This is a genomic window from Mycobacterium zoologicum, assembly GCF_020181635.2.
GTDB lineage: Bacteria > Actinomycetota > Actinomycetes > Mycobacteriales > Mycobacteriaceae > Mycobacterium > Mycobacterium zoologicum.
Genome location: NZ_JAYJJS010000002.1, coordinates 115,344 through 173,014, shown reverse-complemented (window position 1 = coordinate 173,014; position 57,671 = coordinate 115,344). Strand labels below are relative to the sequence as shown.

49 protein-coding genes and 1 pseudogene (2 of these 50 cut by a window edge) are annotated in these 57,671 nt (G+C 69.3%); 34 read left to right on the top strand and 16 right to left on the bottom strand.

What is annotated here, in order from left to right; genetic code table 11:
- Positions 1 to 66, top strand: the 3' portion of a protein-coding gene (gene mbtN / locus K6T84_RS02330; protein WP_224865239.1) for a mycobactin biosynthesis acyl-ACP dehydrogenase MbtN. Its footprint begins 1,098 nt before the window's first position; the window shows 66 of its 1,164 coding nt (coding positions 1,099-1,164); the start codon falls outside the window, past its left edge; its stop codon occupies positions 64 to 66.
- Here the strand turns inward: mbtN and K6T84_RS02325 are convergent.
- Positions 27 to 656 (bottom strand): GNAT family N-acetyltransferase, encoded by a 630-nt coding sequence (locus K6T84_RS02325; protein ID WP_224865240.1) that lies wholly within the window; start codon positions 654 to 656, stop codon positions 27 to 29. The two genes, mbtN and K6T84_RS02325, sit on opposite strands and share 40 nt — an antisense overlap.
- Before the next feature lie 127 nt (positions 657 to 783).
- Between K6T84_RS02325 and K6T84_RS02320 the strand changes: the two genes are divergently transcribed.
- Genes K6T84_RS02320 through K6T84_RS02305 form a run of 4 tightly spaced genes read left to right on the top strand, consistent with a single transcriptional unit; the run spans position 784 to position 5,757 of the window.
- The gene (locus K6T84_RS02320; RefSeq protein ID WP_225401774.1) at positions 784 to 3,366 is read left to right on the top strand and encodes an ABC transporter ATP-binding protein/permease; all 2,583 of its coding nucleotides are present in this window, start codon (positions 784 to 786) and stop codon (positions 3,364 to 3,366) included.
- Complete coding sequence (locus K6T84_RS02315; RefSeq protein WP_224865242.1) at positions 3,363 to 5,096, top strand: ABC transporter ATP-binding protein; 1,734 nt, start codon at positions 3,363 to 3,365, stop codon at positions 5,094 to 5,096. Before K6T84_RS02320 ends, K6T84_RS02315 begins: the two co-directional genes overlap by 4 nt.
- A gap of 43 nt (positions 5,097 to 5,139) precedes the next feature.
- The gene (locus K6T84_RS02310; protein WP_224865243.1) at positions 5,140 to 5,379 is read left to right on the top strand and encodes a type II toxin-antitoxin system Phd/YefM family antitoxin; all 240 of its coding nucleotides are present in this window, start codon (positions 5,140 to 5,142) and stop codon (positions 5,377 to 5,379) included.
- Positions 5,380 to 5,385: 6 nt separating this feature from the next.
- Positions 5,386 to 5,757, top strand: a complete 372-nt coding sequence (locus tag K6T84_RS02305) for a type II toxin-antitoxin system VapC family toxin (RefSeq protein WP_225401775.1) — start codon at positions 5,386 to 5,388, stop codon at positions 5,755 to 5,757.
- Here the strand turns inward: K6T84_RS02305 and K6T84_RS02300 are convergent.
- On the bottom strand, positions 5,744 to 7,279 hold the full coding sequence (locus tag K6T84_RS02300; RefSeq protein WP_225401776.1) for a (2,3-dihydroxybenzoyl)adenylate synthase: 1,536 nt from the start codon (positions 7,277 to 7,279) through the stop codon (positions 5,744 to 5,746). The genes K6T84_RS02305 and K6T84_RS02300 overlap by 14 nt on opposite strands.
- Before the next feature lie 84 nt (positions 7,280 to 7,363).
- Here K6T84_RS02300 and K6T84_RS02295 point away from each other — a divergent pair, with 84 nt between their 5' ends.
- On the top strand, positions 7,364 to 10,798 hold the full coding sequence (locus K6T84_RS02295) for a non-ribosomal peptide synthetase (RefSeq protein ID WP_225401777.1): 3,435 nt from the start codon (positions 7,364 to 7,366) through the stop codon (positions 10,796 to 10,798).
- Positions 10,799 to 10,825: 27 nt separating this feature from the next.
- Here K6T84_RS02295 and K6T84_RS02290 read toward each other — a convergent pair whose 3' ends face one another.
- Complete coding sequence (locus K6T84_RS02290) at positions 10,826 to 11,416, bottom strand: RES domain-containing protein (RefSeq protein ID WP_225401778.1); 591 nt, start codon at positions 11,414 to 11,416, stop codon at positions 10,826 to 10,828.
- On the bottom strand, positions 11,413 to 11,952 hold the full coding sequence (locus K6T84_RS02285) for a hypothetical protein (RefSeq protein ID WP_225401779.1): 540 nt from the start codon (positions 11,950 to 11,952) through the stop codon (positions 11,413 to 11,415). Before K6T84_RS02285 ends, K6T84_RS02290 begins: the two co-directional genes overlap by 4 nt.
- Before the next feature lie 194 nt (positions 11,953 to 12,146).
- On the opposite strand from K6T84_RS02285, the gene K6T84_RS02280 reads away from it, so the two are divergent.
- A complete protein-coding gene (locus tag K6T84_RS02280) occupies positions 12,147 to 12,362 on the top strand; it encodes a hypothetical protein (RefSeq protein ID WP_225401780.1) in 216 nt (71 codons plus the stop codon).
- A 401-nt stretch (positions 12,363 to 12,763) separates the two neighbouring features.
- Here the strand turns inward: K6T84_RS02280 and K6T84_RS02275 are convergent.
- Positions 12,764 to 12,970: pseudogene (locus K6T84_RS02275) on the bottom strand (type I restriction-modification system subunit M N-terminal domain-containing protein); the annotation flags it as partial.
- Between the two features lie 151 nt (positions 12,971 to 13,121).
- On the opposite strand from K6T84_RS02275, the gene K6T84_RS02270 reads away from it, so the two are divergent.
- The 3 genes from K6T84_RS02270 (at position 13,122) to K6T84_RS02260 (ending at position 15,024) form a co-directional block, all read left to right on the top strand.
- Positions 13,122 to 14,003: a RelA/SpoT-related domain-containing protein gene (locus tag K6T84_RS02270; protein ID WP_225401781.1), complete on the top strand. Its 882-nt coding sequence runs from the start codon at positions 13,122 to 13,124 to the stop codon at positions 14,001 to 14,003.
- A gap of 16 nt (positions 14,004 to 14,019) precedes the next feature.
- Positions 14,020 to 14,247 (top strand): hypothetical protein, encoded by a 228-nt coding sequence (locus tag K6T84_RS02265; protein ID WP_225401782.1) that lies wholly within the window; start codon positions 14,020 to 14,022, stop codon positions 14,245 to 14,247.
- A 90-nt stretch (positions 14,248 to 14,337) separates the two neighbouring features.
- Positions 14,338 to 15,024 (top strand): cutinase family protein, encoded by a 687-nt coding sequence (locus K6T84_RS02260; RefSeq protein ID WP_225401783.1) that lies wholly within the window; start codon positions 14,338 to 14,340, stop codon positions 15,022 to 15,024.
- Between the two features lie 4 nt (positions 15,025 to 15,028).
- Here the strand turns inward: K6T84_RS02260 and K6T84_RS02255 are convergent, their stop codons facing one another.
- Positions 15,029 to 15,400 carry a nuclear transport factor 2 family protein gene (locus K6T84_RS02255; RefSeq protein WP_224865250.1) on the bottom strand — a complete coding sequence of 124 codons (372 nt, stop codon included), beginning with the start codon at positions 15,398 to 15,400 and terminating at the stop codon, positions 15,029 to 15,031.
- A gap of 118 nt (positions 15,401 to 15,518) precedes the next feature.
- On the opposite strand from K6T84_RS02255, the gene K6T84_RS02250 reads away from it, so the two are divergent.
- The 8 genes from K6T84_RS02250 to K6T84_RS02215 are packed head-to-tail and all read left to right on the top strand — an operon-like array spanning position 15,519 to position 33,609.
- A complete protein-coding gene (locus tag K6T84_RS02250) occupies positions 15,519 to 16,265 on the top strand; it encodes a thioesterase II family protein (protein WP_224865251.1) in 747 nt (248 codons plus the stop codon).
- Positions 16,258 to 17,580 (top strand): beta-ketoacyl [acyl carrier protein] synthase domain-containing protein, encoded by a 1,323-nt coding sequence (locus K6T84_RS02245; protein WP_225401784.1) that lies wholly within the window; start codon positions 16,258 to 16,260, stop codon positions 17,578 to 17,580. The genes K6T84_RS02250 and K6T84_RS02245 overlap by 8 nt, the downstream gene beginning before the upstream one ends.
- Positions 17,574 to 20,486 carry an SDR family NAD(P)-dependent oxidoreductase gene (locus tag K6T84_RS02240; protein WP_225401785.1) on the top strand — a complete coding sequence of 971 codons (2,913 nt, stop codon included), beginning with the start codon at positions 17,574 to 17,576 and terminating at the stop codon, positions 20,484 to 20,486. The genes K6T84_RS02245 and K6T84_RS02240 overlap by 7 nt, the downstream gene beginning before the upstream one ends.
- A complete protein-coding gene (locus K6T84_RS02235; RefSeq protein WP_225401786.1) occupies positions 20,479 to 27,087 on the top strand; it encodes a non-ribosomal peptide synthetase in 6,609 nt (2,202 codons plus the stop codon). Before K6T84_RS02240 ends, K6T84_RS02235 begins: the two co-directional genes overlap by 8 nt.
- Positions 27,084 to 31,562, top strand: a complete 4,479-nt coding sequence (locus K6T84_RS02230; protein WP_225401787.1) for a non-ribosomal peptide synthetase — start codon at positions 27,084 to 27,086, stop codon at positions 31,560 to 31,562. The genes K6T84_RS02235 and K6T84_RS02230 overlap by 4 nt, the downstream gene beginning before the upstream one ends.
- A complete protein-coding gene (gene mbtG, locus K6T84_RS02225) occupies positions 31,559 to 32,839 on the top strand; it encodes an NADPH-dependent L-lysine N(6)-monooxygenase MbtG (protein WP_224865256.1) in 1,281 nt (426 codons plus the stop codon). The genes K6T84_RS02230 and mbtG overlap by 4 nt, the downstream gene beginning before the upstream one ends.
- A complete protein-coding gene (locus K6T84_RS02220) occupies positions 32,820 to 33,050 on the top strand; it encodes an MbtH family protein (protein ID WP_224865257.1) in 231 nt (76 codons plus the stop codon). The genes mbtG and K6T84_RS02220 overlap by 20 nt, the downstream gene beginning before the upstream one ends.
- 52 nt (positions 33,051 to 33,102) lie before the next feature.
- On the top strand, positions 33,103 to 33,609 hold the full coding sequence (locus K6T84_RS02215) for an MTB12 family secreted protein (protein WP_225401788.1): 507 nt from the start codon (positions 33,103 to 33,105) through the stop codon (positions 33,607 to 33,609).
- A gap of 3 nt (positions 33,610 to 33,612) precedes the next feature.
- Here K6T84_RS02215 and K6T84_RS02210 read toward each other — a convergent pair whose 3' ends face one another.
- Entirely contained in the window at positions 33,613 to 35,142 is a 1,530-nt protein-coding gene (locus K6T84_RS02210; RefSeq protein ID WP_224865259.1) for a xylulokinase, read from the bottom strand.
- Entirely contained in the window at positions 35,139 to 36,533 is a 1,395-nt protein-coding gene (locus tag K6T84_RS02205) for a pyridoxal phosphate-dependent decarboxylase family protein (protein ID WP_224865260.1), read from the bottom strand. The genes K6T84_RS02210 and K6T84_RS02205 overlap by 4 nt, the downstream gene beginning before the upstream one ends.
- Before the next feature lie 245 nt (positions 36,534 to 36,778).
- On the opposite strand from K6T84_RS02205, the gene K6T84_RS02200 reads away from it, so the two are divergent.
- The 6 genes from K6T84_RS02200 (at position 36,779) to K6T84_RS02175 (ending at position 42,824) form a co-directional block, all read left to right on the top strand.
- Positions 36,779 to 38,191, top strand: a complete 1,413-nt coding sequence (locus K6T84_RS02200; protein ID WP_225401789.1) for an ethanolamine ammonia-lyase subunit EutB — start codon at positions 36,779 to 36,781, stop codon at positions 38,189 to 38,191.
- A gap of 5 nt (positions 38,192 to 38,196) precedes the next feature.
- Entirely contained in the window at positions 38,197 to 38,967 is a 771-nt protein-coding gene (eutC, locus tag K6T84_RS02195; protein ID WP_224865262.1) for an ethanolamine ammonia-lyase subunit EutC, read from the top strand.
- Positions 38,968 to 39,192: 225 nt separating this feature from the next.
- Positions 39,193 to 40,236, top strand: coding sequence for a heat-inducible transcriptional repressor HrcA (hrcA, locus tag K6T84_RS02190; RefSeq protein ID WP_224865263.1), 1,044 nt, complete (start codon positions 39,193 to 39,195; stop codon positions 40,234 to 40,236).
- A 46-nt stretch (positions 40,237 to 40,282) separates the two neighbouring features.
- Positions 40,283 to 41,425: a molecular chaperone DnaJ gene (gene dnaJ, locus K6T84_RS02185; RefSeq protein WP_224865264.1), complete on the top strand. Its 1,143-nt coding sequence runs from the start codon at positions 40,283 to 40,285 to the stop codon at positions 41,423 to 41,425.
- 3 nt (positions 41,426 to 41,428) lie between these two features.
- Complete coding sequence (locus K6T84_RS02180; protein ID WP_224865265.1) at positions 41,429 to 42,166, top strand: 16S rRNA (uracil(1498)-N(3))-methyltransferase; 738 nt, start codon at positions 41,429 to 41,431, stop codon at positions 42,164 to 42,166.
- A gap of 4 nt (positions 42,167 to 42,170) precedes the next feature.
- Positions 42,171 to 42,824: a helix-turn-helix domain-containing protein gene (locus K6T84_RS02175; protein ID WP_224865266.1), complete on the top strand. Its 654-nt coding sequence runs from the start codon at positions 42,171 to 42,173 to the stop codon at positions 42,822 to 42,824.
- Here K6T84_RS02175 and K6T84_RS02170 read toward each other — a convergent pair whose 3' ends face one another.
- Genes K6T84_RS02170 through K6T84_RS02160 form a run of 3 tightly spaced genes read right to left on the bottom strand, consistent with a single transcriptional unit; the run spans position 42,825 to position 44,112 of the window.
- Entirely contained in the window at positions 42,825 to 43,487 is a 663-nt protein-coding gene (locus K6T84_RS02170) for a class I SAM-dependent methyltransferase (protein WP_224865267.1), read from the bottom strand.
- A 47-nt stretch (positions 43,488 to 43,534) separates the two neighbouring features.
- The gene (locus K6T84_RS02165) at positions 43,535 to 43,918 is read right to left on the bottom strand and encodes a type II toxin-antitoxin system death-on-curing family toxin (RefSeq protein ID WP_224865268.1); all 384 of its coding nucleotides are present in this window, start codon (positions 43,916 to 43,918) and stop codon (positions 43,535 to 43,537) included.
- Positions 43,915 to 44,112, bottom strand: coding sequence for an antitoxin Phd (locus tag K6T84_RS02160; RefSeq protein WP_224865269.1), 198 nt, complete (start codon positions 44,110 to 44,112; stop codon positions 43,915 to 43,917). Before K6T84_RS02160 ends, K6T84_RS02165 begins: the two co-directional genes overlap by 4 nt.
- A 131-nt stretch (positions 44,113 to 44,243) precedes the next feature.
- Between K6T84_RS02160 and K6T84_RS02155 the strand changes: the two genes are divergently transcribed.
- The 6 genes from K6T84_RS02155 to K6T84_RS02130 all read left to right on the top strand — a co-directional run bounded on the left by K6T84_RS02155 (position 44,244) and on the right by K6T84_RS02130 (position 50,251).
- Positions 44,244 to 45,299 carry a PhoH family protein gene (locus K6T84_RS02155; protein WP_224865734.1) on the top strand — a complete coding sequence of 352 codons (1,056 nt, stop codon included), beginning with the start codon at positions 44,244 to 44,246 and terminating at the stop codon, positions 45,297 to 45,299.
- Positions 45,296 to 45,832: an rRNA maturation RNase YbeY gene (ybeY, locus tag K6T84_RS02150; RefSeq protein WP_224865270.1), complete on the top strand. Its 537-nt coding sequence runs from the start codon at positions 45,296 to 45,298 to the stop codon at positions 45,830 to 45,832. Before K6T84_RS02155 ends, ybeY begins: the two co-directional genes overlap by 4 nt.
- Positions 45,829 to 47,127, top strand: coding sequence for a hemolysin family protein (locus tag K6T84_RS02145; protein WP_224865271.1), 1,299 nt, complete (start codon positions 45,829 to 45,831; stop codon positions 47,125 to 47,127). Before ybeY ends, K6T84_RS02145 begins: the two co-directional genes overlap by 4 nt.
- Positions 47,120 to 48,025 (top strand): GTPase Era, encoded by a 906-nt coding sequence (gene era / locus K6T84_RS02140; protein WP_224865272.1) that lies wholly within the window; start codon positions 47,120 to 47,122, stop codon positions 48,023 to 48,025. Before K6T84_RS02145 ends, era begins: the two co-directional genes overlap by 8 nt.
- Before the next feature lie 78 nt (positions 48,026 to 48,103).
- Positions 48,104 to 48,778, top strand: a complete 675-nt coding sequence (locus tag K6T84_RS02135; RefSeq protein ID WP_224865273.1) for a DUF5642 family protein — start codon at positions 48,104 to 48,106, stop codon at positions 48,776 to 48,778.
- Positions 48,779 to 48,793: 15 nt separating this feature from the next.
- Positions 48,794 to 50,251, top strand: a complete 1,458-nt coding sequence (locus tag K6T84_RS02130; protein WP_225399318.1) for a flavin-containing monooxygenase — start codon at positions 48,794 to 48,796, stop codon at positions 50,249 to 50,251.
- Here K6T84_RS02130 and K6T84_RS02125 read toward each other — a convergent pair.
- The 3 genes from K6T84_RS02125 to K6T84_RS02115 form a co-directional block, all read right to left on the bottom strand.
- On the bottom strand, positions 50,248 to 51,114 hold the full coding sequence (locus K6T84_RS02125; protein WP_225399319.1) for a sulfurtransferase: 867 nt from the start codon (positions 51,112 to 51,114) through the stop codon (positions 50,248 to 50,250). The genes K6T84_RS02130 and K6T84_RS02125 overlap by 4 nt on opposite strands.
- Positions 51,115 to 51,127: 13 nt before the next feature.
- Positions 51,128 to 51,472 carry a hemophore-related protein gene (locus K6T84_RS02120; RefSeq protein ID WP_224865276.1) on the bottom strand — a complete coding sequence of 115 codons (345 nt, stop codon included), beginning with the start codon at positions 51,470 to 51,472 and terminating at the stop codon, positions 51,128 to 51,130.
- 124 nt (positions 51,473 to 51,596) lie between these two features.
- Positions 51,597 to 53,042, bottom strand: a complete 1,446-nt coding sequence (locus K6T84_RS02115) for an amidase (protein WP_224865277.1) — start codon at positions 53,040 to 53,042, stop codon at positions 51,597 to 51,599.
- 75 nt (positions 53,043 to 53,117) lie between these two features.
- Between K6T84_RS02115 and recO the strand changes: the two genes are divergently transcribed.
- Positions 53,118 to 53,903 (top strand): DNA repair protein RecO, encoded by a 786-nt coding sequence (recO, locus tag K6T84_RS02110; protein WP_224865278.1) that lies wholly within the window; start codon positions 53,118 to 53,120, stop codon positions 53,901 to 53,903.
- A 98-nt stretch (positions 53,904 to 54,001) separates the two neighbouring features.
- Here the strand turns inward: recO and K6T84_RS02105 are convergent, their stop codons facing one another.
- The gene (locus tag K6T84_RS02105; RefSeq protein WP_225401790.1) at positions 54,002 to 54,559 is read right to left on the bottom strand and encodes a hypothetical protein; all 558 of its coding nucleotides are present in this window, start codon (positions 54,557 to 54,559) and stop codon (positions 54,002 to 54,004) included.
- Between the two features lie 150 nt (positions 54,560 to 54,709).
- Here K6T84_RS02105 and K6T84_RS02100 point away from each other — a divergent pair, with 150 nt between their 5' ends.
- The 3 genes from K6T84_RS02100 to K6T84_RS02090 all read left to right on the top strand — a co-directional run bounded on the left by K6T84_RS02100 (position 54,710) and on the right by K6T84_RS02090 (position 57,296).
- Complete coding sequence (locus tag K6T84_RS02100; protein ID WP_225401791.1) at positions 54,710 to 55,939, top strand: class I SAM-dependent methyltransferase; 1,230 nt, start codon at positions 54,710 to 54,712, stop codon at positions 55,937 to 55,939.
- Between the two features lie 71 nt (positions 55,940 to 56,010).
- Positions 56,011 to 56,898: a decaprenyl diphosphate synthase gene (locus K6T84_RS02095; protein WP_225399322.1), complete on the top strand. Its 888-nt coding sequence runs from the start codon at positions 56,011 to 56,013 to the stop codon at positions 56,896 to 56,898.
- Complete coding sequence (locus K6T84_RS02090) at positions 56,898 to 57,296, top strand: hypothetical protein (RefSeq protein ID WP_225399323.1); 399 nt, start codon at positions 56,898 to 56,900, stop codon at positions 57,294 to 57,296. Before K6T84_RS02095 ends, K6T84_RS02090 begins: the two co-directional genes overlap by 1 nt.
- Before the next feature lie 5 nt (positions 57,297 to 57,301).
- Here the strand turns inward: K6T84_RS02090 and K6T84_RS02085 are convergent, their stop codons facing one another.
- A protein-coding gene (locus K6T84_RS02085; RefSeq protein ID WP_225399324.1) for a Fur family transcriptional regulator crosses the window boundary here: on the bottom strand, positions 57,302 to 57,671 show its 3' portion. It continues 23 nt past the right edge of the window; 370 of the gene's 393 nt are visible here — the last part of the coding sequence; the start codon falls outside the window, past its right edge; it ends in the stop codon at positions 57,302 to 57,304.

The following is a 57,671-nucleotide window of genomic DNA, read 5'->3' as shown; positions in this document are numbered from 1 at the left end:
GCCGGCATGCGCCCCGACTACGACGGCTACGACGAACTGTTCGACAGCGGGTCGTCGTCGGGGTAGCGCAGCACCGCATACAGCGCCATCTTGCGATACCCCATGTCGTGTTCGCCGAGGAAGGTGCCGCCGACGAATTCGGCCAGCCGGCGCATCGCCGTGTTGCGGTACTCGGGTTCGAACATCATCCGCCGGCACTGCGATTCGGCCTCGAAGACGTATTTGATGATGCGCGGCAACAGAATCGCCGCGAAGCCGCGATTGACCACCGTGGTGTCGGCGATGGCGGCGTGGATGCCCAGGTCGTAGGGGTCGGCCTCGTAGTACTTGGCGATGGAATCCTTTGCGGCCCGGTAGATCTCGATGTAGCCCCCGTCTACTCCGTTGCGGCTGACGATCAACGGCCGCGAGTAGGTGCCGGCCAGCTGGGCGCTGAGATAGGTGTGCCAGCGCTCGGGTGTCCAGGCGGATTCCCAGGTCTGGGCCAGATGCGGCCGGTTCATCCACTCCGACACCATCTCCGCATCGGCGTCCGCGTCGGCCACCCGGATCACATAGGGGTCGGCCAGAACCGGGATCGGGGGTGCCGGCACACCGCGGACCTCGTCGGAGATGTCCGTCAGCTCGCGGTGCAGGGTGAACGGGGTGTCAGTCATAACGAGCGCAGAGCCTACCTCGGGCGGCTGTCCGGCTAAGTGAGGCTAGGGTAACCTAGGTTCGGCTTGCCGGCGCGGGCGCCGGGTCCGGCCCCGCGACTGGGCAACCGTTGGCGAAAGGACCGTGATGGCGCGCGGCTTGCAGGGTGCGATTCTGCGGGGCTTCGGCGCCCGCGACCACGCCGTGACGGTGCTGGAAACCAGCTGGACCGCCCCGCACTGCATCCGGATCTGGATGCACTCACCCACGTTGTTCGCCGAGGCGACCGTCGAACCCAGCGCCTGGCTGCGGTTCTGGTTCCCCGACCCGGACGGCTCCGACACCGAATTCCAGCGGGCCTACACCATCGCCGAGGGCGACGCCGCGACCGGACGCTTCGCGGTCGACATGATGCTGCACGAGCCGGCCGGGCCGGCCACCCGGTGGGCCCGCACCGTCGAACCCGGCGCGACCATCGCGGCGATGTCGCTGATGGGCTCGTCGCGCTTCGAAGCCCCCTCCGACGTCGACGCGCAGCCCGCCGGCTACCTGCTGCTGGGGGATTCGGCATCGATCCCTGGCATCAACGGCATCATCGGCGCCGTGGGACCCGACGTGCCCATCGAGCTGTACCTCGAGCAGCACGACGACAACGACCCGCTCATCCCGATTCACGAGCATCCCCGGCTGCGGGTGCACTGGGTGCCCCGCCGCGACGCGAACTCGCTGGCCGACGCGATCGAAGTCCGGGACTGGTCGGACTGGTACGCCTGGGCCACCCCGGAGGCCGCGACGCTCAAGGCGCTGCGGGCCCGGCTGCGCGACGAGTTCGGCTTCCCCAAATCCGAGATCCACGCGCAGGCCTATTGGACGGCCGGGCGTGCCATGGGCACCGAGCGCGGACCCGAACCCGCGCCTTCATGTTTGACTCTGCCTACACCAGACAAAAGTGCGAGTGAGGCGCCTGGTGAGCGCAGAGTCGTCAAGGGGGAGTGGCGGGCCCAGGCCGCGGGCCGGCTGCTGGCCCCGCTGCGGCGGTCGCTGATCGCCTCCGGTGTCCTGCAGGCCCTGATCACGGTGGCGCAGCTGGCGCCGTTCGTCCTGCTGGTGGAGTTGGCGCGGCTGCTGCTCTCCGGCGCCGACCAGTCGCGGCTGTGGACCGTCGGCATCGCCGCGGTCACCCTGCTCGGGGTGGGCACCCTGCTGGGTGCCGGCCTGACCCTGTGGCTGCACGCGGTCGACGCCCGGTTCTCCAGCGAGCTGCGAACCCGACTCCTGACCAAGCTGTCCCGACTGCCGCTGGGCTGGTTCACCGCCCGGGGCTCCGGGTCGATCAAACAACTCGTCGCCGACGACACTCTGTCGCTGCACTACCTGGTCACCCACGCCATTCCCGACGCCGTCGCGGCGGTCATCGCACCGGTGGCGGTACTGATCTACCTGTTCGCGGTCGACTGGCGGGTGGCGCTGGTGCTGTTCGCGCCCGTGCTGGTCTACATGGTGCTGATGTCGGTGATGATGACCCAGTCCGGTCCCAAGATCAGCCAGGCGCAGCGCTGGGCGGAACGGATGAACGGCGAAGCCGGCACCTACCTGGAGGGCCAGCCGGTGATCCGGGTGTTCGGCGGCGCGGCCGCGTCGACCTTCCGCCGCCGGTTGGACTCCTACATCGATTTCCTGGTGGACTGGCAGCGCCCGTTCGTCGGCAAGAAGACGCTGATGGATCTGGTCACCCGCCCGTCGACGTTCCTATGGTTGATCATGCTGATCGGCACCCCGTTGGTCGTGTCCGGTCGGATGGACCCAGTGAACCTGTTGCCATTCCTGTTGTTGGGCACCACCTTCGGCGCTCGGCTGCTGGGCATCGGTCTGGGCGTCGGTGGCATCCGGGGCGGCATGCTGGCCGCCCGGCGACTGCAGATCGCACTGGACGAGCCGGAACTCGCGGTCGTCGACGGTGCGCGGCCGACCGACGAGCCGGGAACGGTGCGCTTCGACGCGGTCGGTTTCGAATACCGTCCCGGGGTCCCGGTGATCCGGGACGTCTCGCTGACCCTGCGGCCTGGCACGGTGACCGCGCTGGTCGGCCCGTCGGGGTCGGGCAAGTCGACGCTGGCGGCGCTGCTGGCCCGCTTCCACGACGTCGGGCAGGGCTCGATCTCGGTTGACGGACACGACATCCGCACATTGAGCGCCGATGAGCTGTACCGCCGGGTCGGATTCGTGCTGCAGGAGACCCAGTTGGTGCACGGCAGTGTGCGCGACAACATCGCGCTGGCGGTGCCGGATGCCACCGATGAGCAGGTGCAGGCCGCCGCGGAGCAGGCCCAGATCCACGACCGGATACTCCGACTGCCACAGGGCTACGACACCGTGCTCGGGGCGGCCGCGGCACTGTCCGGCGGTGAGCGGCAGCGGCTCACCATCGCCCGCGCCATCCTCGCCGACACACCGGTACTGATCCTCGACGAGGCCACCGCCTTCGCCGACCCGGAGTCGGAATACCTTGTGCAACAGGCGCTGAACCGCCTGACCCGCGATCGCACCGTGCTCGTCATCGCGCACCGGCTGCACACCGTCACCGGCGCAGACCAGATCGTGGTGCTCGACCACGGCGCCATCGTCGAACAGGGCCGCCACGACGAACTGCTCGCCGCCGGTGGCCGCTACCAACAACTGTGGGACACCGGCCGCCAGAGCGTCGCTGCCGGAGCGGAGGTGGCGCGATGATCCGCACCCTGATCCGGTTGATCCCCCGGGACCGTCGCCCCCGGATGCTCGGCTACGCCGTGCTGACATTGCTGTCGGTGGCGGTGCGGGCGGCGGGCACCGTGCTGCTGGTGCCCCTGGTGGCCGCGTTGTTCTCCGATGATCCACACCACGCCGTGGTCTGGCTGGGCTGGTTGACAGTCGCGACCGTGTCCGGCTGGCTGATCGACTTCGCCTGCGCGCGAATCGGATTCGATCTCGGCTTCGCAGTTCTCGATCACACCCAGCATGATGTGGCCGACCGGTTGCCCGGCATCCGGTTGGACTGGTTCACCCCCGACAACACCGCCACCGCGCGGCAGGCGATCGCCGCCACCGGTCCCGAACTGGTCAGCCTGATCGTCAACCTGCTGACGCCGCTGATCAGCGCGGTCCTGCTACCGCCGGCCATCGCGGTGGCGCTGCTCGGAGTGTCCTGGCAGCTCGGGCTGGCCGCCCTGGGCGGGGTACCGCTGCTGCTGGGCGCGCTGTGGGCGTCCAACCGGCTGTCCGCCCGCGCGGATGCCGCCGCGGGTGACGCCAACACCGCGCTGACCGAGCGCATCATCGAGTTCGCCCGCACCCAGCAGGCGCTGCGCGCGGCCCGGCGTGTCGAGCCCGAACGCAGCACCGTCGGTGAGGCGCTGACCGCGCAGCACGGTGCCGCAATGCGGTTGTTGCTCATGCAGATTCCCGGACAGCTGCTGTTCAGCCTGGCCAGTCAGGGCGCGCTGATCCTGCTGGCCGGCGCCACCACCGCGCTGACCGTGGCCGGAACCCTGAGCATTCCCGAGGCCATTGCGCTGATCGTGGTGATCGCCCGCTACCTCGAACCGTTCACCGTCATCAGTGAATTGGGGCCGGCCCTGGAGTCGACGCGGGCCAGTCTGGAACGGATCCGGGCGGTGCTGACCGCGCCTGGGCTGACGGTGGGAACCGGCGGGCCGCGGGACGCCGCGGCCGCGCCGCGCATCGAGTTCGACGATGTCACCTTCGGCTATGGCGGTGCCCCGGTGCTCGACGGAGTCAGTTTCACGCTGGAGCCGGGCACCACCACCGCCATCGTCGGACCGTCCGGGTCGGGCAAGAGCACCATCCTGGGTCTGATCGCCGGATTGCACGAACCCTCCGGCGGCCGGGTCCTGCTCGACGGGGTCGACGCCACCGAGCTGGACGAGGCGGCGCGGCGTGCGGCGAGCAGCGTGGTGTTCCAGCACCCCTACCTGCTGGACGGCACGATCCGCGACAACGTCATGGTCGGAGACCCCGACGCAGACCAGGACGGCTTCGTGCGGGCCACCGAACTCGCCCGGGTCGACGAGCTGACCGCCCGGTTGCCCGACGGGGTGGACTCGCGGGTCGGAGAGGCCGGCGGCGCACTGTCCGGCGGTGAGCGCCAACGGGTCAGCATCGCCCGGGCGCTGCTCAAACCGGCGCCGGTGCTGCTGGTCGACGAGGCGACCAGCGCCCTGGACACCGAGAACGAGGCCGCGGTGGTCGACGCACTCACCGCCGAGTTGCGGCCGCGCACCCGGGTGATCGTGGCGCACCGGCTGGCCAGTATCGCCCAGGCCGATCGGGTGCTGTTCGTCGACGACGGCCGGGTCGTCGAGGACGGTTCGATCGACGAATTGCGCGCCGCCGGCGGCCGTTTCGACGAGTTCTGGCGCCAGCAGCATGAGGCCGCAGGCTGGCGGATTCATACGGGGTAGTCGACAATCTGGTCAGACTTGACCAGACCAGCTATGCTGGCTTATGCACACCGAGCAGGTCAACGTCTATGACGCCAAAACTCATTTCTCTCGCTTGCTTGCGCGCGCGGAAAGCGGCGATGAAATCGTGATCAGCCGTCACGGCAGGCCGGTGGCGCGGTTGGTTCCCTATCAGCCCGAGCGCACGGTGCGCCGTCCGGGAATCTGGCGCGGGCAGGTCAGCATCGCACCGGACTTCGATGATTTCGATGCCGCTGACGAGCGTGCCTGGCACGGGGAATGACCGCCGATGCGAGGGCTTCTCGATACGCACGTCGTGCTGTGGTGGCTTGCTGACGACGACCGGCTGTCAGCCGCCCATCGGGAGTTGATCAGCGAACCCGTCAATGAGTTGTTCGTCTCCGCGGTGACGGTCGCTGAGGTCTCGATCAAGGCGTCGCTCGGCAAACTTGGGGCGCCGGCCGGTTTCAATGATGCCGTGCGTGAGTCAGGGTTTCGCGAATTGCCTTTCACCGCATCGCACGCCGAGGAGTTGCGCCACCTGCCGTGGCACCATCGCGATCCGTTCGATCGGATGCTGGTGGCGCAGGCACTGGTCGAGCGACTTGAGCTCGTGACTGCCGATGCGCGACTCGGCGCTTACTCCGTCAGGTGTGTCTGATCTGCCGCGCGATCGCCTTCTTGTCGACCTTCCCGACCGCCGTGGTGGGCAGCGCGGGCAGCGCCGCAAGCTGATCGACCCGCACATGGGTGGCCACCCCGCACTCGTCGAGATGACGGTTCAGCTCCGCCAGCGTCAGCGGCTCGTCACGGAAAATGATTGCCGCGCAAACTTTTTCGCCCAGGTACTCATCCGGTAGGCCGACGGCAGCCGCTGAGCGAATCGCCGGATGGCCCAGCAGGTGCGCCTCCAGCTCGTCGGCGGCGATGTTCTCCCCACCCCGGACGATCACGTCCTTGATCCGGCCGGTCACCTCAAGATAGCCGCCCGCCAGCCGGCGCACCCGGTCCCCGCTGCGGTAGAAGCCGTCCGGGCTGAAGGATCGCTCGTTGGCTTCCGCAGCGTTGTAGTAGCCGTTGATCGTGTACGGCCCGCGCACCAGCAGCTCGCCCTCGTCCGCCTCGGCGCCGTCCTCGTCGACCACCCGGACCTCGTCATCGACGCACAGCGGCCGGCCCTGGGTGGTGTCCAGCAGCTCGGCGGCATCGCCGGGCCGGGTGTAGCAGAGCAGGCCTTCGGCCATGCCGAACACCTGCTGCAGGCCCGGGGTCAACGCCTCCCGGACCCGGCGGGCGTCAGCCGCCGCCAGCTTCGCGCCGCCGACCTGCAGCAGCCGCAGCGTCGTCGGCTTCTGCGGCTCCCAGTCACAGGCCGCCGCCCACAGTGCCGCCAGGGCCGGCACCAGGGCGGTGACGGTCACCCGGTGCCGCGCGATGGTGGCGAACGCCGCCTCCGGGCTGGGATCGGCGGAGAACACGGTGGCCGCACCCACCGACATGGCGCCCAGTAGGCCCGGGCAGGCCAGCGGAAAGTTGTGCGCGGCCGGCAATGCCACCAGGTAGACGTCGTCGGCGGTCAGCTCGCACAGCGCCGCGCTGGCGGTGGCGTTGTAGACGTAGTCGTTGTGGGTGCGGGGGATCAGCTTGGGCAGGCCGGTGGTGCCACCGGAGACCAGCAGCACCGCCGGGGCGTTCGGATCGGGGGCGCATCGGGGTGCGGGCGGGTCTCCGGCAGCGTCGTCGATGATGAGGCGCCGCAAACCGAGCTCGTCCACCATCGCCGGATAGTCGAATCCCGCAGTCGCGTCAGGGATCACGATCCCGACGGCGTCGCTGACGGCGGCCAGATGCCCGATCTCGGCGGCCCGATGGCCGGGCAGGCACAGCACCGGGACGGCGCCGGCCCGCAGCAGCGCGAACAACGTCACCGCGAACGCGCAGCTGTTGGGCAACTGCAGCAGCACCCGATCGCCGGCGCCGACACGCAGCCCGGCCGCCGCCCGATCGACGGCTCGATCGAGCTCGGCGAATGACAGCGTCGCCGTATCGTCGATCACCGCGGGACGGTCGGGCCAACGCCGGGCGGCATCGGTGAGCAACGACTCCAGCGGGCGGTCGCGCCAGTACCCGGCTGCCCGGTAGGCGGCGGCCCGCTCGGCCGGAAACGGTACGAACCCCTGCATGTGACTCCCTGACGACGGTGCAACGTAGATAGAGTAGCTTCGACGAAATTAGGGCAGCCTTTACTAACCGGAATTGGGGGCGCGGTGGGGCCGGACGATATTCGCGCGCAGGTCGCCGAGCTGCTCGGCACCGACGCCAACGCCGTCGACCCCGCCGCCGACCTGGTCGGACAAGGCCTGGACTCGATCCGGATGATGAGCCTGGCCGGGCAGTGGCGGCGCCGGGGCCTCGATGTGGACTTCGCCGCACTGGCAGCCGAACCCACCGTCGCCGCCTGGTCAGCGCTGGTTTCCGGCGCGTCGTCGGCGCAAGCGCCCGTCGTCGCCGACCTCGCGCCCGAAGATCACACCGCGCCGTTCCCGCTGGCCCCGATGCAGCACGCCATGTGGGTCGGCCGCGACGACGACGTGGCGCTCGGCGGGGTGGCCGGGCACCTGTACGTGGAGTTCCAATCCGGGTCTGAGGGCCCCGGCATCGACCCGGACCGGCTGGCCGTCGCCGCCGACGCGCTGGCCGCCCGGCACCCGATGCTGCGGGTGCAGTTCCTGCCGGATGGCACCCAACAGATCCGGGCCGACGCCGGGCTGCCCGTCGCGGTGCAGGACCTGCGCGGGCTGGGCGCCGATGAGGCCTCGGCGCGCCTGGAATCGACCCGCGAGACGAAATCGCATCAGCAACTCGACGGCGCGGTCTTCGAGCTCACCGTCTCGCTGCTGCCCGGCGGCACGTCGAGGCTGCACGTCGACCTGGACATGCAGGCCGCCGACGCGATGAGCTACCGCACCCTGATGGCGGATCTGGCCGCCGCCTACCGCGGGGCGGCGTTGCCGGAGTTGGGCTACACCTATCGGCAATACCGGCACGCCACCGCCGATCGGACCCCCGACGAGGGCCACCGGCAGTGGTGGGCGCAGCGCATCCCCGAGTTGCCCGACCCGCCCAAGCTGCCGCAGCCCGCGGGCGCTCCGGTGGACCCGCGCCGCAGCACCCGGCGCTGGCACCGGCTGGACCCGGCCACCCGCGACGCCCTGTTCGGCCACGCCCGCAGCCACGGCGTCACCCCGGCCATGGCGCTGGCGGCGTCGTTCTCCCACGCGCTGGCCTGCTGGTCGGACGGGCCGCGTTTCCTGCTCAACGTGCCGCTGTTCGGCCGGGAACCGCTGCACGATGACGTCGAGAATCTGGTCGGCGACTTCACCTCGTCGCTGCTGCTGGACGTGGATCTGGGCTGCGCGGCCACCGGGCTACAGCGCGCTGTTGCCGTGCAGGACGCCATGCGCGCCGCCGCGGCCCACGCCGACTATCCGGGCCTGGCGGTGCTGCGCGATCTGAGCCGCCACCGCGGCACCCAGGTGCTGGCGCCGGTGGTGTTCACCAGTGCCCTCGGGCTGGGGGAGTTGTTCTCTGACGCGGTGACCGAGACGTTCGGCAGGCCGGTGTGGATCATCTCCCAGGGCCCGCAGGTGCTGCTGGACGCCCAGGTCACCGAGTTCGACGGCGGCGTACTGGTGAATTGGGATGTGCGCGAAGAGATGTTCGCCCCCGGGGTGATCGACGCCATGTTCGCCCACCACATCGCCGACCTGACCCGGCTGGCCCGCGGGCAGGGATGGGATTCGCCGGCGCCGGCCGCATTGCCCGCCGAGCAGGCTCGGGTGCGTGCGGCGGTGAACTTCGGCATTGCCGAACTCAGCGGGGAAGCCTTGCAGGACGGGTTCTTTCGGCGTGCCGCCGCGTCGCCCGATGCTGCAGCAGTGCTGCACGCCGGCGGGGTGATGAGCTATGGGGAGCTGCGCGATCAGGCGCTGGCCGTGGCCGGTGCGCTGACCGAGCATGGTGTGCGGCCCGGTGACACCGTGGCGCTGCTGGGCCCCAAGGGCGCCGAACAGATTCCGGCGCTGCTGGGCATCCTGGCCGCCGGCGCGGTGTACCTGCCGATCGCCGCCGATCAGCCCGGTGAGCGAGTGGCGCGCATCCTGGCGCTGGGCGGGGCATCAGTGGCGTTGGTGACCGGGGACGCGGTGCCGCAGTTGCCGATTCGGTGCCTGGGTGTGGCCGATGCCGTCGCCGCCGGCCGCGCTGCCGGACCGCTTGAGGTGGACCCCTCCGCACTGGCCTACGTGGTGTTCACCTCCGGGTCCACCGGTGAACCCAAGGGTGTCGAACTCACCCACGATGCGGCGATGAACACCGTCGAAACCCTCAGCGCCCGTTTCGGATTCGGGCCTGGTGATCGCAGTCTGGCGCTGCTCACCCTGGACGCCGACATGTCGGTGCTCGACGTGTTCGCCATGCTGCGAGCCGGCGGGGCGATCGTGATGGTCGACGAAGCCGACCGCCGCAGCCCCGAGGTGTGGGCCGATCTGATCCAGCGGCACCGGGTCAGCGTGCTCAACCTGATGCCGGGTGCGCTGGAGATGCTGGCCTCCGTCGGCGCTGAACTGCCCTCGGTGAAGGCAGTGTTGACCGGCGGCGACTGGGTGCGCCCCGAGTTGGCCCGCCGTCTTGCCGCGCTGGCGCCCGGGGTGCGCTTCGCCGGACTGGGCGGGGCCACCGAAACCGCCATCCACGCCACCATCTGCGAGGTCGACAGTGACGTGCCGCCCGAGTGGGCGTCGGTGCCCTACGGCACCCCGCTGCCCAACATCGGCTGCCGAGTGGTCGGCTCCGACGGGGCGGACCGCCCGGACTGGGTGGCCGGTGAACTGTGGGTCGGTGGGCGCGGCATCGCCTCGGGCTATCGCGGCCGGCCCGACCTGACCGCCGATCGGTTCGTGGAACACGAGGGCAAAACCTGGTATCGCACCGGCGATCTGGCGCGCTACTGGCCGGACGGCACCCTGGAGTTCGTCGGCCGCGCCGACCACCGCGTGAAGGTCAGCGGGTATCGCATCGAACTGGGCGAGGTCGAGGCAGCGCTGCGCCGGTTGCCGGGAGTGGCCGAGGCGGTGGTGGTGGCACTGCCGGATTCCGGGCGGGAGGTGCTGGCCGCCGCGGTCCGGGCCAGCGATTCTTCGGTGAGTGTCGAGGGCCTGCGCGACGGATTGTCCGAGGTGGTGCCCGAGCACATGATCCCGCGGCAGCTGCGGGTGGTTTCGGCGATTCCCTACACGGTCTCCGGCAAGATCGACCGCCGGGCGGTGACCGCGGAGGTGGCCGCGGCATTCGCCGCCGGGGACGGTTATCGCGAGCCGGTCACCCCGCTGCAGCGCGCGCTGGCCGCGATCATCGCCGAGGTACTGAGGGCAGACCGGGTGGGTCTCGACGACGACTTCTTCGCCCTCGGTGGCGACTCGGTGCTGGCCACCGCTGCGATCTCACGCATCCGTACCTGGCTGGACGTGCCCGGCGCGGTGGTGGCCGACATCTTCGCCACCCGCACCGTGGCGGGGCTGGCCGCCAGGCTCACCGCCGCCGAAGCCGATCCGGGCCGGCTGGACGCCGTCGCCGAGGTGTATCTGGAAGTTGCGCAGCTGAATTCGGCCGAGGTCGCAGCGGCGCTGGCCGGCGTCGACTGACTGTCGCGGCCCGCGTCGAAGGGCTGATCACGGCACGACGGTGAGCACCGTCGAATGCGGCGGCGGCAGGACAGAAACACCGGCCGCCTCGATGTCGGCGGGGGTCAGGGGTGTTCGGGTGCCGTCGTCGCGATCGGCGGGGCCGGCGGGTCCGAATAGCGCGATTCCGGAAGGGCGGGCCCGCTGGTCGTGGCGGAGCTGATGGCGAATGCCGTCGAACCGCGCCGCCCGAAACGCGGCAGCCCACCGGCGGGACAGATCGTAGGGGATCACCGTCGCCAGTTCCGTCGTCACCCCGTAGCGACCCGCGGCCTGGCGAGTTGTTGCCGCCAACCGTGCGTTGCGATCCGGTGGGGACACTCGGCGCAGTTCCCGGTCGGCTGCCCAGGCCGTCGAGACGGGTCCAAGCCGGGTGGCCTCTCGGATGGCTGCGAACGCGTCGGTGGCGAGGTAGCAGGTTCCTTCGGGCGGGCTCAGATCGAACCGCCCGGATCCATCGGCGGAGAAACACCACGTTGCCCGCCCGGTTCGGCACACCCGCACGAGCTGCTTCGGTGGAGCGACGGTGGGGAAACCGGTCAGATCGCCCGGCTCGCCCAGCGTGCGTGCCGGGGTCACGCGGCCAGGGTCCGTGCCGCAGCGCGGGCCACCACTGCGACTTTCTCGCGTTCGCCACGGGCCAGGGCGTCCAGGGGTGGCTCGTCGAGGTCGGGGTCGGGGGTACGCAGCCAGGCTGCCAGCGTCCATCCGTCCACCGCCGATTCGGGAAACAGCGAGAACACCTCGACCAGCCCGTCGACGAGCCGGTCCCCGTCGAACTGCCACAGCGGGTAGAGGTGCTCGCCGTCGGCGGTGATGGTCCGCAACAGGCGCCGGCGTGCCGCCTTGGCGGCGACGGCCTGCCGGCTGATCCCGAGCCGGGCCTGGACCCCGTCGCTGCGGAGGAACGGTCCGACTAGCTCGTCCCACGGTGACGCCTCGGGCGCGGTAGCCTGCACGGCGCGCTCGGCGAAGGATCGGGGGTCGCCCAGCGCCACGGTGGCGCTGCGCCCAACGCGCTCGTGGGACTGAACAACGCGGGTCAGCGCTCGCTGGAATTCCCGGGTTGCCTGCGACACGAACTTGCGGTCATCTCCCTTCAGTGGGGCGCTCACCGTCGGACCCCTTTCGTCAATACCGTCAATAGTAGATAGTTGTGTCAATACCGTCAACAATATGACGTGCGCGCGGTTCAAGCCCTGCCGCACGCACAACTCACTCCGTCGCTTGCGTCCGCCGGTAGATGATAGGCGTCAGCGTGCCCATCGGCTTCTGGCCGGGATTTGGCGCTGGCCACCGCCGCGGTGTCATGCATCCGCACCTGGCTGGATACGCCAACTGCGGTGATCCTCCCGCCCGTATCGTCGTCAGACTGGCCGATCGGCTGGTGACCGCCGAAGTCGATGCGGGCCGGTTGGACGCGGCCCTGGAGGTGTATCAGGAAGTGGCGCAGCTAGATTCGGCGGTGACTCTGGCGGCGATGGCCGAATCATCGGTCATTCGTAGAGTGCCGACCACTTGGTGATTGTCGTTGCTAGATAGTCTGGATAGCGCTGCTGCCGACCGGTTGGCGCATCGCGTCGCTGTGCCTGTGCCTCGTAAAGCGCCACGGCGCATTCGGCCATTCCAACTGCCGCGCCCAACCCGTCTGCAACCATGCGAAACGTCTCTAGCTCGCCAGTCTGGACATAGTCCATCGCCTACTTGTACCCGTGGACAAAGCCTGAGCCGAGTGCGTAGAAACGTTCCACGCCAGTTTGAAAAGAGTTGGCGAATAGGCCGCTTCGGTCGTGCGCCGGAGGGTGGTCGTCGATCCACTTGCCAGCTTTGACTACGAACCCCGATGAGTTGGGCGACCTGTCACGCCGCATGCCGTTCATCAAGGCTATCCGCCCGTCAAGGTGCGCATCAAACGCGGGACGGTTCAGGGTCGACCTTGGTCTTGGCGAGTTTTTTGTACTGGGCGAGCACCCGGTCCTTGGTGGGCTCCAGGATGCAGTCCAGCCGGCGCAGGATGGTGAACGGCAAGATCACGTCGCCGTACTGGTTGGGCTGATACGGCCCCCGCATCAGGTCGGCGATCTTCCAGATCAAATTGGCGTGGTTCTTGGCCGACTCGTTGGTCTGCGTCATGGGTTCGGTCTGCTCCTAGCGTTCGATCCGATACAGGGGAAGGTACCGCGAGCTATCGACTGGCGGTGCGGGTCTGGGCATCGAAGTCGGAGCAGGCCGCGTTCGTCTCGGTTAGACCGTGCAACCCGCACTGGCGCCTAATATTGGGTCGGTGGACATCGACCAGAGGGCGCCCTGGTCCGGCCGCAAGCTCGCTCAACTCGGCCAGTCGTTGGTCGACGATGTGGATCCGCCGGCGGATTGCCCCTCCTACGAGCATGTTGCGGACTGGCACTCAGATCTATGCTCCGAAGTCGCCACAACGATCAGCAGTCGGGAGTGGACGAGCTATCTCGGTGAGTTCGATGTCAGCTCCCGCGCCAAGACCATCGACACCCTGCGGGACAAGCTCAGACGCCAACCGCACCTTCACCTCAACCAGGTGCAGGATTTAGCGGGTGTCCGAGTGGACCTCGACTGCGACCTCGATCAGCAGACCGCCTTCGCCGAGGAGATCGCACAGTTCTTCGGTGCCGAACGGGCGGAGATCAAGGACATCCGACTGGCTCCGCACAGCGGCTATCGTGCGGTCCACGTCTGGCTGCGGCTGCCGGCGGGACGGGTGGAGATACAGATTCGGACCCGAGGCCAGAGCGCCTGGGCGAACGCCTATGAACAGCTCGGCGACTTCGCGGGTCGCCACATCAGATACGGCGAACCGCACGAGGAACCCGTCATTCAGCAGTTGGTGGAGAGCCTTCACGAAGTCTCAGAAGGGCTTGCAGGTCTGGAGGAACACATCGTGCAGTTGACTCGCACTGACGCGCGGCTACGTGAGAACGTGCGCGTGATGGCGATGCTTCGCCAGCAACCGGAGTTCGATGCCGGCGACGTCACTGTCGAAGAACGCGGCACAGCCATTCACGCCGTCGAAGACGAGCCCCGCAGACGCGCCGAGTACGACAAGGTGATTAGTGAGCTGCGCTCCCAGGCCGACGGCGTCGTAGACGGTCTGAAGTCGATACGACGTATGCTCGAAGAAATCAGCGAGTGACGAAAGGGGTGACGGGATGCAGTCGTTCGTGATCGAGTTCAATCGACGGACGCGTGACCGCCGCGTTCACCAGTTCGCCTCTCCGCGCGAAGCGATGGCATATCGGCTGAAGTTGGAACGTGAGCGTCAGGACACCACCGATGTGGAGATCGCGGCATTGACCAGCGGTTCGCTCGAGAGCCTGCAGCGCACACATTCGCGGTACTTCACCGGGGCGGATATCAGCGCCTCCGTCTCCGCGTAACTCCTATCCACGCCGGCACGCGTTCGGTGATAACTGAACGTCGCGATCAGGACTGGTGGATTGCGGTAGCTGTGTGCCAGCATCGATGACATGAACGTGCGCCGAAGGCGCAAATCGCTCGGTGTTCCGGTGGTGGCCACCTTGGCGGCGCTGCCCGGTGCCACGCTCGTCCCCGCCGCCTCCGCTGCCGACTGTCCGGACGTCGAGGTGACCTTCGCCCGCGGCACCGGCGAGCCGCCCGGCGTCGGCGGAGTCGGAGGGAAGTTCGTCGACGCACTGCGCTCTCAGGTCGGCGGGCGCTCCGTCGGCGTCTATGCGGTCGCCTACCCGGCAGGCGACGATTGGCCGCCGTCGGCATCGGCCGGCGCCGGCGACGCCAACGCGCACGTCCAAGCCATGGTCGCGAACTGCCCCGGCACCAAACTGGTGCTCGGCGGATACTCCCAGGGCGCGATGGTCATCGACCTGATCACCATCGCACGAGCATCGGTGGCGGGCTTCAACGCCGCCACCTTGTCGGCGGAGGAGGCCGAACACGTGGCCGCCGTCGCCGTGTTCGGGAACCCGACCGACAGGTACCTGGGTGGACCGATCAGCGAGATCAGCCCGTGGTACGGAGCCAAGGCCATCGATCTGTGCGCGGACGGTGATCCGATCTGTACTCCGGGCGCCCTGGCGCTGCCCTCGCCGCAGGAGACTGCCTCCGCGCCGCACCTGTCCTACGCGCAATCGCCGATGCCCGGTCAGGCCGCGGCATTCGTGGCGACCCATCTCTGACCCTCTACGGGACCACCTCAGAAGCCCAGTACTCCCGCAGGCTGGCGATCTTTTCCCCGGCGAATTCCAGGATCGCGACCTCGCGCATCCGCTTGCGCCGGCCCTGCACGACGTCGTCGAAGGTGGCCTCCCACTCGGCGATCACCGTCGTGCCGTCGGTGGCGGTATAGAGGTTGAGCAGCCGGGCGTCGATGTCGGCCTGCCCGCCGACCACCTTGGCCTGCCAGTAGTCGTAGATCCCGGCCCGGGTGCGGATCGGTTCGCCCAGCACCCGCTCGTGGTAGGTCGCGTCGTCGGTGAAGATCGTGACGATCAGGTCCGGGTCCTGGGTCATCCAGGCGCGTAAGTAGGTGTCGATGGTTGCTGGAACGTCCATCACAGCAGTGTGGCTCAGGCGCGGCACCGCAGCCGCCCGGATTTCCGGCCCGCGTCCGATGGGGGTAATCTGACCCGAGAAAATTAGGGCAGCCTTTACTAATACATGGGGGGACCGGATGGGCGGCGACGACACCTCGGCCGTCGCGCAGTTTCCGTCCTGGATCGGTCGCTTTCCCGGCCCCGGCCCGGCCACCCTGGTCTTCCCGCACGCCGGCGGCGCCGCGGTCAACTACCGCCCCCTGGCGCTGGCCCTTTCCGCCGGCGTCGACACCTACGTCATGCAGTACCCGCAGCGCGCCGACCGGTTTCGTGAACCGGCCGCCGAAACCCTGCCTGACCTGGCTCGCAGCCTGTTCGAGGCCGCGCCGTGGCACCACCTGGGTCCGTTGCGGTTGTTCGGGCACAGCATGGGCTCGCTGGTGGCTTTCGAGTTCGCCCGGCTCGCCGAAGAACGCGGCATCGCAATCCAGCGGCTGTGGGCCTCGGCCGGGCCGGCCCCGGGCGTGGTGGCCGGGCTGCGCAAGCTGCCCACCGGAGATGCGGACCTGCGCGCGGAGTTGGAGGAGCTCGGCGGCACCGACCCCCGCATCCTCGCCGACCAGGAGTTCCTCACGCTGCTGCTGACCCCGGTGCGTTCGGACTACCTGGCGTTCAACCGCTACAGCTGCGCTCCCGGGGTGAGCATCCGCGCCGACATCAACGTGCTCGGCGGTCGCTCCGACGACCGCGTGCGCCCCGACATGCTGGCGCGCTGGGCGGATCACACCACCGGCACCTCCACGGTCTCGCTGTACGACGGCGGGCACTTCTACCACTACGAGCACATCGAAACCCTGAGCAGACGGATCATCGCCGATGCCTGACCGGGTCGAGGATCCGGTCGTCATCACCGGGCTCGGTGTCGAGGCGCCCGGCGGAATCGACACCGCCGAGCAGTACTGGTCGTTGCTCGCCGACGGACGCGAGGCGCTGAGCGCCATCCCCGAGGACCGCGACTGGGCGGTGCGCGACCTGATCGACGGCTCACACCGCGACGGATTCAAACCCATCTACAACATCGGCGGATTCCTCTCCGGCGCAGCGGAATTCGACCCCGGATTCTTCGGGATCGCCCCGCGTGAAGCCATCGCCATGGACCCGCAACAACGAGTCGCACTGCGGGTGGCCTGGCGCGCGCTGGAAGACGCCGGCATCAACCCCGATGAACTGACCGGCCACGATGTGGGCGTCTACCTCGGCGCCTCGGTCACCGGCTATGGCCCCGACATGGCGCAGTTCTCCACCCACAGCGGTCACCTGCTGCCCGGCACCGCGCTGTCGGTGATCTCCGGCCGGATCGCCTACACCCTCGGGCTGGCCGGCCCCGCCCTCACCGTTGACACCTCCTGTTCGTCGGCGCTCTCGGCGCTGCACCTGGCCGTGCAGGCGATCCGCACCGGGGACGCCGACATGGCACTGGCCGGCGGGGTCTGCGTGATGGGCTCACCCGGCTTCTTCATCGAGTTCTCCAAGCAGCACGCGCTGTCCGACGACGGACACTGCCGGCCCTATAGCGCCGCCGCTACCGGAACGGTGTGGGCCGAAGGCGCCGGAATCTTTGTGCTGCAACGCAAATCGGATGCACTGCGCGACCGACGGCACATCTACGGCGAAGTGCTGGCCAGTCGGCTCAATCAGGACGGCCACACCGCCGGCCTGCTTACCCCCAGTGAGTCCGCCCAGCAGCGACTGTTCCGGCATACCCTGGCCGACGCCGACGTGAAGCCCGCGCAGGTCGGGATGATCGAGGGCCACGGCACCGGCACCCGTGTCGGCGACCCGGTCGAACTGCGGTCGCTGGTCGACGTCTACGGCACCGACACCGAGCCGGGCGCCGGCCCGCGGCTGGGCTCGGTCAAGTCCAACATCGGGCACACCCAGGCCGCGGCCGGGGCGCTGGGCCTGGCCAAGGTGCTGCTGGCCGCCGAACACCAGCAGATCCCGCCCACCCTGCACGTGCGCGACGGCTGGCACGCCGACATCGACCGGGACGGTCAGGGCATCGGTCTGGCCGAGACCCTCACCGCCTGGCCTGCCGGTGACGGCCGTCGAATCGGTGCGGTCTCGGCGTTCGGTATGAGCGGCACCAACGCGCACATGATCGTCGCGGTGCAGGACGCGCAGGCGGTCCCGTGCTGAGTGCCCACCCGAGTACCCTGCCCGACGGCCGCATTCCGGTCGTCATCTCCGCGCACGCCCGCGATCTGGTGCAGGCCGAGGCCGCCGCACTGATCCGCTACCTGCAGCAGCACCCGGCCGGAGTCGAAGCCGTCGCCCAGACGATGCGGGCCACCCGATCGATCCGGCGGTATCGCGCCGTCATCCGCGCCCGCGACACGGCCGAACTCGTCTGCGGCCTGGAGGCGATCTACCGCGACGCCGATCACCCGTTGGTGGCCCGATCGGGGCATCAGGAACCCGCCCGCACCGCCTTCGTGTTCCCCGGCCAGGGCAACCAGTGGCCCGGCATGGGCGCCGACCTGCTCGGCATCGCCGCCTACCGGACCGAGGCGGACCGCTGCGACGCCGCGTTCCGCCGGGCCGGTCACGCCTCACCGGTGGCCTACCTGCGCGGCACCGACGACCCGGACCCGGTGGTGGTGCAGGCCGCCCAGTTCACCCACGCCGCGGCGTTGGCCGCCACCTGGCGCCACTTCGGTGTGCCGCCCGACCTCACCGTCGGCCACAGCCTGGGTGAATTCGCCGCCGGCTACACCGCCGGAGTGGTGGACCTGGACTCCGCGGCGGCGGCGGTGATCGCCCGGGCGGAGTTGACCGATGATGCTCCGGGCCGGTACGGCATGGCGATGATCGCGCTGGGCGCCGAGCAGGCCGCCGAGTTCATCGCAGGTGTCCCGGGCTGGCTGGAGCTGTCGGTGGTCAACGGCCCCGAGTCGGTGGTGGTGTCCGGCGAATGGTCTGCGGTGCAACAGGTTCTGCAGCGCGCCGACCGGCGTGCGCTGTTCGCCCGGGAATTGGCGGTGCGCTACCCGGCGCACACCAGCATCCTGGATGCGCTGCGTGAACGCATGCTGAGCCGGCTTCCCGACGCCCAATTCCACAACGCCCCGGTGGAATTCATCGCCTCGGCCTATGGCGGGCCGATCCCGGCCGGAAAGACGTTCCGGCAGTACTGCTTCGACAATCTGCGTCAGCAGGTGCGGTTCGACCTGGCCACCGCCGCCGCGGTCGAACGCGGCGTGACCACCTTCGTCGAGATGTCGGCGCACCCCACACTGCTCGTCCCGCTGGCCGACACCGCCGCCGCAGCGCAGGTGCTGGGCAGCACCGACCGCGACCACCCGGCGGCCGAGGCGCTGGCCGCCAATATCGCCGCCGCGGCGATCGCCGACCCCGGCTACCGCTGGCGGGATTTCGCCGCACCGGAATCCGTTCCGGCACTGCGGCACTTCCCGCACGCGCCGATGCACGCCACCCGGCTGTGGGCCGGCGCCGAATCCAGCGCGCAATCGCCGGTGGTCATGGCCGAACGGTGGATGGCGGCCGGGGACCCGGGGCAGCGCCCCACCGGGGTGGCCGTCGTCGACTACAGCGGCCAGTCTCCGGAGCTGGCCGCGCAGCTGTCCGCGGCCTTGGATGCCGGCCACGAACGGGACGCCGAATTGCTGGTACTGGTCGCGCCGCCGGCCGCCGCCGGTGACGTCGCGACGGCAGCGGCGGAGTTCACCGCACACGCGGCCGCCCAGACCGCGAGGACGCCGGGCACCCGGTGCCGGCGGGTGTGTCTGGTGACCCGCGGCGCCGAACAACTCGATACCGACCCGCCACCGCAGCCCGGGGCTGCCGCGCTGGCCGCGCTGCACCGCAGCACCGGATTCGGCTACCCCGACCAGACTTTCGCCCACCTGGACCTGCCGGTAGACCCGACCCCCGCCGACCTGTCGGCTGCGGTCACCGCCCTGGCACTGACCGACACCGAGGTGGCGGTCCGGGCCGGGCGGCCGGCGGTGCGCCGGCTGTGTGCGGCCCCGGCCACCGCTGGGGCCCCGGCCATCCCGGAAACCGTCGTGATCACCGGCGGCACCGGCGCCATCGGCATGGCGTACGCCACGTACTGCGCCGAACACGGGGCCCGGGACATCACCCTGCTCAGTCGCAGTGGCTCAGGCGAGACCACTGCGGCACTGCTTGACATGCTTCGGTCGAGCACCGGGACACGCATCACGGTGATCCGTTGCGATGTCACCGACGCCGCATCGCTCGCGGCGGCTATCACCGAGCACCACCCGGCTCCGGCCGGGCTACTGGTGCACACCGCCTCGGCGGAGGCGGTCGCCACCGACCGGATCACGCCGGACGCGGTTCGTGATGCCTTCGGCGCCAAAGTGATCGGGCTGGACAACCTGGTGCGGGACTGGCCGCGACACCCCGATGCGGATGTGCTGGTCTGCTCGTCGGTGCTGGCGCTGTGGGGTGGCTCGGGGCACGGCCTGTACGCGGCGGCCAACCGGATGGCTGATGCCCTGGTGGGGCGGCTGCGAGCGAATGGACTGCGCGCCAACTCGATTCGCTGGGGCCTGTGGCGAAGCGTGGCCGTGGTCAATAGCCAGGAGAAGGACCGGATCGCGCGGACCGGACTGACCCCGATGCCGCCCGAGGCCGCGATCACCGCGGGGCTGACGGCGCAGGCCGACGACCCGGTGATACTGGCCGCCGACTTCGACCGGCTGGCGGTGTTCTTCGACAGCCAAGGCGTGCCCTGGCCGTTCGACCAGTCACCGGGGGCAGCACCCACCGACGGCGGCCCTGACCGCCCGGTTGGCGAGGTGGTGGCCGCCGAGCTCGCTGCGGTGCTGGGCCTGGAGCACCCCGACGACGTCGACGAGCACCGGGCGCTGGTCGACCTGGGCCTGGATTCGCTTCTCGCCCTGGACCTACGCAAACGACTCGGCCGGGCCACCGGCAGGCGAGTGGCCCTAGGACCGCTGCTCGCCGGAATCACCGCGGCTCAACTGACGGCTGTGCTCTCTGATGAGACCGCGCCGGCAGCGGGGGCGGAAAGGACTGTCTTCACCCATGACTGACACCGGCGGTTTAGCGAGGCTCGACGAAGGAGAGGCGAAGCTGGAATCGCCGTATGACACCGTCGAGCAGGCCGGCGATCAGCGGCTGGAACTGCTGCGCCGCCGGCTGGCCGAGCGCGGACTGGCCGCCACGCCCACCGGGCAGGCCACCGAGCCTGCCGCTGCCACCATGAACGACGGGCAGCGCCGGATGTGGTTCGTCCAAGCCCTCGACCCCGACGGCACCGTCGCCAACATCTCGGTGTCCTACCGGCTGACCGGCACGCTGGACTCCGACCGGCTGCGCACCGCCCTGGCCGCGGTGGCGGACCGGCACCCGTTGCTGCGCACCACCTACGTCGTCGACGAGACGGGCGAACCCCAGCCCAGGATCGCCGAGGTCACACCGGGCTTCGCCTACCATGACCTCTCCGAGCTGGCCGGCCAGGCCCGCACGCTGCGGCTGGAGGTGCTGGCCCAGCGCGAGTTCGCCACCCCGTTCCGGCTGGACGCCGACGCCCCGTTGCGGCTCAGCCTGATTCGGGTCACCTCCGACGAACACGTGCTGCTGTTGGTGGCCCACCACATCGCCTGGGACGACGCCTCCTGGGCGGTCTTCTTCGCCGACCTCACGCAGGCCTACACGGCCCCGGAGGCCTTCGCCGCGCGCCCGGTCGCCCACGTGCTCAACGCACCGGTGCACACCGATCACGCTGCGGACCTGGACTATTGGCGCACCCTGCTCGCCGATCCGCCCGACCCCCTGGAACTGCCCGGCCCACGGGGCTCGGCGGTGCCGCACACGCTGCGGGCCGGGTTGTGCACCAAGACGCTGCCCGCCGAGCTGATGGACGGCATCACCGAGCTGGCACGCAGCAACGGCGCCACCCCCTACATGGTGGTCGCCGCGGCGCTGTCGGCCTTGATCCAGCGCTACACCGGCACCGACGACTTCCTGATCGCCTCACCGGTGCTCAACCGCGCCGCGGGCACCGAGGGCACCATCGGCTACTTCGGCAACACCGTGGTGCTGCGCGCGAAAGTCGACATCGCCGCTTCGTTCAACGACCTGCTGGCCCGAACCCGCGACAGCGCACTGGGGGCCTTCGCGCACCAGGGCATCAACCTGGACCGGGTGGTCCGCGAACTCAATCCCGACCGCCGGAACGGGGGAGCGGAGCGACTCACCCGGCTCAGCTTCGGCTTCCGCGCCGGCGGCGGCGAAGGCTTCGCTCCGGACGGGATCACCTGCGCCCGAGCCGAATACCGCGGAAAGATCGCCCAGCTGCCGCTGGGGATCATGGTGGAGGCCGGCGCGGCCGGTGCGCTGATCGAAGCCGAGTACCTGCTAGACGTACTAGACGAGGCATTGGTGGACCAGCTGCTGCGGCACCTGGTGCAACTGTTGGGCGCGGTGGTGGCCCAGCCGGCGGCGACCGTCGGGGAACTCGACATGCTCGGCGACGCTGACCGGGCCTGGCTGGACACCGTCTCGCGCGGACCGGATTTCACCGCCACTCCGACCACGCTGGGTTCGCTGGTGGCCGACCGGGCGGCACTCACCCCGGCGGCCATCGCCGTCGTCGACGACCACGGCCGCTACAGCTACGCCGAGATCAACGCCCGCGCCAACCGGATCGCCCACCACCTGATCGCCTCCGGGATCGGCACCGAGGACAAGGTCGCGGTGCTGATGGGCCGCTCGCTGGATCTGGTGGTCACCGCACTGGGCATCGCCAAGGCCGGCGCCGCATACGTGCCCGTCGACCCCGAATACCCGCCGGACCGCATCGAGTTCATCCTCGGCGACGCGCGGGCCGCCCTGGTGCTGCGCGAGCCGCTGGACCCCGCGGTGCTCGCCGAACAGCCCGACACCGACCCGACCGACGCCGACCGGGTGCGCCCGCTGCGGCCGGAGAGCCTGGCGTATCTGATCTACACGTCGGGCTCGACCGGGCTGCCCAAGGGTGTCGAGGTCGCCCACGCGCCGATCGCGGAGTACTTGGCCTGGTTCGGTGGCGAGTACGGCATCGACGAGACCGACGTGCTGCTGCAGGTCGCCTCGCCGAGCTTCGACGTGTCGGTGGGAGAGTTGTTCGGCACCCTGGCCAACGGTGCCCGCCTGGTCATTCCACGCCCGGACGGGCTGCGCGACATCGGGTATCTGACCGACCTGCTGCAGCGCGAAGGCGTGACGGCCATGCACTTCGTGCCGTCGCTGCTGGGCCTGTTCCTGTCACTGCCGGGGGTCAACCAGTGGCGCACCCTGCGGCGCATCCCGATCGGCGGCGAACCGCTGCCCGGTGAGCTCGCGGACAAGTTCCACGCCACCTTCGACGCCCTGCTGCACAACTTCTACGGGCCCACCGAGACCGTGGTCAACTCCACCCGCTTCAAAGTCGAAGGCACCCAGGGCAATCGGATCGTCCCGATCGGCAGCCCCAATATCAACACCACCGTCCGGCTGCTCGACGGCACCCTGCAGCCGGTCCCGGTCGGCGTGATCGGCGAGATCTACATCGGTGGAACACACATCGCACGAGGCTATTTCGACCGGCCCGGACTGACCGCGGAGCGCTTCGTCGCCGACCCGTGGGCCGCCGGGCAGCGGCTGTACCGCACCGGCGACCTGGCGCGCCGCAACGCCGCCGGAGACCTGGAGTTCATCGGCCGCGCCGACGACCAGGTCAAGGTGCGCGGGTTCCGGATCGAACTCGGCGAGGTGGCCGCGGCCATCTCGGTGGACCCGAGCGTCGGGCAGTGCGTGGTGGTGGTCTCTGATCTGCCCGCGCTGGGACGCAGCCTGGTGGCCTATGTGACGCCGGCCGGGGACTCGCAGGACACCGTCGACATCCCGCGGATCCGGGCCCGGGTGGCCGCCGCGCTGCCGGAATACATGGCCCCGGCGGCCTACGTGGTGGTCGACGACATCCCGATCACCGCGCACGGCAAGATCGACCGCGCCGCACTGCCTGACCCGCAGCCGCCGGAGACCGCGCCCTACCGCGAGCCGGCAACCGACACCGAACGCACGGTGGCGGAACTGTTCTCGCAATTACTCGGCCGGGACCGGGTCGGCGCCGACGACTCCTTCTTCGACCTCGGCGGGCACTCCCTGCTGGCCACCAAACTGGTGGCGGCGATCCGAGCCCGGTGCGGCGTGGAGATCGGCATCCGGGACATCTTCGAGTCCAGCACGGTCGCTCGACTGGCCACCGCCATCGATCTGGCAGAAGCCACACCGCGGCGCCCGCCGCTGGTCGCGGTGCCGCGAACCGGGCCGTTGCCGGTGTCTGCGTCGCAGCTGCGGACCTGGTTCGCCTACCGGCTCGACCCCGATGCGACCGGCGACAACATTCCGTTGTCGGCCCGGCTCACCGGCCCCTGTGACACCGCGGCCCTGATCGCCGCCCTCGGCGACGTGATCGCCCGCCACGACAGCCTGCGCACCACCTTCGCCGAGATCGACGGACTGCCCCATCAGGTCATCAACCCGGTCGCACCGATCCAGGTGACCGAATCGCACTGCCCGGCAACCGATGCGCAGGCGGTGGCGGACTGGACCCGCGACCGGCTCGACGAACAACGTGGCCTCGGGTTCGACCTCGAGCAGGACTGGCCGATCCGCGCCGCGCTGCTGCACCTACCCGACGACGAACGGGTGCTGTCATTGGTGGTGCACCACATCGCCGCCGACCACTGGTCGGTCGAGGTGCTCTTCACCGACCTGCTGATCGCCTACCGGGCCAGGACCTCCGGTGCCGAACCATCCTGGGCGACACCGGAACTGCAATATGCCGACTTCGCGCATTGGCAGGGCGAGTTGCTGCGCGACGAATCCGGACTGATCGATGCGCAGCGCCGCTACTGGATCGAGCAACTGGCCGGACTGGCCGACGACACCGGCCCGCGGCCCGACTTCCCCCGCCCGGCCACCGCGAACGGCTCCGGCGCCTCTGTGGCGTTCACCGTCACACCGGCGGTGCGGGCCGGGCTGGCCGCACTGGCCCGGGATACCGGCGCCACCGAGTTCATGGTGGTGCAGGCCGCGGTAGCGGTGCTGATGCACCTGGCCGGCAGCGGCGACGACATCCCACTCGGGGTGCCGATCGCCGGTCGGACCGACAACGCCCTGGACAACCTGGTCGGGTTCTTCGTCAACATCGTGGTGCTGCGAAACCGACTGTCGGGCAACCCGACTCTGCGCGACGTGGTGCTGCGGGCGCGGGAGGCCGCATTGGGTGCCTACGCGCACGCCGACCTGCCGTTCGACCGTCTGGTCGAAGCCGTCAACCCGGTGCGGACGCTGTCGCGCAACCCGCTGTTCCAGGTGGTGGTGCACGTGCGCGACGCCGCCGACGTCACGCACGTCGTCGGCAGCGGCGAGGGCGGCGATCTGGTGTTCCGCACCGTGATGCCCACCTTCGACATCGCACACGCCGACCTGTCGGTGAACCTGTTCGCCACCGCGGGCAACGAGGACGGCGCCGGCGGTCCCGGCTATGACGGCCACCTGATCTATCGCACCGACTTGTACCAACGCGAGACGGTGCAGCGGCTGGCCGACTGGTTGGGCCGGGTGCTGGAGGCGATGGCGAGCTCGCCGGGGCGCAACCTGCGTGACATCAGCCTGGTCGACGATGATCAGCGCCGGCTGATCCTCGACGAATGGAGCCGCGGCGCACAGGCTCCCGACACCGATCCGCGCACCATCGCCGAAGTCCTTGCCCCCAGCCGGGAGTTCACCGGCGTCGCGGTGCGCTGCGCCGGGGAGCAGCTGAGCTACCCGCAACTGCACAGTCGTTCCGACCGGCTGGCCGAACTGCTGATCGAAAACGGCGTGCGGCCCGGCACGTTGGTGGGCCTGTCGGTGCGCCGCGACCTGGACCTGGCGGTGGCGCTGGTCGGCATCATGAAGGCCGGTGCCGGCTACTTCCCGCTGGACCCGAGCTATCCGCGGCAGCGCCTGGAGTTCATGGTCGACGACATCAAGCCGCGGGTGATCGTCGTCAGCTCCGGCACCCGTGAGCTGATGCCGGCCCCCGACGGGGTGACGCTGCTCTGCCTCGACGACGCCGCCGTGCAGACCGAACTGGCGAAAGAGGCTGCGGGTACCGGGCTTCCGGTCCCGCACCCCGACCATCCGATGTTCCTGGTGTTCACCTCCGGATCCACCGGAACGCCCAAGGGCGTACTGGGAACCCATCGTTCGATGAGCGCTCGGCTGAACTGGCAGCTGGCCCACTATCCGGTGGCCGGTGATGACATCCGGCTGGCGCAGTCCTCGATGACGTTCCTGGAGGGCGGCATGGAGATGCTGGCCGGGCTGGCCGCCGGGGCGACCATGATCCTGGCCGACGACACCACGTTCCGCGACCCCGAGGCGCTGGCCCGGCTGATCGCCGACGAACGGGTGGCCCAAGTGACCGCCGTCGCCAGCCTGATCTCGGTACTGGTCGACGCTGAAACCGACCGAGGCCGTGAAGGCCTCAGGGGTCTGCAGCGCCTGGTGTGCAGTGGTGAACCGGTGTCGGCGGATCTGCTGGCCCGGCTGGATGCGGTGCTCGGCCCGGACACCCAGCTGCTCAACAACTTCGGAGCCACCGAGACCTCCGGCGCGGTGGTGCGCGGCGCATTGGCCGCGCCCACACCGAAACTCGGCCGTCCCACGCCAGGCGCGCAGGCCTACCTGCTCGACGACGCGCTGCAGCCGGTGCCGCCGGGTGTGGTCGGTGAGGTCTACTACGCGGGCCCGCAGATCGTGCAGGGCTACTGGCGCCGGCCCGAACTCACCGCGACCCGGTTCGTGGCGAATCCGTACTCGGCCGATCCAGGCGACCGGCTCTACCGCAGCGGTGACCGGGCACGGTGGAGCACCGACGGGGTGCTGGAGTTTGTCGGCCGCACCGACCATCAGGTCAAGGTGCGTGGCTTCCGGGTCGAGCTGGCCGAGGTGGAGGCCGCGCTGCGGGCCGCCCCCGGCGTGGCCATGGCCGCCGCCCGCACCTGGGAGCTGCGGGGTGTCACCACGCTGGCCGGCTATCTCGTCCCGGCCGAACCGGTGGACGACGTTGTACGCGGCGGTTCCAACTTCGCCTCTCCTTCGTCGAGCCTCGCTGAACCGCCGGCGGAATTCATCGCCGCCGTGCGGTCTTCGGTGGCCGCGACGCTGCCCGGCTACATGGTGCCGGCTTCGCTGACGGTGCTGGAGGCGTTGCCGCTCACCGATTCCGGGAAGCTGAACCGGCCCGCGTTGCCGCTGCCGGCGGTGGCCACCCGCGGCGAGGCCGACCCGCCGGTCACCGCCACGGAGAAGACCCTGGCCGGGATCTGCGCCGAACTGCTGGGCGTCGACGCGGTCGGGCGCAGCGACGGGTTCTTCGAACTCGGCGGCGACAGCATCCTGTCGGTGCAGCTGTCCGCCCGAGCCCGGGCCGCCGGCCTGCAGGTCGACCCGCGGATGATCTTCGAGCACCCGACCTTCGCCGAGCTGGCCGCCGCGGTCGACGCCGCCGAGAATGCTCCCGAGGTGGCAGACTCCGCGTTCGCCCCGATGAGCGTCTCGGGACTCAGCGGAGAAGCATTGGCCGATCTCACTGCGGCATGGGGCGATTCACCATGACCGAGACGACAACTCAACGCGCGACCCCGCATCTCGAGGACGTGCTGGCGCTGTCCCCGCTGCAGCAGGGGCTGTTCTCGCTGGCCAAGCTCGTCGCCGACGATGTGGACGCCGGGGCGGACGGCGTCGATGTCTATACCGTGCAGTTCGTCATCGACATCGTCGGAGCCGTCGATGCCGGACTGTTGCGGCGCAGCGCCGAGACCATGCTGGCGCGGCACGCGAACCTGCGGGCATCGTTCTGGGACGTGGACCTGCCGCACCCGGTGCAGATCGTGCCGGCGCAGGCCCGGTTGCCGTGGCGCGAAATCGATGCGATGCCGGACGAATTCGATGAGATCGCGCATTCCGAACGCACCACCAACTTCGATCTGGCCCGCGGGCCGCTGCTGCGCTTCGTGCTGGCCCGCTGCACGCCCGAACAGCACCGGCTGATCATCACGGTGCACCACCTGCTGCTCGACGGCTGGTCGATGGCGGTGTTCTTCGACGAGATGGTGGCGATCTACCGCGCCGGTGGTGTCGACCCGCTGCCCGCACCGCGGCCCTACCGCGACTACATCGGCTGGCTGGCAAACCAGAACACCGAGGAAGCCGTCGCGGCCTGGCGCGACTACCTGGCCCCGCTGGGCACCCCGGCGATCCTGGCCGACGGCGGGAAGGTCGAACTCGGCGGCAGCACGGCGCGCACGCACGAGGTGGCCCTGGACCGCAGTGACACCGACCGGCTCACCGAGTGGGCCCGCCGAAACGGCTTGACGCTCAACACCGTCCTGCAGTTCGCCTGGGCGGTGCTGCTCAGCCGGCTGACCGACCGGACCGAGGTGGCGTTCGGCACGGTGGTCTCCGGACGGCCCCAGCAGCTCACCGGCGTCGAGACCATGGTCGGGCTGTTCATCAATACCGTTCCGGTGCTCGCATCGACTTCCCCCGGAGCCGAAGTCGTCGCGACCTGCCAAGCCTTGCAACGCGATACGGCCACCATGCGCGACCTGGGCTACGTGAGCCTGGCGACCGTGCAGCGCGCCGCCGGCAACACGCTGTTTGACACCCTGCTGGTGTTCGAGAACGCCCCGCTAGGCTCGGCGACCGCCGGGGTCACCACGCCCGACGGGGTGCGGTTCGTCCCCGTCACCGTGGAGAGCCTCACCCACTACCCGCTCACCGTGGTCAGTTCCCCGCCCCGCGACGGCCGGCTCACCGTGCTGCTCGAGGCGATACCGGGGGCGCTGGGGGAGCTGTCGATCCCCGATCTGGGGCAACGGCTGCTGCAGGTGCTGCGCCAACTGGTCGAACCGGCGCGTCGCCGCATCACCGACCTGGATGTGCTGCTGCCCGCCGAGCGGGCCCGCCACGCCGAACAGCCGGCGGCACCGGCGATGTCGGTGCCCGCATTGTTCGCCGCCGCCGTCGCGGCTCACCGCGACGCCCCGGCGCTCACCGGCGAGGACCGCTCGCTGACCTATGCCGAGCTGGCCGCCGAGGTGGACCGGCTGGCCCGGGCTCTGGCCGGGCGCGGCGTGGGCCCCGAGGACCGGGTCGCGATCGCGCTGCCGCGCTCACCGGATTCGGTGATCGCGATCCTCGCGGTGCTGGCGGCCGGGGCGGCATACGTCCCGATCGACATCAGCCTGCCGACCGCGCGCATCGAGTCCATTCTGCGCCAGTCCGATCCGATACTGACCCTCACGGCCGAACTGCTCGCCGAGCTTCGGTCGGACACCGCCGAACTGCGTCCCACGCCGACGGTCATCCACCCCGACTCCGCGGCCTACGTCATCTTCACCTCCGGCTCCACCGGGGAGCCCAAGGGCGTGGTCGGCACCCACCGTGCGCTGGCGTCGTACTTCGCCGACCACGAGCGGCGCATGTACGCTCCCGCGGTGGCGGGGCTGGGCCGGAAACTGCGTGTGGCGCATGCCTGGTCGCTGAGCTTCGACGCGAGCTGGCAGCCGCTGGTCGGTTTGCTCGGCGGCCAGACCGTTCACCTGTTCTCCGCCGAGGAGATGCGCGACGCCGAGGCGATCATCGACGGTATCCGCCGGCACCGCCTGGACATGATCGACACGTCGCCGTCGATGTTCACCCAACTGTTCGACGCGGGCCTGCTGGACGCCGAATCCGACCACCGGCTCACGGTGCTGGCGCTCGGCGGGGAGGCGATCACGCCGCACACCTGGGCGCGGCTGCGTGCGGCGCCGGCGACCGCGGTCCACAACTGTTACGGGCCGACCGAAACCACCGTGGAAGCCGTCGTCGCCGCCGTCGCCGACACCGATGTGCCGGTGATCGGGGAAGCGGTGCGAGGTATGACGGCCTACGTGCTGGATTCGGGGCTGCGGGAAGTGCCCGACGGGGTGGCAGGCGAGCTGTACCTGTCCGGTGCGCAGGTCACCCGCGGTTACCAGGGCCGGGCCGGTGCGACCGCAGCCCGCTATGTCGCCGATCCGTTTCGCGCCGGTGCCCGGATGTATCGCACCGGCGATCTGGTGCGGCGACGCGTCGACGGCCGGCTGGTCTATCTGGGTCGCGCCGACGACCAGGTCAAGGTGCGTGGCTACCGGGTCGAGATCGCCGAAGTGGAAGCCGCACTGTCAGCCAGTCCCGGTGTGGCGGCTGCAGCGGTGCTGCCGCTGGGTAGCGGCACCGGCACCCGGCTGATCGGTTTCGTCACGGGCCCGGCCGGTGCGGACCTGCCGCAGCTGCGGGCCCACGTCGGAACCCGGCTGCCGGTCTACATGATGCCGGCGCGTCTTGTCGCGGTGGACGCAATGCCGTTGACCGTCAACGGAAAACTGGACACCGAAGCGCTACTCACCCAGGCCGGCAATGTGGCCGGTCACGACGCCGGCCGTGCACCCGAGACCGACACCGAGCGGGTGCTGGCGGCCGCGCTGGCCGAGCTGTTCGACGGCGTCGCACCCGGCGTCAGCCACGACCTGTTCGAACTGGGTTTGGACAGCATCGTGGCGATCTCCCTGGTGAACAAGCTGCGTGGGCTGGCGGTGACACCGCGGCTGGTGCTCAACAATCCGACCATCGAGCTGCTGGCTGCCGCAATCGATCTCGCGGAGGCGACACCCGGGTTGCCCGCGGTCGCAGGCGCGGACCGGTTCGGCGAGGTGGTGCCGGCGCCGATCGTGTCGTGGCTTTACGAATACGGGGGCTTCCGCCGCCTGGCGCAGAACATGCTGATCACGTTGCCGCTGGGAATCGATGCGGCGCAACTGGAGACGGCGTTGCAGGCGGTGCTGGACCGCCACGACATGTTGCGTGCCCGCCTCGATGCCGTCGACGGTGACTACCGGCTCGTCACGAGGCCGCCCGGTGTGGTGGCCGCGGCCGACATCCTGACCCGGGTGAGCGGGCCGGTGTCCGATTCATTGGCCCGCCACGCCCGCGAGGTGGTGGACGGTATCGATCCCTTCGCCGGAGCGATGGTGCGGGCGCTGTGGTGTGACGACGCGCCGCAGAGCCAACTGCTGCTGGTGGTGCACCATCTGGCTACCGACGTGGTGTCCTGGTATGTGTTGCTGGCCGGGCTCGCCGCGGCCTGGGAACAGCCCGGTGACTCCGAAACACCCTGTCTTCCAAGCGAGTACACCACATATCGGCAGTGGACACACGCACTGCACGAGCACGCCCGGACTGCGGAGGTGGCCGGGCAGCGCGACTACTGGCTGGCACAGTTGGGCGGGGCAGACCCGGCACTGGGTGCCCGGTTGGCCGATCCGGACCGCGACACCTGGGACTCACTTCGGACTACCGATGCGCTGAGCGAGGTGCACGACACGGCGGTGATGCTGGACAAGGTGTCCGCAGCGGGCGTCGGGGTGCGCGAATTCCTGTTGACCGCACTGACGATGACGCTGACGGCTTGGCGGGCCAGGCGTGGCCAACCCACCGATGACGGCGTGCTGGTGGCACTGGAGGGCCACGGCCGCGAAGACGACCAGCTGCCCGGGCTGGACTCGTCGGCCACGGTGGGCTGGTTCACCAACGTGTTCCCGGTCCGCCTCGGCGGTGCGGCACCGGTGGACATCGAATCGGCAGGCCGCGACCCGGCGGCGGCGCGTGCCCTGCTGCGCGCGGTGTGCGACCACGTCGGGGCGGTGCCCGGTAACGGGTTGGGCTACGGCTTGCTGCGCTACGTCTGCCGGGACCCCGAACTCGCCGCCGCGCGGCAACCCCAAGTGGAGTTCAACTACGTCGGCCGGCTCGACCTGACCCCGCAGGCGGCGCCCTGGACACTGTGCGCCGATCCGGGGTTGAACGCGTTGCTGCCGCTGGTGTCCGAGCCCGATCTGCCGCTGCGCTACACCTTCGATGTGATTGCGGCTGTGCAGGTCGGGGCGGCCGGCCCGCAGCTGCGGACGACCTGGTGCTGGAGCGAGGAACTGACCACCGAGGCGGAGGCCGCCGACCTGGCAACGCTGTGGTGCGACGCGGTGAGGATGCTGGGGGAGGCGCTGTGAGCACGCTGGCGGTGGTGGGTGCGGGCGCCAAGGCGGTCGCGGTGGCGGCCAAGGCCGCGGTGCTGCGGGAGATGGGCGTCGAGGCACCCGATGTCGTCGCCGTCGAACGCACCGAGGTGGCCGCCAACTGGCGGGCGGCCGGCGGCTGGACCGACGGCGCGCACCGGCTGGGCACCAGCCCGGAGAAGGATGTCGGCTTCCCGTACCGATCGACGCTGGTGGCCGGCCGCAACGCCGAGATCGACGAGCGGATGACCCGCTACAGCTGGCAGTCCTACCTGATCGCCACCGGCCAGTTCGCCGAATGGGTGGACCGGGGCCGGCCGGCGCCGACCCACCTGCGATGGAGTCAATACCTGCGCTGGGTCGCCGACGCGGTCCGGCTCACGGTGATCCCCGGCGAGGTGGACCGATTGGCGGTCGACGGCCAGGGCTGGTCGCTGACCACCCGGGAGACACGGGTGGCTGCCGACGCGGTGATGATCACCGGCCCGGGACAGGCCGAGAAGTCGATCCTGCCGGGTAACCCGCTGGTGCTGTCCATCGCCCAGTTCTGGCACCGGGCGGCCGCCGACCGGATCAGCGCCGAGCGTGTCGCGGTGATCGGCGGCGGAGAGACCGCCGCGTCGATGCTCAACGAACTGTTCCGGCATCGGGTTTCGACGATCACGGTGATCTCGCCGCAGGTGACACTGTTCACCCGGGGCGAGGGCTTCTTCGAGAACACCCTGTTCTCCGACCCGACCGACTGGACGGCGCTGACGCTGGCCGAGCGACGTGATGCGCTGGCCCGCACCGACCGCGGGGTGTTCTCCGCGCGGGTCCAGGACGCACTGCTGGCCGATGACCGGATCCGGCACCTGCGGGGCAGGGTTGCCCACGCGGTGGCCCGTGACGGTCGAATCCGGTTGACGCTGAGCACTAATCGCGGTGGTGAGAACTTCGAGACCGTGCACGGCTTCGATCTCGTCATCGATGGCTCCGGAGCGGACCCGCTGTGGTTCGTCTCGCTGTTCGGCCAGGACACCCTGGATCTACTCGAACTGGGCCTGGGTGGGCCGCTGTCGGGTGACCGGCTGGCCGAGGCCATCGGTCACGACCTGGCCGTCGCGGGTGTGGCCCCGAAACTGTTCCTGCCCAACCTGGCCGGACTCACCCAGGGACCCGGCTTTCCCAACCTGAGCTGCCTGGGGCTGTTGTCCGACCGGGTCCTGGGCACCCACCTTTACGCTGCGCCACCGATACCGAGGAGAACCGATGAGCACCAATCCCTTTGACGACGAGAACGGCAGCTTCTTCGTTCTGGTCAACGACGAGGAGCAGTACAGTCTGTGGCCGACCTTCGCCGATATTCCAGCAGGATGGCGAGTGGTCTACGGAGGTGAACAGGGTGCCGCGCGAACGGCCTGTTTGGAGTATGTCGAGCAGCACTGGAACGACCTGCGGCCCAAGAGTCTTCGTGATGCCATGGCGGCTGATCGCGGGTAGTCTCGGCTGATTCACAGGGGATTCGATGGTAGCTGTACTAGGTTCGGCGAGCATGAATCTGAAACTGATCACTGCCGGGATGGCGGTCGCAGCCGGTATCGGCGCCGCTGTCGGGGGAACGTTGGTGGTTGCGGCGCCGGCTTTCGCCACGCCGGGCGTGCCCGCTCCGCTGGATCCGGCCCCGCCGGCACAGCCGGTGCCCTCCGGCGCTGCCCTGCCCACCACCGGTGAGGTGGCCGGCATGCTCACCAGGCTCAGCGATGCCGGGATCGGCTACAAGGAGAAGGGTGACCTGGTCGAGAACGGCATCACCCAGGAAGAGGGCCACGGCCTCGACCATGAGCTGCGCAAGGCCTACCGCGACGGCGAGCTGCCCTATGACTTCAATGTGCTCAACGTCGTGTCGACCGGCGATGGCCAGGCACTGGCTAACGTGACGATTGCCGGCCCCAAGATGCCGGCGCCGCAGACCGTCCCGCTCAAGCTGGTCGACCAGGGCAGCTGGGTGCTGTCGCACGACTCGGCAACGCAGCTGATGCAGGTGCTTTCCCAGGGCTGACGTCTACCGGCTCAGCCGGGCGAACATGGGCTTCTGCGCTTTGTAGAGCCTGGGGAATTCGGCGAACAACCGGTCGTAGACGGCGCGGTTGGCGGCGTCGGGCTCGAAGACGCCGTCGAGCGGGATCAGCTCCCGCAACGAGGCACGGTCCAACTCGCCCATGCCGATGCCGGCGAACAGTGCCGCCCCGCGCAACTGTGCGTTGAGCGGGTCGGCGACTCGTTCGCAGGTACGGCCGGTCACGTCGGCGATGATCTGGCACCACAGATCCGAGCGTGCTCCGCCGCCGACGATCCGGATCGGTCCGGCGTTGTCGCAGAACCGGTTCACGCAGTCGAGCAGCCAGCGGCTGTTGTAGGCCACCCCCTCAAGCACTGCGCGCACCAGATCGGCGCGGGTGGTGTCCAGCGACAGGTTGTGGAATCCGCCGCGTGCGTTGCGGTCGTCGATGGGGGAGTGTTCGCCCTTGAGCCAGGGGGTGAAGATCACCCCGTTGGAACCGGCCGGAGCACCGGCGGCCAGGGCGGTCAGGGCGTCATAGTCGAGATCGTCGAAGATGTTGTCGCGCAACCACTGCAATGCGCGGCCCGCGGTGTCCTGATTGTTGACCAGCAGGTAGGTCGACGGGTCGAGGCCGGGCACCGTGGCCAGTTGGTGGAACACATCGGTCTTCTTGGCCCGCGCCACACAGCCGATCCATGACGTCGTACTGATGGTCAGGTGCAGCTCGCCCGGCCGGACCGCGCCCGACCCCACCGCTGCGCTGTGCAGGTCCGGGGTGCCGGTAACCACCTGCGCCGCAGGCGAAATGCCCAGCTCGGCGGCGACCTGCCGCGTCACCGTCGCGATGATCGAACCGGTCGGAACCAGCGGCGGCAGCTTCGACCGGTCGACACCGGACTGGCGTACCAGCACGTCGTCGTAGTCGAGCGCACCCGGGTTACGGTTGTCGGTCAGCCAGGCGCCCATCATCGACGCGCCTGAGGCGGCAGCCCGTCCGGTGAAGCGCATGCTCAGGTAGTCGACCGGCTCCATGAGCCAGTCGGCGGCGTCGAACACCGCCCGATCACCGTGCCGCAGGTGCAGCATGTGCCCGACCGGGTCGTCGCCGCTGGCACTGGGGATTCCCCCGTTTCGGCGGATCCAGCTCAGCAGTGCCCGCAGCCGATAGCCCTGCAATCGGCCGCCGAATGCCTTGCGGCTGTAGGGCGCTCCGCGGGTGTCCATCCACATCACACACGGGCCGACCGGGCGGCCGTCGGCGCCGACGGGAACCGTGCTGGCCCACTGTCCGGTGATCGACACCCCGGCGACTTGATCGCCCTGCACGCCGCTTTCGACGAGCCCGCGCCGGGTGGTGTCGCGGATGATCTCCCACCACAGTCCGGCATCCTGCGTCGCCGACCCGCCCGGACCGTACTGCGTGGGCACGTCCACGAGATCCGACCACAGCACCGTGCCGTCCAGCGCGACGAATCCGACCTTCGGACCGCCGGTGCCGAGGTCGACGGCCAGAACGACACGATCGGTCATACCGGCGGCAACGACTGCTGGGTGTCGAGCATCCGCTCCATGAACAGTTCGATGAACTGTGCTGCCTCGTCGGTCATTCCGCCCGGGATGCCCCCGTAGATCGCGGCGCTGATCGGCGCCTCGCCGGCCGCAGTCTTCTTCCTGGCGTACTCGACCGCGTCGTCGAGGTCGGCGGCGAACGCCTCCGCCACGCCGGGCTGGGTCTGCGGCCGGGTGACCGCCATGTGGATGGCGTTGGGGTATTGCTGGCCGTTGAAGCGCCAGCCCTTGGGCTTCATCGCGTCGGCGACGTGATAGATGTCGAACTCGTCGGAGCGGAAGCTGAAGCAGAACGTCGGTGAGCCCAGGATCTTCAGCTCGGGGTGGCTGCGCACGGCGTCCTGCATGGTGAACGCGGTCTCCAGGATGGCCTGGGCGTAGCCGCGGTAGCCCTCACGTCCCAGCTGCACCATCGACGCCCACGCGGCGGCGATCAGACCACCCGATCGGGAACCCTCGATACCCGGCGAATGATATTTGCCCCCAGACCATTCCGGCAGATAGAAGTACTGCGCGTTGCGATAGGCCTTGTCGCGGAACAGCAGTGTGGAGGCGCCCTTCAACGCGTAGCCGTACTTGTGGTTGTCCGCGGAGATGCTGGTGACGCCGGGCACCCGGAAGTCGAAGAGCGGAACGTCATAACCCAGCTCCTGGGCGAACGGCAGCACGAAACCGCCCAAACAGCCGTCGACGTGCAAGCCCACCCCGCGTTGCAACGCGAGCTCACCCAGCTCGGGAATCGGGTCGACCGTGCCGTAGCCGTAGTTGCAGGCCGAGCCCATGATCGCAATGGTGTTCTCGTCGATGTTGTTCGCCACCCAGTCGACGTCGACCTGAGTCGTCACCGGATCGATGGGCGCACGGCGCAATTCGATGCCGAACAGGTGACAACCCTTGTCGAATGCCGGGTGGCCGGTCTCGGGCTTGATGAAGTTGGGCCGGGTGATGCCCCGGTGCGCCGCGGCGTGGTCGCGGTAGGCCAGCAGCGCGTGGATGATGCTGCCCGTTCCCCCGGTGGTGACCATGCCGACCGGCTCGGTGTCGGTGACCGCGTCGGCGTGCATCAGATCCAGGGCCATCGCGATCACCTCACCCTCGAATTTCGTTGCGGACGGGCAGATGTCGCGTTGCAGTACATTCACGTGAGCGAACAGCCCGAACGCCTCGTCGAGGAAGCGGTAGTGCTCGTGGTCACCGCAGTACATGGTTCCCGACACCTTGCCGGTCTCCCAGGTGGGATCTTCGGCGGCGGCCATCTGACGCAGTTCGGCCAATACCTCGTCGCGCGGTCGGCCCTTCTCGGGCAGTACCCGGTTGACGGTGAATCGATCCGTGTAGGGGAAATCGGACATGGCGTCGGCGCAACCTCCATCTCAGGTGACTCCCCACGGTGGGGGCTGTCGCGGTGCAGTTCATGGTTCCCGACTGCAAACCCAGGCTCACAAACGGCACCGGAGAACTCCAACACCAATTCAACCCGGTATTGACTCGAAAAAGGTGTAAACGCAGGTAGACGCCTAGAATACGACGATATCGGTACGGCGGCGGTATGTGACACTGGCACCGGCGGCATTCCGGCGGCTCTGGGAGGGGTGACGTGACCACCTACACGCAGACCCTGGCCGGTACCTCCTACCAGTTCGACGGGCTGATCGACCTGCTGGCCAAGGCCACCCCGCAGCGCTCCGGTGACGAGCTGGCCGGTTGCGCCGCCGTCGGAGACGCCGAACGCGCGGCGGCGCAGTGGGCGCTCGCCGACGTGCCGCTGGACACCTTCCTCAATGACCTTGTGGTGCCGTACGAAACCGACGAGGTGACCCGGCTGATCATCGATCGCCACGACCGCGAGAGCTACCGGGCGGTGTCGCACCTGACCGTCGGCGGGTTGCGGGACTGGTTGCTGGAGGTGGTGGCCACCCCCGCGGCGGCGGACACGCTGCGGCGCCTGGCCCCGGGACTGACACCCGAGATGGTCGCTGCCGTCAGCAAGCTCATGCGCAATCAGGACCTCATTGCGGTGGCTCGCGCCGTCCCGGTGACCAGCGCGTTCCGCACCACCCTGGGCCTACCGGGTCGGCTGGCCACCCGACTGCAGCCCAACCACCCCACCGACGATCCCAAAGGCGTAGCCGCGGCGACACTCGACGGGCTGCTGCACGGCTGCGGTGACGCGGTGATCGGCATCAACCCCGCCACCGACTCGCCAAGTGCCACAGCCGATCTGCTGCATCTGCTCGATGACATCCGGTTGCGCTATGAGATCCCGACCCAATCCTGCGTGCTCGCCCACGTCACCACCACCATCGACCTGATCGGCCGGGGTGCGCCGGTCGATCTGGTGTTTCAGTCGATCGCCGGCACCGAAGGCGCCAACCGTGGCTTCGGGGTGAACCTCGACCTACTGCGCACCGCACACGACGCCGGGCGCTCGCTGCGGCGCGGCACGGTCGGCGACGACGTGATGTATTTCGAGACCGGCCAGGGCTCGGCGCTGAGCGCGCACGCCCACCTGGGCACCGGCGGCCGGCCGGTGGACCAGCAGACCCTGGAGGCCCGGGCGTACGCGGTGGCAAGGGAATTCGCGCCGCTGCTGGTCAACACCGTCGTCGGGTTCATCGGACCGGAATACCTCTACGACGGCAAGCAGATCATCCGGGCCGGGCTCGAAGATCACTTCTGCGGCAAGCTGCTCGGCCTGCCGATGGGTGTCGACGTCTGCTACACCAACCACGCCGAGGCCGACCAGGACGACGTGGACACCCTGCTCACGCTGCTCGGGGTGGCCGGCTGCAACTTCGTGATCACCGTGCCCGGCGCCGATGATGTGATGCTGGGCTACCAGAGCATGTCCTTCCACGACGCGCTGTACGCGCGGGCGGTGCTGGGACTGCGTCCGGCGCCGGAATTCGAGGACTGGCTGCAGGGCATCGGTATCGCCGACGAATCCGGGCGGGTGCTGCCGACCGCGGTGGAGGGCTCCCCGCTGCGATCCCTGGCGGCCCCGCCGTGAGCGACATGGCTCCCAGACCCGTTGAGCCCGAAGATATCTGGCAGGAGCTGCGCCGTCATACCCAGGCGCGGATCGGGCTGGGCCGGGCCGGTGATGCGCAACCGACCCGCAGCGTGCTGGAATTCCGGGCGGCGCACGCCCTGGCCCGCGACGCGGTGCGCCGGCCGTTGGATGTCGACCACCTGGTGCGCGGCGTCGCCGGCCTGGGACTCGGTGAACCCGTCGTGGTGACCGGCCGGGCCACCGGCCGCCAGGAATACCTGCGCCGGCCCGATCTGGGCCGTCAACCCGCCGATCTCAGCCAAATACCGTGCAGCCGAGCAGAAGTGGGCATCGTGTTGTGCGACGGGCTCTCGTCGGCGGCACTGGCCGAGCACGGGGTGCCGCTGCTGCGAGCGCTGGCCGATGTCATCGGCGAACACCGCTCGATCGCGGCGCCGGTGATCGCCACCCGGGCCCGGGTGGCCCTCGGCGACCACATCGGTGCGGCGATGGGTGTCCAGACCGTGGTCGTGGTGATCGGTGAGCGGCCGGGGCTGTCGGTGGCGGCCAGCCTCGGGGTGTACCTGACGCACCTGCCGCGGCCCGGACGCACCGACGCAGAACGCAACTGCGTGTCCAACGTGCACCCCCCGGAAGGCCTCGGCTACATCGAAGCGGCCCGGGTCGTCGATGCCCTGATCGACGGCGCCCATCGGCTGGGCCGCTCGGGCGTCGAACTCAAGGCCGGACCGGGACCGGACCGGCCGGTGATCGAAGGCCACGTGGCGCCCTGAGTCATAGCTACGATTCCTGCTCATCGACATCAACACGCGCAAGCTCCGACACTTCGTGCTGGTCGCCGAGGAGCTGCACTTCAGCCGGCCGCAACACCCGCAATGTCGCGCTGACCCCGGCCGGTGAGGTCTTCTTAGCAGGAGACCGTGCGGCGTATCGAGACTCGGCGGATCGCAACACCGTAAAATCGGGGTCTCCGGTCCGGACAATGAGGCGGGTAGCAGATGAGCGTGGCGGACGATCGTCGCTTCGAGGTGCTGCGGGCCATCGTCGCCGACTTCGTGGCCACCAAGGAGCCGATCGGCTCCAAGGCGCTGGTCGAGCGGCACAACCTCGGGGTTTCATCGGCCACTGTCCGCAATGACATGGCGGTGCTGGAAGCCGAGGGCTACATCGCCCAGCCCCACACCAGTTCCGGGCGGGTACCCACCGAGAAGGGCTACCGCGAGTTCGTCGACCGCATCGACGAGGTCAAGCCGCTGTCGAGCGCGGAGCGCCGGGCGATCCTGTCCTTCCTGGACTCCGGTGTCGACCTCGACGACGTACTGCGGCGTGCGGTGCGCACCCTGGCCCAGCTGACCCGGCAGGTGGCCGTCGTGCAGTACCCGACCCTGTCGGTGTCCACGGTGCGCCATCTCGAGGTGATCGCGCTGACCCCGGCGCGGTTGCTGCTGGTGGTGATCACCGACTCCGGACGAGTCGACCAGCGCATCGTCGAACTGGGGGACTCCATCGACGACGTCCAGCTCAGCCAGCTGCGGGAGCTGCTGGGCGCCGCGCTGGAGGGCAAACGGATCTCGGCGGCGTCCACCGCTGTCGCCGAACTCGCCGGGCACCTCGACGGGCGCAGCGGGCTTTCCCCCGGGCTGGCCAACGCTGTCGGACGGTCGGCGACGGTGCTGCTGGAATCGCTGGTAGAGCACCGCGAGGAACGTCTGCTGCTGGGCGGCACCGCCAACCTGACCCGCAACGCCGCCGACTTCGGCAGCTCGCTGCGTTCGGTGCTGGAGGTGCTCGAAGAGCAGGTCGTGGTGCTGCGGCTGCTCGCCGTGCAGCAGGAGGCCGGTAAAGTCACGGTGCGCATCGGTCACGAGACCGAGGCGCAGGAGATGGCCGGCGCCTCGATGGTGTCCACCGCCTACGGGTCGCAGGGCACCGTGTACGGGGGCATGGGGGTGCTGGGTCCCACCCGGATGGACTATCCGGGAACTATCGCCAGCGTCGCAGCAGTTGCGATGTATATCGGTGAAGTGCTCGGGGCCCGCTGACCTGCGGCCACCAGAGTTTTCAGACCAGAAGTGGGGAAGGTCAGGCGTGGCACGCGACTATTACGGGCTGCTGGGCGTCGATAAGGGCGTCGGCGACGCCGAACTCAAACGCGCTTACCGCAAGCTGGCGCGCAAATACCACCCCGACGTCAACCCCGACGAGGCCGCGCAGGCGAAGTTCAAGGAGATCAGCGCCGCCTATGAAGTGCTCTCCGACCCGGAGAAGCGCCGCATCGTCGACCTCGGCGGTGACCCGCTGGAGAGCGGCGGCATGGGAGCCGGGAACGGATTCGGCGGATTTGGGGGTCTCGGGGACGTCTTCGAGGCGTTCTTCGGCGGCGGCGCGACCTCCCGCGGCCCGATCGGCCGGGTCCGGCCGGGTTCGGACTCGCTGCTGCGGATGCGCCTGGACCTCACCGAGTGCGCCACCGGTGTCACCAAGCACGTCACCGTCGACACCGCGGTGCTCTGTGATCGCTGCCAGGGACGCGGCACCAACGGCGACTCCCGGCCCGCCGCCTGCGACACGTGCCACGGCCGCGGCGAGGTACAGAGCGTGCAACGCTCGCTGCTCGGCCAGGTGATGACGTCACGTCCCTGCCCGACCTGCCGCGGCGTCGGCGAGGTCATCCCGGATCCGTGCCACCAGTGCGCGGGCGACGGCCGGGTACGGGCGCGCCGCGAGATCGCGGTGAAGATCCCCGCCGGCGTCGGCGACGGGATGCGGGTCCGACTCTCCGCCCAGGGTGAGGTGGGCCCCGGCGGCGGGCCGGCCGGTGATCTCTACGTCGAGGTGCACGAGCAGACCCACGAGCTCTTTGCCCGCGACGGCGACGACCTGCACTGCCATGTCTCGGTGCCTATGGTCGACGCCGCCCTGGGCACCACGGTGTCCGTGGAGGCGATCCTGGACGGCGCCACCGACATCACCGTGCCCGCCGGCACTCAGCCGGGCGCGGTCATCGTGCTGCGCGGCCACGGAATGCCGGCGTTGCGGTCCGGGGCGCGTGGCGACCTGCACGCCCACATCGAGGTCGTGGTGCCCGATCGTCTCGACCACCACGACACCGAGCTGCTGCGCAAGTTCAAGGAGCACCGCGATCGTGAGGTCGCGCAGGTCCGCTCCGCTCACGCCCCGCACGGCGGCGGGCTGTTCAGCCGACTGCGCGAGACCTTCACCGGCCGCTGAGCCTTGGCCGGCCTGTTCTACGTCGGGGCACTGCCCGAAGTGGGTGGGGTGGCCGTCGTCGAGGGTGATGCCGGATTCCACGCCGCCACGGTGCGCCGGATCCGGCCCGGTGAGCATCTGACATTGGGGGATGGTGCCGGGGTGTTGGCTGACTGCCAGGTTGAGGAGGCCGGCCGCGACGGGCTGCGCGCCCGGGTCGTGGAACGCCGCGAGGTCGCCCCGCCCGCCCCGCCGGTCACGGTGGTGCAGGCCCTGCCCAAATCCGAACGCTCCGAGCTGGCGATCGAGCTGGCCACCGAGGCCGGCGCCGATGCCTTTATCGCCTGGCAGGCAGAGCGGTGTGTGGCCCGCTGGGACGGCCCGCGGGCCGACAAGGGACTGCGCCGGTGGGCCGCGGTGGCCCGGGCGGCCGCCGGGCAGTCCCGCCGGGCCTGGGTGCCGCCGGTGGACGGCGTGCTGGGCACCCCCGAGCTGGTGGCGTGGGTTCGCTCGCAGGTTTCCGCGGGCGCGACGGTGCTGGTGCTGCACGACGCGGCCGGCGCCGGGCTGCCCGACATGTCCGCCGCCCGGGCGGTGGCCCTGGTGGTGGGCCCGGAGGGTGGCATCACGCAGGCGGAGTTGACGGCGCTCACCGATGCCGGCGCCGTCGCCGCCCGGCTGGGCCCGACCGTGCTGCGTACCTCGACGGCGGCGGCGGTCGCGCTGGGGGCACTCGGGGTGCTGACGCCGCGCTGGGGCTGAGGCGGTGGAGCTGACCATCAGCGACGGCTACGCGGTCTACCGCGGGCCGGTGGGCGGCGGACCGATCCACCGCCACGGTGCCTACCAGATTGTGGTCGCCGGGCGCGGCGAGGTCACCATGGTCGACCGGCCCGGAATCAGTTATCGCGGTGCCGCGCTGGTGATCTCGCCGATGACGGCCCATCGCATCCAGGCCGCAGCCGATCTGATCACCTACTACATCGAGCCGCACTGCCGGTTCGCCGACGGATTACGGGAGCGGTACGCCCCCGGGATAGCGCTCGCCCCCGAACTGGTCGGACTGCGCCGGGACGACGTCGCAACAGCATGCCGGGGAACGTCACAAGAGCTTGATCCTCGCCTGGTGACGGCACTGGCCATGCTGGCCGGCCGCGATGTCGCCATATCGGATCTTGCTGCCACACTGGGTATTTCGCCACAGCGCCTGCGGGCGCTGGCGCGCCGGGAATTGGGTATGCCGCTGACCCGGTGGCGGATCTGGGCGCGGCTGCGCCGGGCCGTCGAGGCGTTGCAGTCCGGTGTGCCGATGGCCGAGGCCGCGGTGACGGCCGGGTTCTCCGATCAGGCTCACTTCACCCGGCAGATGCGCGAGATGATGGGCCTGACCCCGGCGGTAGTGCGCCACACCCTCGGGTGATCACCGTTTTCGGGCGGTATAGATCGAGATGGTTCCGTTGACGGTGGCGATCACTTCGGCCTCGCGAACATCGACGAAGCCGGCAGCCGAAATCAGTTCCGGGAGCACACCGTCGGCGTTGGGTTGGGTATCGGTCTTGCCGTCGGCGAACTGGACGAACCGAAACGCCAAGCGCATCAACGGCGTCCGCTGCAACCCGAAATCGGCGATCACCAGCCGGCCTCCCGGGCGCAGCACCGCGAACATCGATGCCAGGATGGCGCGTTTGACGCCCATCGGGCACTGATGCAGCACCAGGCTCGATGTCACGGCGTCCATCGACTCCGCGCCCACCGAATCCACCAGCGCATCGCCCATCCCGGTCAGCCAGCGGACTCGGGCGTCGGCATCTTTGCCGCGTGCCACCGCCAGGATCTTCGGATCGGGGTCCAGGCCGGTAACCGTGGCCTGCGGCTCGACACGCGCAACCAGCAGCGCCAAAGATCCGGTGCCGCAACCCACGTCGAGGATCGCATCGCCGGGGCGCGGAGCCAGGTGCATGACGGTCAGTCCCCGCCACAACCGCTCGCGCGTCATCGCCACGACGGTGTCGAAGAAGCCGGCGCCGAGCAGGCGGGTCGGCGCCAGCCGGCCCAGGGCGGGGGTGAAGGTCTCATCGCTCATACCGCCAGTCTCGCCCGGGCGGCACCGTGCCGTCTTGAACAAACCGCTCACCCGGTCGCGAACGACGCCAGCATGGCGGCGATGTCCTCGACCGAGAGCTCGCCGTGTTGGGCGACATCGTTTATGAACACCTCGGCCGCATCGACGTCGAATTCAGGCGAGAGCTCAACGCCGTTGATGTGCAGGAAGGTCCACGCCGACGCCCATGCGGTGCGCTTGTTCCCGTCCACCATGGCATGGTTGCGGGCCAGTGACTGCAACAATCCCGCCGCCTTCGTGTACAGGTCGGGGTAGGCGTCCACGCCGAATACCGTCGCCCGGGGCCTCGCGACGGCGGAATCCAGCAGACCGTAGTCACCGACTTCACACGGCTGACCCACGGCGAACGCGCCGGCGGTGAGTACGTCGTCGCGGTCCAGGAACTCGGTCAAGCCAGGCGACGATTCAATTCGGCGGAGCGTTGTGCCACCAGTGCAGCCGCCTCGGTGACTCGACGGCGATGTTCGCTGGCTGCGGTGACAACCGCGCGATGGGCAAACGCGCGCAGCGAGACGTTCTCGTCGCCTGCGGCGGCGCGGACCGCGGCCAGCTCGTCCTCGGTGAAGGTGATGTTCAGAGACGGCACTCGACCATGGTACCGCTCCTGGCACTGAATTTGGTACCGATTGGTCCGGGGCGAACCGCTGGGAGCTGACGGAGGCCGACGGTAGACTGAGGCGTCCGTCTTATTGCTGTACAGGCCCCCAGGAAGCAGGCATCGGAAGCCACGTGACGTCCCGCGATACCAGCGCCGCCTCCCAGGTTCGCAGCAGCATCGATGTTCCGCCCGACCTCGTCATGGGTCTGCTGGGTTCCGCCGACGAGAACCTGCGCGCGCTTGAGCGCCTCCTGACCGCCGACCTGCACGTACGCGGCAATGCGATCACCTTCTCCGGGGAACCGGCCGATGTGGCGCTGGCCGAGCGGGTGATCTCCGAGTTGGTGGCGATCGTTGCCGGTGGTCAGTCCCTGACGCCTGAGACCGTGCGGCACAGCGTCGGCATGCTGGTGGGAACCGGCAACGAGTCGCCGGCCGAAGTACTCAGCCTCGACATCCTGTCCCGGCGCGGCAAGACGATCCGGCCCAAGACGCTCAACCAGAAGCGCTATGTGGATGCGATCGACGCCAACACCATCGTGTTCGGCATCGGTCCGGCCGGCACGGGCAAGACCTACCTGGCCATGGCCAAGGCGGTCAGCGCGCTGCAGTCCAAACAGGTGACCCGCATCATCCTGACCCGGCCGGCGGTGGAAGCCGGTGAGAGCCTTGGCTTTCTGCCCGGCACGCTGAGCGAGAAGATCGACCCGTATCTGCGTCCGCTCTACGACGCACTGCACGACATGATGGACGCCGAGCTGATTCCCAAGCTGATGAGCTCCGGGGTGATCGAGGTGGCGCCGCTGGCGTACATGCGCGGCCGCTCCCTCAACAGCGCGTTCATCATTCTCGACGAGGCGCAGAACACCACCGCCGAGCAGATGAAGATGTTCCTGACCCGGCTGGGGTTCGGCTCCAAGATGGTCGTCACCGGCGACGTCACCCAGATCGACCTGCCGGGCGGGGCGAAGTCGGGCCTGCGGGCCGCGGTGGACATCCTCGACGAGATAGACGACATCTGCGTCGCGGAGCTGACCAGCGTGGACGTGGTCCGACACCGGCTGGTCTCCGACATCGTCGACGCCTATTCCCGCCACGAGGCGCAGCGCACCGGGCCCGGGCTGGAGATGAACCGGGCGTCGCGGCGCGCATCACAAGGCAGGTCGCGCCGATGAGCATCGAGGTCTCCAACGAGTCCGGCCTGGACGTCTCCGAGGTCGAGCTGGTCAGCGTCGCCAAGTTCGTGCTGGCGAAGATGGACGTCAATCCGGGTGCGGAGCTGTCGATGGTGTTGCTGGACACCGCCGCGATGGCCGACCTGCACATGCGCTGGATGGACCTGCCCGGGCCCACCGACGTGATGAGCTTCCCGATGGACGAGCTGGAGCCCGGCGGCCGCCCGGACGCCCCCGAGCCCGGCCCGTCGATGCTCGGCGACATCGCGCTGTGCCCGGAGTTCGCCGCCGAGCAGGCTGCCGCGTCCGGGCATTCGCTCGGCCAGGAGCTGGCACTGCTCACCGTCCACGGCGTCCTGCACCTGCTGGGCTACGACCACGCCGAGCCGGACGAGGAAAAAGAGATGTTCGCGCTGCAGCGCCGGCTGCTGGAGGAGTGGGTGGCCGACCAGGTGGAGACCTACCGGGTGCAGACCCAGAGCGAGAAGGACCGCCGGTTGCTGGACAAGTCCAGGTACTTCGACGAACTGTGAGCAGCACACCGCTGTTACTCGGCGTGATCGCGCTGATCGGCCTGGGCGGGCTGTTCGCGGCGATCGATGCGGCGGTCACCACCGTCTCGCCGGCGCGGGTCGAGGAGTTGGTGCGGGCCAAACGTCCCGGCGCGGTGTGGCTGAACAAACTGCTGACCGAGCGACCGCAATACATCAACCTGGTGGTGCTGCTGCGCATCACCTGCGAGATCACCGCCACCGCACTGCTGGTGTTCCTCCTGCACGCGGTGCTCGGCCTCGACTGGGGGCTGTTCGGTGCCGCCGCGGTCATGGTGGTGGTGAGCTTCGTGGTGATCGGCGTGGGCCCACGAACCCTGGGCCGCCAGAACGCCTACTCGATCGCCTTGGCGACAGCGCTTCCGCTGCAAGTCATTTCGGTGCTGCTCACACCGATCAGCCGGGTGCTGGTGGTGCTGGGCAACGCGCTGACCCCGGGGCGCGGCTTCCGCAACGGGCCGTTCGCCTCCGAAATCGAGTTACGTGAGGTCGTCGACCTGGCACAGCAGCGCGGGGTGGTGGCCGCCGATGAGCGCCGGATGATCCAGTCGGTGTTCGAGCTGGCCGACACCCCCGCCCGCGAGGTGATGGTGCCGCGCACCGAGATGGTCTGGATCGAGCACGACAAGTCCGCCGGCCAGGCCACCTCGTTGGCGGTGCGCAGCGGCCACTCCCGCATCCCGGTGGTCGGCGAGAACGTCGATGACATTCTCGGCGTGGTTTATCTCAAAGACCTTGTCCAGCAGACCTATTACTCGACGAACGGCGGACGCGACACCACCGTGGCGCAGGTGATGCGACCGGCGGTGTTCATGCCGGACTCCAAGGCGCTCGACGCCCTGCTGCACGACATGCAGCGCAGCCGCTACCACATGGCCCTGCTGGTCGACGAGTACGGCGCGATAGCCGGCCTGGTGACCATCGAGGATGTGTTGGAGGAGATCGTCGGGGAGATCGCCGACGAGTACGACCAGGGTGAAGTCGCCCCGGTGCAGGATTTGGGCGACAACAGGTTTCGGGTTTCCGCGCGGCTGCCCATCGAGGACGTCGGTGAGTTGTGCGGCGTGGAGTTCGACCCGGATCTGGACGTCGAGACCGTGGGCGGTCTGCTGGCGCTGGAGCTCGGCCGGGTTGCGCTGCCCGGCTCCGAGGTAACCTCACACGGGCTGCGGCTGCAGGCCGAAGGCAACCGTGACGGCCGGGGGCGGGTGCGGATCGCCACCGTACTGATCACTCCGGCCGCGGAGCCCGACGGCGAGGAGGCAGCAGATGACTGAATTCCATTCCGGCTTCGTGTGTTTCGTCGGACGCCCCAACACCGGCAAGTCCACATTGACCAACGCGCTGGTGGGGCAGAAGGTGGCGATCACCTCCAACCGGCCGCAGACCACCCGGCACACCATCCGCGGCATCGTGCACCGTGATGACTTCCAGATCATCCTGGTCGACACTCCCGGGCTGCACCGTCCGCGCACCCTGCTGGGCAAGCGGCTCAACGACCTGGTCCGCGACACCTACTCCCAGGTCGACGTCATCGGGCTGTGTATCCCGGCTGATGAGGCGATCGGCCCGGGGGACCGCTGGATCATCGAACAGATCCGGGAGGTCGCCCCCAAGACCACGCTGGTGGTCGTCGTCACCAAGATCGACAAGACCTCGCGCGATCGGGTCGCCGCGCAGCTGGTGGCCGTCGGGGAGCTGGCACCGGAGGCCGAGATCGTGCCGGTGTCGGCCGTCAGCGGTGAACAGGTCGATGTGCTGATCGGCGTGCTGGCCGCGGCGCTGCCGGTGGGGCCGGCCTTCTACCCCGACGGCGAGCTGACCGACGAGCCGGAAGAGACATTGATGGCCGAGTTCATCCGGGAGGCCGCGCTGGAAGGGGTGCGAGACGAACTGCCGCACTCGCTGGCGGTGGTGATCGACGACATCGAAAGGCGTGAGGGCCAGGACGGCAAGGACGACCTGATCAAGGTGTACGCGCTGCTCTACGTCGAACGCGACAGTCAGAAGGGGATCGTGATCGGCCGGGGCGGCGCCAGGCTGCGCGAGGTGGGCACCGCCGCGCGCACCCAGATCGAGAAGCTTCTGGGCACCAAAGTCTTTCTCGACCTGCGGGTCAAGGTCGCCAAGAATTGGCAGCGTGACCCGAAACAGCTCGGTCGCCTCGGCTTCTGAGCACTCCCGACGGACACGCCGACCACCCACCTGGGACGTGCGCCCGCTCCGCAGCGCGGCATTGGGTACATTCCTTGGGTGCCGGTACGCAAGTCGTTGCTCGTCTCCTCTGTTGGCCTGGTCCTGTGTGCGCAAGCACTGACGGGTTGCGGAGGGAGCCATAAGCCCTTCGACACCACCAAGCTGTTCAACGTCGAGTCGACGTTCGGTTCGGACTTCAAGACCCAGCACCAAGGTCCCAAGGACATCGACCCCAAGATCCTCGGGCCGCAGAAGATGCCGCCCGGCGTGACCTTCGAGCCGTCGGACTGCGCCGACTACGCGTCCAGCAGCGGCCGGCCACCCAAGGGCATCCGGGGCAAGATGTCGATGCTGTCGGTCAACGGCGCCGGTAACCAGCTCGTCGCGATCGCCATGCAGGCCGACTCGGACATTCCCTACGACTCCGCGCTCGCCGAGAAGTGCAAGCACGTGTCGTTCGAGGCCGGCAAGCTCACCGGCTACCTCGACGCGGTCGACGCCCCTGCCATCGACAAGGCGCAGACATCGGGTTCGCACTCGGAGATCGAGATCACCGACAAGGAAGGGCAGCAGCAGTCCCGCGAGTCCTACACCTTCACCGCCTACCTCGGCGACGCGATGGTGCAGGTCACCGCGACGCCTGCGCCGGTGCGCGGTCAGCCGCCGGCGATGGTCGACGCCGACCGGGCCCGCCAGCTGCTTGTCGATGCGGTCGCAGCGCTGCGCAGCTGACGCTGACCCCCAGGCATGAGCGGACGTGAGCCCCGCGTCATCGTGATCGGCGCCGGCGTCGCCGGCATCACCACCGCCTACGTCCTGCGGGAGCGGGGATTCACCGACGTCACCGTCCTGGAGAAGGGCTCCGACGTCGGCGGCGTCTGGTACTGGAACCACTACCCGGGGCTGCGCTGCGACGTGCCGTCGCAGATCTACCAGTTCGGTTTTGCCCCCAAGCCCGACTGGCAGCACACCTGGGCCACCGGAACCACCATTGCGCGCTACCACCGCGACGTCGTCGACCAGCTCGGTCTGGCACCGCTGATCCGGCTCGACACCGAGGTCACCGACCTGGTGTGGGACGAGACCGGGCACTGGAGCCTGACCACGGCCGCCGGAGAGACGCTGATCGCCGACTTCGTGATCTGCGCGACCGGCGTGCTGCATCACCCGTTCACCCCCGACATCCCGGGTCTGGCCGATTTCGCCGGGCCGGTGGTGCACACCGCTCGCTGGGACGATGACCTCGACACCACCGGAAAACGTATCGCGGTGATCGGCACCGGTTCGACCGGAGTGCAGGTGGTTTCGGCGCTGCAGCCCGACGCCTCCTCGATCGACCACTACGTCCGTTCGGCGCAGTGGATCTTGTGGGCGCCGATGTCGATCCGGCAGCTTCCCGGCATCGCGGCGGTCCTGGCACGGTTCCCGGCGCTGCATCGTGCGCTGTACCGGATGATGGCATTCGGTGGCTCGGCGCTGCTCACCGACGTCACCACCCGGCCGTCCTGGCGGCGCCGGGCGGTGCAGGAATACGCGCGGTTGTGTCTGCGAATTCAGGTGCGCGACAAAGAATTACGGGCCAAACTCGAACCTGATTACCAGCCGCTGTGCAAGCGTCAGGTGGTCTCGGGAAGCTACTACCGGGCGATCGGCTCCGGCAACGCCGAGCTGGTGACCGCTCGCATCGCCGAAGTCACCGCTGGCGGGATCCGCACCGCCGACGGCACCCACCGGGACGCCGACATCATCGTGCTGGCGACCGGGTTTGCGGCGCACAACTACATGCGGCCCATGCGGCTGATCGGTCGCGACCGCATCGACATCGACGACGCCTGGGCCAAGGGGCCGCGCGCCTACCGGATGACCGCGATCCCGGGGTTCCCGAACCTGTTCACCGTGCTCGGGCCGAACTCACCCACCGGATCGATCTCGCTGCAGTACACCTCGGAGCTGACCGCCGGTTACATCGCGCAGTGGCTGGAGAAGTTCCGGGCGGGGGAGTTGACCACCGTGGAGGTCACCGAGCAGGCCACCACCCGCTTCAATGACGACGTCGCCACCGCGATGGGCCCGACGGTGTGGAACACCGGCTGCAATTCCTGGTATCTGACCGAGGACGGGAACATCGATCTGTGGCCGTTCGACCGCACCACCATGAACCAGATGCTGAGCAGCCCGGATCCGGCGGACTTCCACCTGACTTAGTGGTCGCCCCTGGCCACCGGCCGGGACGGGTCCGAACTCCACTGCGACCAGGAGCCCGGGAACAGCGCGGCATCACGGCCGGTCGCAGCAAGTGCCGCTACCAGCACTGTCGCGCTGACCCCCGAGCCGCAGTAGGCCCCGACGCTGTCGCCGGAGCCGATGCCGCGTTCGGCGAGAAGTCGCGCGATGGCGTCGTCGGGCAGGAATGTGCCGTCGTCGGCCAGCACCGCGGTGAACGGCAGATTGACGGCGCCCGGGATGTGCCCGGCGACTTTGTCGAGGGGTTCTTCTTCGCCGCGGAACCGCGCGGGTGCGCGGGCGTCCAGCAGCGCCCAGGTGCCGGCCTCGGCGCCGTCGCCGGCCTCGTCGGCGGTCAGGGTCGACCGCACACCGTCGGAGAAGTCTTCGGGCAGCACGGTGAAGGTGCCGGGTTGCGGGGTGCGCTCGCGGGGCTCCAACTCGCCACCGGCGGATATCCAGGCCTGAAGGCCCCCGTCGAGAATCCGGACGTCGGTCAGACCCGAGGCGGTCAGAAGCCACCACAACCGTCCGGAGCCCGCCCGGTTCCAGTCGTCGTAGACAACCACCGGCCGGTTGCGCCGCACACCCCAGCGGCGGGCGGCGGCTTCGAAATTGCGGCCGGTCGGCAGCGGATGCCGACCACGCCCGGTGACCGAATGATCGGACAGCTCGTCCTCAAGCGAGACGTAGACCGCCCCCGGGATGTGGCCGCGCAGATAGGCCGGATGCCCGTCGGGCACCTCCAGGCTCCAACGGATATCCAAGATGCTGACCGGATCACCGGCTCGCAACAGCTCAGTGAGCTCCCCAGCAGAGATCAGAACCTTGCTGCGGGGGCCCACCGGGCGGTTCAGTTCAGTAGTTGTTGCAGGAACCGGCGACCGAGGTGATCGTGCCGATGTACTGCTGCGCCTCGGGCATGCCCGAGATCATGGTCGCCAGCTGCTGCCGCTTGGCGGGGGGCGCGTTCAGGAACATCTGCAGCATGCCCTGCACGTTCGGCGCGGCGTCGAACTCACCGGCCGCGGCCGGGTTCTCGGCGTGCAGTGCCCGGTTGACCTGTCCGTAGTTGCACGTGGTGTTGACGAACGGCGTGAGGTCGGGGCTAGCGGACGCCAATCCGGCTCCCATGGACAGCGGCAGCGACAGCGCCAGACTGCCAGCCGCGACAGCAAGCTTGGTCAACGACAGAGTGGCCATTTTCGAAAACGCCTTTCGCATGGTGAACGCTACGCGGATTACGCAGTCCGGTACGACCGTGTCAGCTTAGCGGACAGTCGCAGACCGCGCAGAAGGCCAAGTCGCAGGGGGTTTTCCGCCGACTCTACGGGCGCCGGTCGGGCTGGGTGCGCCACCACGGCGTGGGTTGCTTGGCGGCCCAGCCGCTGATGCCCTCCAGTTCGGCGGCCAGCGAAACCAGCCGGCCGTCGCTGTGTGCGGGCCCCATCAGCTGCACCCCGATCGGCAGCCCGTCGGCGGTGAATCCGGCCGGCACGTTGACCGACGGCCAGCCCAGCAGGTTCCACGGCCAGGTCACCGGGCAGGCGGCGATCATGGCCCGATCGGTTTCGGTGGTGCTCAGATCGTCGAACTTGTTCACCAGCGGTGGGGGCTGGGCGGTGGTGGGCGCCAGAACCACGTCGACGATCCGGAAGATGGAGCCCACCCGGCGCCTGTCTTTGATCTCGTGGGCGCGGGCCTGGCGCAGGATCGCCTGGGACAGCAGCCGGCCGGTACGCATGTTCGACAGCGTCCGAGGGTCCAGGTCGGCCGGGTCGTAACGCCCGCCGGCGTTGAACACCCCGGCGGTCGAGCGGGCGAGAAAGTTCCAGGACAGCCGTAGGCCGTAGTCCGGATTTCCAGGCACCACGCTGTGCCCGAGCAGGCGCAGCTGGGCGGCGACATGTTCCAGCGCGGCCCTGATCTCCGGATGCAGGCGCGCCGGGAACCCCGTGAAGGGGAACCGGGTGGAGATCGCGATCCGCAGCGGCCCGGGGGCGGTGCGCACGTAGTCGGAGACGGTCACCGGCGGTGGCTGGTGGCGATCGCCCTCGACGTTGCCCGACGCCGCATCCAGCACCAGCGCGGCGTCCTCGACGGTACGGGCCAGTACGCCGTTGACCGTGATCCCGTTGAACGCCTCCGGCAGCGGCCAGGTGGAGATCCGGCCCCGCTGCGGTTTGATGCCGACCAGGTGGGTCCATGCGGCGGGGATGCGCACGCTGCCGGCGCCGTCCGAGCCGATCGCCGCGGCGACCAGGCCCGCCGCAACGGCCGCGGCGCTGCCGCCCGAGGACCCGCCCGGGGTGTGCCGGCGCGACCAGGGATTGCGGGTATGGCCGAAGCCCGGACCGCTGGTGAACGGCCATTGACCCAGCTCGCAGGTGTTGGTCTTGCCGACGATCACCGCGCCGGCGGCTCGCAGGCGCCGGACCATCTCGGCGTCGTCGCCGGCCGGCTCGACGTAGCCGGAGGTGCCGAACGAGGTGGGGACACCCGCGATGTCGGTGTCGTCCTTGACCGCGATCGGGATGCCCAACAGCGGCGCCCGCCCGCCGGCCGCCCGGCGCCGGTCGGCTTCGGTAGCTTGGGCCAGCGCGGACTCGGTGAACACCACCCGGAAGGCGTTGAGTGTGGACTGGCTGGCGTCGATGGCGTGCAACGAACGGCGGACCAGCTCGACCGAGGTCACCGCGCCGCTGGCCAGTTGGTAGAGCTGCTCGGTGACGGTGGGGAAACGGGCGCCGGACGGCGCGGGCGGATAGGTCATCGGTGATGAGACTATCGGCGTGCCACGCCGGTCGCCGTCCTCGCAACGCGTCCGGTGCAGTGCGAAACTGGTGCGATGCGGCTGTACCGGGACCGGGCGGTGGTGCTGCGCCAGCACAAGCTCGGCGAGGCCGACCGGATCGTCACTTTGCTCACCCGCGACCACGGGCTGGTTCGCGCGGTGGCCAAGGGCGTGCGTCGTACCCGCAGTAAGTTCGGCGCCCGACTGGAACCGTTCGCGCACATCGACGTGCAGCTGCATCCGGGGCGCAACCTCGACATCGTCACCCAGGTGGTGTCGGTGGACTCGTTCGCCGGTGACATCGTCAGCGACTACGGCCGCTACACCTGCGCCTGCGTGATGCTGGAGACCGCCGAGCGCCTGGCCGGTGCCGAGCGCGCCCCGGCGACGGCGCTGCACCGGCTCACCGTCGGTGCACTGCGGGCGGTAGCCGACGGCAGCCGCCCGCGTGAGCTGGTGTTGGACGCCTATCTTCTGCGCGCCATGTCGGTGGCGGGCTGGGCGCCGGCGTTGACCGAGTGCGCCCGCTGTGCCACCCCCGGCCCGCACCGGGCGTTTCATGTCGCCGCCGGCGGCAGCGTCTGCGCGCATTGCCGCCCGGCCGGGGCGACCACCCCGCCGGTGGGTGTGCTGGAGCTGATGTCGGCGCTGCATGACGGGGACTGGGAGGGTGCGGAGATCGCCACGGCGGCGCACCGCAGCCACGCCAGCGGACTGGTGGCCGCGCATCTGCAGTGGCATCTGGAGCGGCGGCTGCGGACGTTGCCGCTGGTGGAACGGGTCCAGCGGGCGAGCCAGAACATCGACGCCGGGGCGGACCCAGAAGCGGACGCGGTCTGAGGGTGCCGGCCGCGAGTGCCGAGCCGGGCGATTGGGCCGGTTTCGGCGGACTGGTCCGGGCTCGGCGGTAGGCTGGTGCGACTTCACGATCCGAGGGCTCAATCCGGAAGGCAGGCCGAATGATTCATGACACCGGGTGGGGGCGCAGGGCGTATGACGCTGCGCCGCGCTACGTGAACGGTTTCGGTGCGGCGGCGGGTGCGCTGCTGGTCGCGGGAATGATTCCGGCGGTGCTGCCGCCGGCTCAGGCGCGCGCCGAAGCCGGCCCTGGATTCGGGATCACCGTCCCCCTGCAGGTTCACGCCCCCGGTGCTGATGGTGCTGATGGTGCCGACGGTGCTGATGGTGCCGACGGCGCCCCGGGTGCCGCCGGTGAGGGCGGCCTCGGCGGTCAGGGCGGCAAGGGTGGCAAGGGTGGCAAGGGTGGTCAAGGCGGCCACGGTGGTCAAGGCGGCAAGGGTGGCCAGGGCGGTGCCGGCGGCAGGGGCGGCGAAGGCGGTCAAGGCGGCCACGGTGGCGCCGGCGGTGCGGGCGGCGCAGGTGGTGCCGGCGGTCAGCCCGGTATGGGTGGTGCCGGCGGCGCCGGCGGCGCGGCCGGGCCCGGCGGAACACCGGGGCAGCCCGGGAAACCCGGCGAGCCCGGGAAACCCGGACACCCCGGTCAGCCCAGCTGAGACGGCCCACGGAGGCGTTTCACACACCCGTCGCGGCGCTCGGAGTGTGAGCCGCGCCGCATCGGCCGAATACTCCCCACTAAAGTCTGACCCGATCACTCGGGGGCAATGTAATAAAGGAGCCACAAAGAAGTGACTGATAACCCACGCGCTGACGTTGTTTCGCGGCAGTACGAGCGGTGGACCTACCCGCCGCCCATCCACGACCTGCAGGCGTGGTCGGCCGGGAACTGGGAATGGTTCGACCCGAGCCACGCGCACAAGGTGCTGTGGCCGGACAAGCCGTACCGGGCGGAACTGGACATCCTCATCGCGGGCTGCGGCACCAACCAGGCTGCCGTCTTCGCCTACAACAACCCCCAGTCCAAGGTGGTGGCCGTCGACATCAGCCAGGCGTCCCTGGGCCATCAGCAGTACCTCAAGGACAAGCACGGTCTGTGGAACCTCGAGCTGCACCAGCTGCCGATCGAGGAGTTGTCCACCCTGGGCCTCGACTTCGACCTGGTGGTCTCGACCGGTGTGCTGCACCACATGGCCGACCCGAAGGTGGGCATGAAGGCGGTAGCCGACCAGCTGCGGCCCGACGGCGTCGCCGCGATCATGCTGTACGCCCGCTACGGGCGGCTCGGGATCGAGATCCTCGAGGGGGTCTTCCAGGAGCTGGGTCTCGAGCAGAGCGACGAGTCGATCCACGTGGTGCGCGATGCCATCCGGATGCTCTCCCCGGAGCACCCCGTGCGGCCGTACCTGAAGATCGCCGGCGACCTGGCTTCGGATTCGGGCCTGGTGGACACGTTCCTGCACGGTCGCGCGAAGAGCTACGACGTCGATGGCTGTATCGACCTCGCCGACTCCGCCGGGCTGGACTTCCAGGGCTGGCTGCTCAAGGCGCCGTACTACGCCCACGATGTGTCCGGGCCGTCCGGCAGCTTCTACGAGGCGATCAACAAGCTGCCCGAGGCCAAGATCTGGTCGGTGATGGAGCGCATTCACACCCTCAACGCGCGGCACTTCTTCATGGCGACCCGCCGCGACCGGCCCAAGAGCAGCTACCAGATCGACTTCTCCACGCCGGAAAGCCTCGACTACGTGCCGATGTTCCGCTTCAAGTGCGGGCTCAACGGCAACGAGATCATCCGGCCGGGCTGGCGGATGCCGCTCAACCCGGCGCAGCTGCCGTTCGTTCAGAGCATCGACGGACGCCGCAGTATCCGCGACATCGCCGCGGGTCTGTCGCAGGCCGGCGGTCCGAACCGGGCCAGTGCGTCCGATCTGGAGAAGTTCGGGCGCCGGTTCTTCCAGGGTCTGTGGCGACTGGACTTCGTCGCGATGGACCTGGCCCCGGGTTGGTCAACGGCGTAAACAGGCGGGCCGCCACGGCGGATGCACGGTAGCTGCGGGCGGCGCCAAGCCGTTCGGGCAGGATGGAACTCATGGTGTTGAACCGGGCCGGGCGCAAGCCTGCCTTCCCGCAGTTGCCGGCGGCGCCCGACGACTATCCGATGTTCCCGGACAAGTCCACCTGGCCGGTGGTCTTTCCGCAGCTGCCGTCTCCGCCGGGCGGGGGGCCGTGCCGTCCGCCGCAACACACCTCGAAGGCCGTCGCTCCGCAGATCCCTGCCGACGCGCTGCCCAATCACGTCGCGGTGGTGATGGACGGCAACGGTCGCTGGGCCACTCAGCGCGGCCTCGGCCGTACCGAGGGGCACAAGATGGGCGAGGCGGTGCTGATCGACATCACCTGCGGCGCCATCGAACTCGGCATCAAATGGTTGACGGTGTATGCGTTCTCCACCGAGAACTGGAAGCGCTCCGCCGAGGAAGTCCGGTTCCTGATGGGGTTCAACCGGGAGGTGGTGCGCCGCCGCCGGGAGAACCTCAACGCGATGGGTGTGCGGATGCGCTGGGTGGGCTCGCGGCCGAAGATGTGGCGCAGCGTCATCAAGGAATTCGAGATCGCCGAGGACATGACCGTCGGCAACGACGTCATCACCATCAACTACTGCGTCAACTACGGGGGGCGCACCGAGATCGCCGAAGCCGCACAGGCTATCGCCGCCGAAGCCGTCGCGGGCAGGCTCAACCCGAATCGGATCAGTGAGGCCACCATCGCGCGGCATCTGCACCGGCCCGACATGCCCGACGTCGACCTGCTGATCCGCACCTCCGGCGAACAGCGTTCGTCGAACTTCATGTTGTGGCAGGCCGCCTACGCCGAGTTCATCTTCCAGGAGAAGCTGTGGCCGGACTACGACCGCCGCGACCTGTGGGAGGCCTGCGAGCAGTACGCCTCGCGGCAGCGCCGGTTCGGGACGGCGTAGTGGCCGGGCCGACCGGGTTGGAAGATCGCCTCGCGACGGTGCTCGCCGAGGTGCTGTCGACCGACGCCGAGGAAGACGGCGCCCTGACCGTTCGCTATGAGGGCACGCTGGCGTCGATACGGGTTGTGGCGGTCGCCGAGGATCTGGAGCTGGTGTCGTTCACCCAGGTCCTGGCCTGGGACCTGCCGCTGGACGAGGGGCTGCGGGAGCGGGCCGTCGAGCAGGGGAGGCTGAGTCAGCTCGGGACGGTGACCCTGGTCGAAAAGGATGCCCAGTCTGCAGATGCGTTGCTGCGCTACAACTTTCCCGGCTCGGGGTTGTCCGACGATGCGTTGCGCACGTTCGTCCTGCTGGTGCTGGCCAAGGGTGCCGACATTCGCGACGCGCTGATCGGCTGACCGGGCTATTTCCGGCAGTCCGCGCAGGTGCCGAAGATCTCGATGGTGTGGCTGACGTCGGCGAAGTCGTGTTCGGCGGCGATCCGCGCGGCCCAGTCCTCGACCTCCCGGTCGCCAACCTCGACCGTGGCGCCGCAGTCGCGACACACCAGGTGGTGGTGATGATGCTCCGAGCAGCGCCGGTACACCGATTCGCCGGTGTCGGCGCGCAGCGTGTCGACCTGGCCGGCGGTGGCCATCGCCTGCAGCGTGCGGTAGACCGTGGTCAGCCCGATGTTCTCGCCGCGCTCACGCAGGACGTCGTGGAGCTCCTGAGCGGATCGGAAGTCGTCGATCGTCTCCAACAGCGCCGAAATCGCCGCACGCTGACGGGTG

Coding starts and splice junctions, on each gene's coding strand:
- K6T84_RS02325 (WP_224865240.1), bottom strand. CDS start 656: ATGACTGACACCCCGTTCACCCTGCACCGCGAGCTGACGGACATCTCC.
- K6T84_RS02320 (WP_225401774.1), top strand. CDS start 784: ATGGCGCGCGGCTTGCAGGGTGCGATTCTGCGGGGCTTCGGCGCCCGC.
- K6T84_RS02315 (WP_224865242.1), top strand. CDS start 3,363: ATGATCCGCACCCTGATCCGGTTGATCCCCCGGGACCGTCGCCCCCGG.
- K6T84_RS02310 (WP_224865243.1), top strand. CDS start 5,140: ATGCACACCGAGCAGGTCAACGTCTATGACGCCAAAACTCATTTCTCT.
- K6T84_RS02305 (WP_225401775.1), top strand. CDS start 5,386: ATGCGAGGGCTTCTCGATACGCACGTCGTGCTGTGGTGGCTTGCTGAC.
- K6T84_RS02300 (WP_225401776.1), bottom strand. CDS start 7,279: ATGCAGGGGTTCGTACCGTTTCCGGCCGAGCGGGCCGCCGCCTACCGG.
- K6T84_RS02280 (WP_225401780.1), top strand. CDS start 12,147: ATGCATCCGCACCTGGCTGGATACGCCAACTGCGGTGATCCTCCCGCC.
- K6T84_RS02265 (WP_225401782.1), top strand. CDS start 14,020: ATGCAGTCGTTCGTGATCGAGTTCAATCGACGGACGCGTGACCGCCGC.
- K6T84_RS02260 (WP_225401783.1), top strand. CDS start 14,338: ATGAACGTGCGCCGAAGGCGCAAATCGCTCGGTGTTCCGGTGGTGGCC.
- K6T84_RS02255 (WP_224865250.1), bottom strand. CDS start 15,400: ATGGACGTTCCAGCAACCATCGACACCTACTTACGCGCCTGGATGACC.
- K6T84_RS02250 (WP_224865251.1), top strand. CDS start 15,519: ATGGGCGGCGACGACACCTCGGCCGTCGCGCAGTTTCCGTCCTGGATC.
- K6T84_RS02245 (WP_225401784.1), top strand. CDS start 16,258: ATGCCTGACCGGGTCGAGGATCCGGTCGTCATCACCGGGCTCGGTGTC.
- K6T84_RS02235 (WP_225401786.1), top strand. CDS start 20,479: ATGACTGACACCGGCGGTTTAGCGAGGCTCGACGAAGGAGAGGCGAAG.
- K6T84_RS02230 (WP_225401787.1), top strand. CDS start 27,084: ATGACCGAGACGACAACTCAACGCGCGACCCCGCATCTCGAGGACGTG.
- K6T84_RS02220 (WP_224865257.1), top strand. CDS start 32,820: ATGAGCACCAATCCCTTTGACGACGAGAACGGCAGCTTCTTCGTTCTG.
- K6T84_RS02215 (WP_225401788.1), top strand. CDS start 33,103: ATGAATCTGAAACTGATCACTGCCGGGATGGCGGTCGCAGCCGGTATC.
- K6T84_RS02210 (WP_224865259.1), bottom strand. CDS start 35,142: ATGACCGATCGTGTCGTTCTGGCCGTCGACCTCGGCACCGGCGGTCCG.
- K6T84_RS02205 (WP_224865260.1), bottom strand. CDS start 36,533: ATGTCCGATTTCCCCTACACGGATCGATTCACCGTCAACCGGGTACTG.
- eutC (WP_224865262.1), top strand. CDS start 38,197: ATGGCTCCCAGACCCGTTGAGCCCGAAGATATCTGGCAGGAGCTGCGC.
- hrcA (WP_224865263.1), top strand. CDS start 39,193: ATGAGCGTGGCGGACGATCGTCGCTTCGAGGTGCTGCGGGCCATCGTC.
- K6T84_RS02170 (WP_224865267.1), bottom strand. CDS start 43,487: ATGAGCGATGAGACCTTCACCCCCGCCCTGGGCCGGCTGGCGCCGACC.
- ybeY (WP_224865270.1), top strand. CDS start 45,296: ATGAGCATCGAGGTCTCCAACGAGTCCGGCCTGGACGTCTCCGAGGTC.
- era (WP_224865272.1), top strand. CDS start 47,120: ATGACTGAATTCCATTCCGGCTTCGTGTGTTTCGTCGGACGCCCCAAC.
- K6T84_RS02130 (WP_225399318.1), top strand. CDS start 48,794: ATGAGCGGACGTGAGCCCCGCGTCATCGTGATCGGCGCCGGCGTCGCC.
- K6T84_RS02120 (WP_224865276.1), bottom strand. CDS start 51,472: ATGGCCACTCTGTCGTTGACCAAGCTTGCTGTCGCGGCTGGCAGTCTG.
- K6T84_RS02115 (WP_224865277.1), bottom strand. CDS start 53,042: ATGACCTATCCGCCCGCGCCGTCCGGCGCCCGTTTCCCCACCGTCACC.
- recO (WP_224865278.1), top strand. CDS start 53,118: ATGCGGCTGTACCGGGACCGGGCGGTGGTGCTGCGCCAGCACAAGCTC.
- K6T84_RS02095 (WP_225399322.1), top strand. CDS start 56,011: ATGGTGTTGAACCGGGCCGGGCGCAAGCCTGCCTTCCCGCAGTTGCCG.